At 73.3% G+C, this 54,896-nt stretch carries 58 protein-coding genes (2 of these 58 cut by a window edge); 30 read left to right on the forward strand and 28 right to left on the reverse strand.

What is annotated here, in order from left to right:
* From ACTWPW_RS13430 to ACTWPW_RS13460, 7 genes are all read right to left on the reverse strand, one after another.
* Positions 1-66, reverse strand: partial view of an acyl-CoA synthetase gene (locus tag ACTWPW_RS13430; protein ID WP_443168902.1) — the 5' end (the start) only. The gene continues 1,455 nt to the left of window position 1, outside the view; 66 of the gene's 1,521 nt are visible here — the first part of the coding sequence; its start codon is at positions 64-66; its stop codon lies beyond the left edge, outside the window.
* 41 nt (positions 67-107) lie between these two features.
* Positions 108-1,100, reverse strand: a complete 993-nt coding sequence (locus ACTWPW_RS13435) for an LLM class flavin-dependent oxidoreductase (RefSeq protein WP_443168903.1) — start codon at positions 1,098-1,100, stop codon at positions 108-110.
* Positions 1,101-1,114: 14 nt separating this feature from the next.
* On the reverse strand, positions 1,115-1,870 hold the full coding sequence (locus ACTWPW_RS13440; RefSeq protein ID WP_443168904.1) for an aminotransferase class IV: 756 nt from the start codon (positions 1,868-1,870) through the stop codon (positions 1,115-1,117).
* Positions 1,871-1,904: 34 nt separating this feature from the next.
* Positions 1,905-2,930: a hypothetical protein gene (locus tag ACTWPW_RS13445; RefSeq protein ID WP_443168905.1), complete on the reverse strand. Its 1,026-nt coding sequence runs from the start codon at positions 2,928-2,930 to the stop codon at positions 1,905-1,907.
* On the reverse strand, positions 2,927-3,409 hold the full coding sequence (locus ACTWPW_RS13450; protein ID WP_375108582.1) for a SigE family RNA polymerase sigma factor: 483 nt from the start codon (positions 3,407-3,409) through the stop codon (positions 2,927-2,929). Before ACTWPW_RS13450 ends, ACTWPW_RS13445 begins: the two co-directional genes overlap by 4 nt.
* A 198-nt stretch (positions 3,410-3,607) precedes the next feature.
* Positions 3,608-4,573, reverse strand: coding sequence for an adenylate/guanylate cyclase domain-containing protein (locus ACTWPW_RS13455; RefSeq protein ID WP_375108581.1), 966 nt, complete (start codon positions 4,571-4,573; stop codon positions 3,608-3,610).
* 29 nt (positions 4,574-4,602) lie between these two features.
* Positions 4,603-5,355 carry a FadR/GntR family transcriptional regulator gene (locus ACTWPW_RS13460; RefSeq protein ID WP_375108580.1) on the reverse strand — a complete coding sequence of 251 codons (753 nt, stop codon included), beginning with the start codon at positions 5,353-5,355 and terminating at the stop codon, positions 4,603-4,605.
* Between the two features lie 88 nt (positions 5,356-5,443).
* Here ACTWPW_RS13460 and ACTWPW_RS13465 point away from each other — a divergent pair, with 88 nt between their 5' ends.
* From ACTWPW_RS13465 to ACTWPW_RS13500, 8 genes are read left to right on the forward strand one after another with little or no spacing between them, the layout of a single operon-like run.
* Positions 5,444-6,946: an ABC transporter substrate-binding protein gene (locus ACTWPW_RS13465; RefSeq protein WP_443168906.1), complete on the forward strand. Its 1,503-nt coding sequence runs from the start codon at positions 5,444-5,446 to the stop codon at positions 6,944-6,946.
* Positions 6,943-7,881, forward strand: a complete 939-nt coding sequence (locus ACTWPW_RS13470) for an ABC transporter permease (RefSeq protein WP_375108578.1) — start codon at positions 6,943-6,945, stop codon at positions 7,879-7,881. The genes ACTWPW_RS13465 and ACTWPW_RS13470 overlap by 4 nt, the downstream gene beginning before the upstream one ends.
* Positions 7,882-7,889: 8 nt before the next feature.
* Positions 7,890-8,711 (forward strand): ABC transporter permease, encoded by an 822-nt coding sequence (locus ACTWPW_RS13475; protein ID WP_364126504.1) that lies wholly within the window; start codon positions 7,890-7,892, stop codon positions 8,709-8,711.
* A complete protein-coding gene (locus ACTWPW_RS13480) occupies positions 8,698-9,612 on the forward strand; it encodes an ABC transporter ATP-binding protein (protein ID WP_443168907.1) in 915 nt (304 codons plus the stop codon). Before ACTWPW_RS13475 ends, ACTWPW_RS13480 begins: the two co-directional genes overlap by 14 nt.
* Positions 9,581-10,396 carry an ATP-binding cassette domain-containing protein gene (locus ACTWPW_RS13485; RefSeq protein WP_443168908.1) on the forward strand — a complete coding sequence of 272 codons (816 nt, stop codon included), beginning with the start codon at positions 9,581-9,583 and terminating at the stop codon, positions 10,394-10,396. Before ACTWPW_RS13480 ends, ACTWPW_RS13485 begins: the two co-directional genes overlap by 32 nt.
* Positions 10,393-11,571, forward strand: a complete 1,179-nt coding sequence (locus ACTWPW_RS13490; protein WP_443168909.1) for a M20 family metallopeptidase — start codon at positions 10,393-10,395, stop codon at positions 11,569-11,571. The genes ACTWPW_RS13485 and ACTWPW_RS13490 overlap by 4 nt, the downstream gene beginning before the upstream one ends.
* Positions 11,571-12,773, forward strand: a complete 1,203-nt coding sequence (locus tag ACTWPW_RS13495; protein WP_443168910.1) for a P1 family peptidase — start codon at positions 11,571-11,573, stop codon at positions 12,771-12,773. Before ACTWPW_RS13490 ends, ACTWPW_RS13495 begins: the two co-directional genes overlap by 1 nt.
* Entirely contained in the window at positions 12,770-14,209 is a 1,440-nt protein-coding gene (locus ACTWPW_RS13500; RefSeq protein ID WP_375108573.1) for an aldehyde dehydrogenase family protein, read from the forward strand. Before ACTWPW_RS13495 ends, ACTWPW_RS13500 begins: the two co-directional genes overlap by 4 nt.
* Before the next feature lie 102 nt (positions 14,210-14,311).
* Here ACTWPW_RS13500 and ACTWPW_RS13505 read toward each other — a convergent pair whose 3' ends face one another.
* The 4 genes from ACTWPW_RS13505 to ACTWPW_RS13520 all read right to left on the reverse strand — a co-directional run bounded on the left by ACTWPW_RS13505 (position 14,312) and on the right by ACTWPW_RS13520 (position 17,176).
* Positions 14,312-14,872, reverse strand: coding sequence for a DUF4142 domain-containing protein (locus tag ACTWPW_RS13505; protein ID WP_375108572.1), 561 nt, complete (start codon positions 14,870-14,872; stop codon positions 14,312-14,314).
* A gap of 72 nt (positions 14,873-14,944) precedes the next feature.
* Positions 14,945-15,706, reverse strand: coding sequence for an SDR family NAD(P)-dependent oxidoreductase (locus tag ACTWPW_RS13510; protein WP_443168911.1), 762 nt, complete (start codon positions 15,704-15,706; stop codon positions 14,945-14,947).
* Between the two features lie 54 nt (positions 15,707-15,760).
* Complete coding sequence (locus tag ACTWPW_RS13515) at positions 15,761-16,309, reverse strand: GNAT family N-acetyltransferase (RefSeq protein ID WP_443168912.1); 549 nt, start codon at positions 16,307-16,309, stop codon at positions 15,761-15,763.
* 60 nt (positions 16,310-16,369) lie between these two features.
* Positions 16,370-17,176, reverse strand: a complete 807-nt coding sequence (locus ACTWPW_RS13520; protein ID WP_443168913.1) for an SDR family NAD(P)-dependent oxidoreductase — start codon at positions 17,174-17,176, stop codon at positions 16,370-16,372.
* 130 nt (positions 17,177-17,306) lie between these two features.
* Here ACTWPW_RS13520 and ACTWPW_RS13525 point away from each other — a divergent pair, with 130 nt between their 5' ends.
* Together ACTWPW_RS13525 and ACTWPW_RS13530 are read left to right on the forward strand one after the other, a co-directional pair.
* Positions 17,307-18,239: an aldo/keto reductase gene (locus ACTWPW_RS13525; protein WP_443168914.1), complete on the forward strand. Its 933-nt coding sequence runs from the start codon at positions 17,307-17,309 to the stop codon at positions 18,237-18,239.
* A 123-nt stretch (positions 18,240-18,362) separates the two neighbouring features.
* Positions 18,363-18,887 (forward strand): type II toxin-antitoxin system prevent-host-death family antitoxin, encoded by a 525-nt coding sequence (locus ACTWPW_RS13530; RefSeq protein ID WP_443168915.1) that lies wholly within the window; start codon positions 18,363-18,365, stop codon positions 18,885-18,887.
* On the opposite strand, the gene ACTWPW_RS13535 is transcribed toward ACTWPW_RS13530, so the two are convergent.
* From ACTWPW_RS13535 to ACTWPW_RS13545, 3 genes are all read right to left on the reverse strand, one after another.
* Entirely contained in the window at positions 18,888-19,079 is a 192-nt protein-coding gene (locus ACTWPW_RS13535; RefSeq protein ID WP_375108566.1) for a DUF1918 domain-containing protein, read from the reverse strand. It abuts the gene before it with no gap.
* A gap of 101 nt (positions 19,080-19,180) precedes the next feature.
* Entirely contained in the window at positions 19,181-19,768 is a 588-nt protein-coding gene (locus tag ACTWPW_RS13540) for a hypothetical protein (protein WP_443168916.1), read from the reverse strand.
* 135 nt (positions 19,769-19,903) lie between these two features.
* Entirely contained in the window at positions 19,904-20,566 is a 663-nt protein-coding gene (locus ACTWPW_RS13545) for a TetR/AcrR family transcriptional regulator (RefSeq protein ID WP_443168917.1), read from the reverse strand.
* Between the two features lie 99 nt (positions 20,567-20,665).
* Here ACTWPW_RS13545 and ACTWPW_RS13550 point away from each other — a divergent pair, with 99 nt between their 5' ends.
* From ACTWPW_RS13550 to ACTWPW_RS13560, 3 genes are all read left to right on the forward strand, one after another.
* Positions 20,666-21,622 carry an NAD(P)-dependent alcohol dehydrogenase gene (locus tag ACTWPW_RS13550; protein ID WP_443168918.1) on the forward strand — a complete coding sequence of 319 codons (957 nt, stop codon included), beginning with the start codon at positions 20,666-20,668 and terminating at the stop codon, positions 21,620-21,622.
* A 68-nt stretch (positions 21,623-21,690) separates the two neighbouring features.
* Complete coding sequence (locus ACTWPW_RS13555; RefSeq protein ID WP_443168919.1) at positions 21,691-22,197, forward strand: methyltransferase family protein; 507 nt, start codon at positions 21,691-21,693, stop codon at positions 22,195-22,197.
* Between the two features lie 120 nt (positions 22,198-22,317).
* A complete protein-coding gene (locus ACTWPW_RS13560; protein ID WP_443168920.1) occupies positions 22,318-26,457 on the forward strand; it encodes a hypothetical protein in 4,140 nt (1,379 codons plus the stop codon).
* Between the two features lie 24 nt (positions 26,458-26,481).
* Here ACTWPW_RS13560 and ACTWPW_RS13565 read toward each other — a convergent pair whose 3' ends face one another.
* Positions 26,482-27,720, reverse strand: a complete 1,239-nt coding sequence (locus ACTWPW_RS13565) for an alpha/beta fold hydrolase (protein WP_443168921.1) — start codon at positions 27,718-27,720, stop codon at positions 26,482-26,484.
* A gap of 33 nt (positions 27,721-27,753) precedes the next feature.
* Positions 27,754-28,029, reverse strand: a complete 276-nt coding sequence (locus tag ACTWPW_RS13570; RefSeq protein WP_375108559.1) for a hypothetical protein — start codon at positions 28,027-28,029, stop codon at positions 27,754-27,756.
* A gap of 113 nt (positions 28,030-28,142) precedes the next feature.
* On the opposite strand from ACTWPW_RS13570, the gene ACTWPW_RS13575 reads away from it, so the two are divergent.
* Positions 28,143-29,123, forward strand: coding sequence for an acetylxylan esterase (locus tag ACTWPW_RS13575; RefSeq protein WP_375108558.1), 981 nt, complete (start codon positions 28,143-28,145; stop codon positions 29,121-29,123).
* Positions 29,124-29,225: 102 nt separating this feature from the next.
* On the opposite strand, the gene ACTWPW_RS13580 is transcribed toward ACTWPW_RS13575, so the two are convergent.
* Positions 29,226-29,513 carry a HesB/IscA family protein gene (locus ACTWPW_RS13580; RefSeq protein WP_375108557.1) on the reverse strand — a complete coding sequence of 96 codons (288 nt, stop codon included), beginning with the start codon at positions 29,511-29,513 and terminating at the stop codon, positions 29,226-29,228.
* Positions 29,514-29,653: 140 nt separating this feature from the next.
* On the opposite strand from ACTWPW_RS13580, the gene fxlM reads away from it, so the two are divergent.
* Positions 29,654-30,793: a methyltransferase, FxLD system gene (gene fxlM, locus ACTWPW_RS13585; protein WP_443168922.1), complete on the forward strand. Its 1,140-nt coding sequence runs from the start codon at positions 29,654-29,656 to the stop codon at positions 30,791-30,793.
* On the opposite strand, the gene ACTWPW_RS13590 is transcribed toward fxlM, so the two are convergent.
* A complete protein-coding gene (locus ACTWPW_RS13590) occupies positions 30,750-31,301 on the reverse strand; it encodes a pyridoxamine 5'-phosphate oxidase family protein (RefSeq protein WP_443168923.1) in 552 nt (183 codons plus the stop codon). The genes fxlM and ACTWPW_RS13590 overlap by 44 nt on opposite strands.
* Before the next feature lie 56 nt (positions 31,302-31,357).
* Between ACTWPW_RS13590 and ACTWPW_RS13595 the strand changes: the two genes are divergently transcribed.
* A complete protein-coding gene (locus ACTWPW_RS13595) occupies positions 31,358-31,900 on the forward strand; it encodes a DUF4142 domain-containing protein (protein WP_443168924.1) in 543 nt (180 codons plus the stop codon).
* A 124-nt stretch (positions 31,901-32,024) separates the two neighbouring features.
* Positions 32,025-32,897 (forward strand): DUF2382 domain-containing protein, encoded by an 873-nt coding sequence (locus tag ACTWPW_RS13600; protein WP_443168925.1) that lies wholly within the window; start codon positions 32,025-32,027, stop codon positions 32,895-32,897.
* Between the two features lie 135 nt (positions 32,898-33,032).
* On the opposite strand, the gene ACTWPW_RS13605 is transcribed toward ACTWPW_RS13600, so the two are convergent.
* Both ACTWPW_RS13605 and ACTWPW_RS13610 read right to left on the reverse strand, forming a co-directional pair.
* Complete coding sequence (locus ACTWPW_RS13605; protein WP_443168926.1) at positions 33,033-33,941, reverse strand: hypothetical protein; 909 nt, start codon at positions 33,939-33,941, stop codon at positions 33,033-33,035.
* A 24-nt stretch (positions 33,942-33,965) separates the two neighbouring features.
* Positions 33,966-34,739 (reverse strand): sialidase family protein, encoded by a 774-nt coding sequence (locus ACTWPW_RS13610; RefSeq protein WP_443168927.1) that lies wholly within the window; start codon positions 34,737-34,739, stop codon positions 33,966-33,968.
* 252 nt (positions 34,740-34,991) lie between these two features.
* Here ACTWPW_RS13610 and ACTWPW_RS13615 point away from each other — a divergent pair, with 252 nt between their 5' ends.
* The 6 genes from ACTWPW_RS13615 (at position 34,992) to ACTWPW_RS13640 (ending at position 41,851) form a co-directional block, all read left to right on the forward strand.
* The gene (locus ACTWPW_RS13615) at positions 34,992-35,885 is read left to right on the forward strand and encodes a hypothetical protein (protein WP_375108551.1); all 894 of its coding nucleotides are present in this window, start codon (positions 34,992-34,994) and stop codon (positions 35,883-35,885) included.
* A 69-nt stretch (positions 35,886-35,954) separates the two neighbouring features.
* The gene (locus ACTWPW_RS13620; protein WP_443168928.1) at positions 35,955-36,233 is read left to right on the forward strand and encodes a hypothetical protein; all 279 of its coding nucleotides are present in this window, start codon (positions 35,955-35,957) and stop codon (positions 36,231-36,233) included.
* A 67-nt stretch (positions 36,234-36,300) separates the two neighbouring features.
* On the forward strand, positions 36,301-37,701 hold the full coding sequence (locus ACTWPW_RS13625) for an FAD-binding oxidoreductase (protein ID WP_375108549.1): 1,401 nt from the start codon (positions 36,301-36,303) through the stop codon (positions 37,699-37,701).
* 164 nt (positions 37,702-37,865) lie between these two features.
* Positions 37,866-39,446: an MFS transporter gene (locus ACTWPW_RS13630; RefSeq protein ID WP_443168929.1), complete on the forward strand. Its 1,581-nt coding sequence runs from the start codon at positions 37,866-37,868 to the stop codon at positions 39,444-39,446.
* Positions 39,447-39,471: 25 nt separating this feature from the next.
* On the forward strand, positions 39,472-40,611 hold the full coding sequence (locus tag ACTWPW_RS13635; protein ID WP_443168930.1) for an FAD-dependent monooxygenase: 1,140 nt from the start codon (positions 39,472-39,474) through the stop codon (positions 40,609-40,611).
* Positions 40,612-40,819: 208 nt separating this feature from the next.
* On the forward strand, positions 40,820-41,851 hold the full coding sequence (locus ACTWPW_RS13640; RefSeq protein WP_443168931.1) for a fatty acid desaturase family protein: 1,032 nt from the start codon (positions 40,820-40,822) through the stop codon (positions 41,849-41,851).
* Here ACTWPW_RS13640 and ACTWPW_RS13645 read toward each other — a convergent pair.
* Positions 41,841-42,131 (reverse strand): hypothetical protein, encoded by a 291-nt coding sequence (locus ACTWPW_RS13645; RefSeq protein WP_375108545.1) that lies wholly within the window; start codon positions 42,129-42,131, stop codon positions 41,841-41,843. The genes ACTWPW_RS13640 and ACTWPW_RS13645 overlap by 11 nt on opposite strands.
* A 72-nt stretch (positions 42,132-42,203) precedes the next feature.
* Between ACTWPW_RS13645 and ACTWPW_RS13650 the strand changes: the two genes are divergently transcribed.
* The 3 genes from ACTWPW_RS13650 to ACTWPW_RS13660 all read left to right on the forward strand — a co-directional run bounded on the left by ACTWPW_RS13650 (position 42,204) and on the right by ACTWPW_RS13660 (position 44,699).
* The gene (locus ACTWPW_RS13650; RefSeq protein WP_443168932.1) at positions 42,204-42,890 is read left to right on the forward strand and encodes a hypothetical protein; all 687 of its coding nucleotides are present in this window, start codon (positions 42,204-42,206) and stop codon (positions 42,888-42,890) included.
* An 86-nt stretch (positions 42,891-42,976) separates the two neighbouring features.
* The gene (locus ACTWPW_RS13655; RefSeq protein WP_443168933.1) at positions 42,977-43,621 is read left to right on the forward strand and encodes a copper resistance CopC family protein; all 645 of its coding nucleotides are present in this window, start codon (positions 42,977-42,979) and stop codon (positions 43,619-43,621) included.
* The gene (locus ACTWPW_RS13660; protein WP_443168934.1) at positions 43,611-44,699 is read left to right on the forward strand and encodes a hypothetical protein; all 1,089 of its coding nucleotides are present in this window, start codon (positions 43,611-43,613) and stop codon (positions 44,697-44,699) included. Before ACTWPW_RS13655 ends, ACTWPW_RS13660 begins: the two co-directional genes overlap by 11 nt.
* Positions 44,700-44,706: 7 nt before the next feature.
* Here the strand turns inward: ACTWPW_RS13660 and ACTWPW_RS13665 are convergent, their stop codons facing one another.
* Together ACTWPW_RS13665 and ACTWPW_RS13670 are read right to left on the reverse strand one after the other, a co-directional pair.
* On the reverse strand, positions 44,707-45,693 hold the full coding sequence (locus ACTWPW_RS13665; RefSeq protein ID WP_375108541.1) for an aldo/keto reductase: 987 nt from the start codon (positions 45,691-45,693) through the stop codon (positions 44,707-44,709).
* An 11-nt stretch (positions 45,694-45,704) separates the two neighbouring features.
* A complete protein-coding gene (locus ACTWPW_RS13670) occupies positions 45,705-46,298 on the reverse strand; it encodes an NADPH-dependent FMN reductase (RefSeq protein ID WP_375108540.1) in 594 nt (197 codons plus the stop codon).
* Positions 46,299-46,400: 102 nt separating this feature from the next.
* Here ACTWPW_RS13670 and ACTWPW_RS13675 point away from each other — a divergent pair, with 102 nt between their 5' ends.
* A complete protein-coding gene (locus ACTWPW_RS13675) occupies positions 46,401-47,258 on the forward strand; it encodes a helix-turn-helix domain-containing protein (RefSeq protein WP_443168935.1) in 858 nt (285 codons plus the stop codon).
* A gap of 19 nt (positions 47,259-47,277) precedes the next feature.
* On the opposite strand, the gene ACTWPW_RS13680 is transcribed toward ACTWPW_RS13675, so the two are convergent.
* From ACTWPW_RS13680 to ACTWPW_RS13695, 4 genes are read right to left on the reverse strand one after another with little or no spacing between them, the layout of a single operon-like run.
* On the reverse strand, positions 47,278-49,176 hold the full coding sequence (locus ACTWPW_RS13680; RefSeq protein WP_443168936.1) for a hypothetical protein: 1,899 nt from the start codon (positions 49,174-49,176) through the stop codon (positions 47,278-47,280).
* Positions 49,177-49,200: 24 nt separating this feature from the next.
* Entirely contained in the window at positions 49,201-49,818 is a 618-nt protein-coding gene (locus ACTWPW_RS13685; protein ID WP_375108537.1) for a pentapeptide repeat-containing protein, read from the reverse strand.
* A 29-nt stretch (positions 49,819-49,847) separates the two neighbouring features.
* Positions 49,848-51,008, reverse strand: a complete 1,161-nt coding sequence (locus tag ACTWPW_RS13690; RefSeq protein WP_375108536.1) for a cation:proton antiporter — start codon at positions 51,006-51,008, stop codon at positions 49,848-49,850.
* An 8-nt stretch (positions 51,009-51,016) separates the two neighbouring features.
* On the reverse strand, positions 51,017-51,499 hold the full coding sequence (locus tag ACTWPW_RS13695) for a cation:proton antiporter regulatory subunit (RefSeq protein ID WP_364126389.1): 483 nt from the start codon (positions 51,497-51,499) through the stop codon (positions 51,017-51,019).
* 185 nt (positions 51,500-51,684) lie between these two features.
* On the opposite strand from ACTWPW_RS13695, the gene ACTWPW_RS13700 reads away from it, so the two are divergent.
* The 3 genes from ACTWPW_RS13700 (at position 51,685) to ACTWPW_RS13710 (ending at position 53,964) form a co-directional block, all read left to right on the forward strand.
* Entirely contained in the window at positions 51,685-52,329 is a 645-nt protein-coding gene (locus ACTWPW_RS13700) for a response regulator transcription factor (RefSeq protein WP_375108535.1), read from the forward strand.
* A 94-nt stretch (positions 52,330-52,423) separates the two neighbouring features.
* A complete protein-coding gene (locus tag ACTWPW_RS13705) occupies positions 52,424-52,843 on the forward strand; it encodes an ATP-binding protein (RefSeq protein WP_375108534.1) in 420 nt (139 codons plus the stop codon).
* A 71-nt stretch (positions 52,844-52,914) separates the two neighbouring features.
* A complete protein-coding gene (locus ACTWPW_RS13710; protein ID WP_443168937.1) occupies positions 52,915-53,964 on the forward strand; it encodes a PAS domain-containing sensor histidine kinase in 1,050 nt (349 codons plus the stop codon).
* 100 nt (positions 53,965-54,064) lie between these two features.
* Here the strand turns inward: ACTWPW_RS13710 and ACTWPW_RS13715 are convergent, their stop codons facing one another.
* Positions 54,065-54,896: the 3' portion of an acetate/propionate family kinase gene (locus ACTWPW_RS13715; protein ID WP_375108532.1), read on the reverse strand. The gene runs 353 nt beyond the window's last position; 832 of the gene's 1,185 nt are visible here — the last part of the coding sequence; the start codon falls outside the window, past its right edge — the gene reads right to left on this strand; it ends in the stop codon at positions 54,065-54,067.

A 54,896-nucleotide genomic window follows, 5' to 3' on the forward strand; every position in this document is an offset into this window, starting at 1 on the left:
GGTCTTGGCGGGGTGGCGGGCGGCCGTGCGCCGCAGGAGGTCACCGATGGCGTGCTGGCGGATCATGCGGGCACCCTTCATTCGCGCAGAACGATGTTCGGGTGATCCTAACCCGTGAGGGCCGCCGCCAGCCGCCGGTAGGAGTCCAGCCGCCGGTCCAGGTCGTAGGTGTTCATCGTGACCAGCACCTCGTCCGCCCCGCTCGCCTCCACCAGCGAGCCGAGCGCCACCGCGACCTCGGGCCCGGTCCCGTGGATCTGCCCCTTGAGCGACTCCTCCAGGTAGGCCCGCTCCCGCGCGCCCATCTCCAGCCCGGCGGCCTCCTCGGCCGGCACGAGCGGCGGGAAGGCCCCGCTGGTGCGCGAGAGCGCCGTGGCCCACGCCTCGGGCAGCTGCAGCGTGGCCGCCTCCGCCCGCGTCGCGCCGACCGCCACGTTGACCGCGATCACCACGTACGGCCGCGCCGCCCACCCGGACGGCCGGAACCCCGCACGGTACCGGGCCACGGCGTCCACCATCCGCGCGCCGGCCCCGATCACCATCGGCAGCCCGTGCGCCGCCGCGATCTCCGCACCCGAGCCCATGGCCAGCACGAACACCTGCGGCCGCAGCCCCTCCGCGGGCAGCGCGTGCACCCCCGGATGCGCCGCCTGCGTGCCGGTGAAATAGCCGAGCAGCTCGTCGAGCCGGTCGCCGAACCCGTCCGCGTCGTCCTTGCCGTGTCCGAGCGCCCTGCGGATGCCGCCCGTGAAACCCACGGAACGCCCCAGACCCATGTCCACGCGGCCGGGGTAGAGCGACTCCAGCACGCCGAACTGCTCGGCCACCACCAGCGGCTGGTGATTGGGCAGCATCACGCCGCCGGTGCCCACCCGGATCCGCGAGGTCGCCGCGGCCACGGCCGCCGCCAGCACGGTCGGGGCCGAGCCCGCCACGCCGGGCACGCTGTGGTGCTCGGACACCCAGAACCGGTGGTATCCGAGCTCCTCGGCCTGCCGCGCGAACCGTACGGTCTCGCGCAGCGCGGCGGCCGGGGTGGAGCCCTGGCGGACGAGCGAGCGGTCGAGGATCGAGTAGGCGGTCACGTAGGCGTGCAACACCCGCGATCCCCGGATCAATCCAGCGGGTCCCAGGCGATGCCCTCGTAGTGGCCGAGCAGCCGAGCCACCAGCCCGGCGTCCTGCGGCAGCGGCACGCCGTCCACCGCGCCGACCGGCATCACGCCCCAGGAGTTGCACACGAACACCTGGTCGAACCCGGTCAGGTCGGCCACCTTCAGCGGGCGCCGCTCCTGCGGCACGTCCATGCGCTCCAGCAGCCGCATCGTGACCCCGCGCAACATCGGGGCGTCCGGCCAGACCAGCCGGCCGCCGGCGAAGCCGCCCAGGTTCGTGATCGAGCCCTCGCTGATCAGGCCGTCCTCGGTGGTGAGCAGCGCCTCGTCGAAGCCCTCGCGCCTGGCCGTCCGGTTGATGTGCGCCTGCTGGAAGCTGGCGGCCTGCTTGATGTGCGGCAGGTAACGCTGGTAGACGACCGACTTGACGCTCAGCGGCCCCTTGAGCGGCTCGTGGGGAGGGGCCGCCGAGGCGACGACGCGCGGCGGGTCGGCGTCGAAGACGTAGACCCGTACGCTCGCGTCCCGCAGGTCGTCGCCCAGCACGGTCCGGATCGAGGCGAGCACCGCGGACCGGTCGACCCCGCCGCCGAACAGCTCGCGGCTCGCCTGGTCCAGCCGCTCGAAATGCAGCCCGAGCCCGCGCACCCGGCGGTCTCTGACCTGCATGGCGGTGAAGTGCCCATAGCGCGACTCCAGCGCGAAGCGCGCGTCGCCGTCCATCAGCCTGCCCTCGATCGCGGCCCGCTCGACCACGGCCACCTCCTGTCGTCGCGGCCAGCCTACGAGATCAGTTCCGGTACACCGCGACCGCCCAGTCGACCGGCCGGTTGGTGTGCTCGCCCCAGAGCCCCATCCGCCCGGTGATGGTGACCTTCTTGCCCTTGGGCACCTCGAACTCGCTCATCGCCATCGGGTACGGGCCCTCCTTCCAGACCCCGCACATCGAGGTCGACGGGGACTTCGCGCCGTTGACCTGGTACGTGAACCACATCCGCGCGGCCAGGTCGCCCGAGCAGAGTTGGTCGATGCCGATCCTGCCGCCGGTGCTCACCACCTCCAGCTCGATGGTGGAGTCGTTCGGATAGACGCCGGTCGACATGGAGGCCAGCCGCTTGCCGCCCGCCCGGTCGGGGAAGGCCTTGACCGGCTCCGGGGTGACCGGCCGGGAGGGCGGCGTCCACTCGTAGACGGCCAGGTCCCAGTCGGCCCTCTTCTCGGGGACTCGTACGCACGGCCCGCCCTTCTTCTTGACGACGCAGCCCCAGCCGGTGGTCGTCGTGTCGAACGTGAGCGTGACCCGCGTCGCGCCCGGCGGCACGATCAGCGGCTGCAGCTCCATCGTCTTCCGGCACGACAGGAACCCGCGGAGGCCGGTGTGGTTGCCGTCCACGAGGACCTTCGGCGCGCTCGCGCCGAACTCGCCGTCGCAGAGCCCGGCCACGTCCAGCGGCCTGCCGGAGACCGGGATCGTCACCGACGTCTTCTTGGCGCCGTCCGCCTCCAGCGCGGCCGTGGCCAGCCGGCGGTACTCGGTTCCGTCGGGCGCGGTGAAGCGCGGCGGGAGCTCCTTCGCCGTCGGGGTGGGCGCCAGCCGGGCCGCCGTCGTGGTCTCGCGGGCCGGGGGCGCGGCCGTCCCCGGCAGCAGGACCACGCCGGCCGCGACCGCCGCGACCAGAGCGGTGCCCGCCGCCGCCCGCCTGCGCAGGCGGGTCCTGCGGATGCGGGCGCGGACCTGGTCGTGGCGGCGGGGGTTCGCGGGGGAGGGGCCTTCGGCCCGCTCCCGCAGGACGTCACGCAGGTCTTGCACGGTCATCGGCGCAGCTCCTTCACGATCGACTCGTCCACTCGCAGCTTGGCCAGCGCCTTGGCGGTCTGGCTCTTGACCGTGCCCTCCTGGCAGCCCAGCAGCCGGGCCACCTCGTTCACCGGCAGGTCCTCGTAGAAGCGCAGCACGATCACCGCGCGCTGCCTGGCCGGCAGACGGCCCACCGCCCGCCACAGCTCCTCGCGTCCGGCGTCCCACGGGTCGGGCGTGACGTCCTCGGGCAGGTCGTCGCTGGGCAGCTCCCTGCGCCAGCGCCGCCGCCACCAGGACGTGTACGTGGTCACGAGCACCTTGCGCACGTACGCCTCGGGCTCGTCGATGCCGTGCCAGGCGAACCACGCCTTGGCCAGCGACTCCTGCAGCAGGTCCTCCGCGACGCCCCAGTCCCGGGTCAGCAGGTACGCGGTGCGTAACAACCGATCCGACCGCGTCACCACGAAGTCCTGAAATATCGCTCTATCCGCCAACTTGAAGCGCCTCCTGTGAGAACCGGCTGACGGTAGTGACGCATCGACCGCCGAGCCAGGTTGCCCGGCCCCGGCTACCCGGGGAAGGCTCCCGGCAGGCGGTCAGGGGCTCCGGGCCCGCGCGACGGTGACGGTCAGGGGTTCCCGGCCCGCGTGACGGTGACGGTCAGGGGTTCCCGGCCCGCGCGACGGTGACGGTCAGGGGCTCTCGGCCCGCGTGACCGTGAACGGTGCCAGCTCGCCCAGCCCCCGTACCGACAGCCGGTTGACCTCGCGCAGCCGGAAGGCCCGGTCGCCCTCCAGCTCCTCGGCGAGCTGCGGATCGGCCAGGATCGTGCCCGGCAGGGACAGCGCGGTCAGCCTGCTGGCCAGGTTGACCGTGGTGCCGAACACGTCACCCATGCGCCAGATCACCGGCCCGGACGCCAGCCCCACCCGCAGCTCCGGCATGTCCCGGCCACGCGCGTGCGTCTCCACCAGCCGCAGCGCGATCTCCGCCGCCACGTGCGCCTTGTCGGTCACGAACAGCACCGAGTCGCCCAGCGTCTTGACCACCCGCCCGCCGGAGGAGGTCACGATGTCGGCCGAGCGCCCCTCGAACCGGTCGATCAGCCGCGCCAGCTCGCTCGCGGTGATCTGCCGGCTCAGCCGGGTGAAGGCGACCAGATCGGCGAACCCGACGGCCAGCCGCACGGCGCTCATGTCCTGGTCGGCGATGCGCCCGGCGGCGGCGGCGAGCTGGCGCTGCCAGGCGTAGACCAGCAGCCGCGCCAGGTCCGGCACCACCCGCTCGGCCCGCCTGCGCCAGGCCCTGGGCCGCTCCACCAGCGGCACGCCCGCCTGGTCGAGGGCCTCCACGCCCAGCTCGGCCTGCGACTCGGCCAGGCGGGTGGTGGCCCGGCCCAGCGAGCGGGCCATGAGCAGCACGTGCTCCTCGTCGTAGACGCCCGAGGTCACCATGCCGACCAGTGTCTTGAGCGCCTCGACGTCGGAGTCGGTGAACTCCACCGCGTCGTCGGGCACGTTGGCGAACCCCAGGGCACGCCAGAACCGCCGTGCGCGATAGACCGGCACCCCCGCCATCTCGGCGACCTGGTGACTGGTGTATCGGCGCGGCTCACGCAGAAAGGCTTCCGCCAGCCCGTCCCCGTCCACGCGCGCCACCTCGGCAACATAACACCCTGTGGGCCAGGTCACTCCAGCAAGGCCCTTAGGGCACTTCTCTCACCTTCACTGACATACCCGGCGTAGTAGTCATACATCGCCTTTCTCGACAGCCGGGCCGCCAGCGGGCCGTCCCCGGCGCGGATGGCGGCGATGACCTCCTCGTGGTGCCGGATGCTCTCCCGCATCAGCGCCCGCCGGTCCGGCGCGCCCGCGATCCGCTCCGAGATCAGCTTCAGCACGATCGACCGGACCACGTCGGTGCAGATCTCGATGAGCTTGTTGCCGCTCGCGCGCACCACGGCGTCGTGGAAGGCCACGTCGGCCGCCCCGAAGGTCTCCTCGCCCGCGTCCACGGCCGCCCGCATGCCCTCGACCGCCGCGCCCATCTCGGCGAGCTGCTCCTCCGTGCGCAGGCGCGCGGCCAGCAGGATGGCCGCCGAGTCCAGCACCATCCTGAACTGCACCAGCTCGGCCAGCGACAGCTCGTCCACCCGGGCCAGCGTGGTCATCGACTTGTGTAATGCGGCGGGCGAGAACGGCAGCACCTCCGCCCCGTTGGGGTCCCCCGGCCGCGAGCGCACCAGGCCGCGGGCCTGCAGCACCCGCAGCGCCTCGCGTACGGTGGAGCGGCTGACCGAGAACTGCACCATCAGCTCGCGCTCACTCGGCAGCCGCTGCCCCGGTGAGAGAGCGCCGCTCTCGATGGCCTCCTCGACCTGCTCCACGACCCGCTCGTAAGCGCGTACGGTGCGCACCGGCTCGAAGCGCGGACCACCCATGCAAGCCCCCTTGACCCGAGCCATCGCCGACTGGCAATGTGCGTAGCCTACTGGTCCGACCAGTGCACTAGCCAGGAGGCTGTAAGGCATGAGGCGAATCGGAATCTTGATCGCCGCGGGCGGTCTCCTGCTGGCCACGGCGGCCTGCGGTGGTGGCGCGTCCGGCAACGGGAGCGGCGGCGCCGGCGGCACCCCCAAGGCCCAGTCGCTGTCGGTCGGTTTCGTGGCCGAGCCCGCGAACCTCGACTTCACCTCCACCGAAGGTGCCGCCATCCCGCAGGCGCTGCTCGTCAACGTCTACGAGGGCCTGGTCAAACTCGGCCAGGACGGCCAGATCGTGCCGCTGCTCGCCGAGAAGTGGGACGTCTCGGACGATCGCCGGACCTACACCTTCACCCTGCGCAAGAACGTGACGTTCACCAACGGCGCGCCGTTCACGGCCGACGACGTGGTGTTCTCGCTCGACCGGGTCAAGTCGGACTGGAAGCTCAAGATCAAGTCGCAGCTCGACGTCATCGACAAGGTGGCGAAGAAGGACGACTCGACCGCCGTCGTCACGCTCGAGCAGCCGAGCAACGGCTTCCTCTACTCGATGGCCACCAGGCTCGGCGCCATGTTCAGCCGCACCGGCGTCTCCGATTTGGCCAACAAGCCCGTCGGCACGGGGCCGTACGTGCTGGGCTCGTGGCGGCGCGGCGACTCCATCCAGCTCAACGCCAACCCCTCCTACTGGGGCACGAAGCCGCCGCTGACGGCGATCACCCTGAAATACTTCAAGGACGCCACGGCGATGAACAACGCGCTGCTGACCGGCGGCATCGACGTCATCTCCAGCGTGCAGGCGCCCGAGTCGCTGCAGCAGTTCGCCGACCCCAACCGCTTCGAGACGATCGAGGGCACCACGAACGGCGAGGTGGTGCTGTCCATGAACAACGGCCGCCCGCCGTTCGACGACAAGAAGGTGCGGCAGGCCGTCCGGCACGCCATCGACCACAAGGCGCTGCTCGACACCGCCTGGGCCGGGCGCGGCCAGCTCATCGGCTCGATGGTGCCGCCCACCGACCCCTGGTACGAGGACCGCACCGGCGACTACCCGTACGACCCGGCCAAGGCCAAGGAGTTGCTCGGCGGGAAGACGTACGACGTCAAGATGCGCATCCCCAACCTGCCGTACGCGGTCAACAGCGCCCAGGTCGTCAAGTCGCAGCTCGCCCAGGTGGGGATCACGGCGGAGATCGAGCCGCTGGAGTTCCCGGCCCGCTGGCTGGACCAGGTGTTCACCAAGGGCGACTACGACCTCTCGCTCATCAACCACGTCGAGCCCCGGGATATGGGCATTTTTGCCGATAAGTCGTACTACTTCCGCTACGACAACCCCGAGTTCGGCAAGCTGCTCGCCGCCGCCGACGCGGGCACCGAGCAGGAGCAGGCCGGCAACCTCAAGCAGGCCGCCAAGCTGCTGTCCGACGACGCCGCGGCCGACTGGCTCTTCCTCTTCCCGAACCTGATCGTGGCGAAGAAGGGCGTCACCGGGCTGCCGAAGAACGCCATCGCGGAGTCCTTCGACTTCACCGCGCTCGCCAAGCAGTGACGCTGTACTTCGTCAAACGGGCGGCGGTGCTGATCGCGAGCACCGCCGTGGCCGCGGTCGCGGTGTTCGCGTTCATGGCGCTGCTGCCCGGCGACCCGGCCGAGATCGCGCTCGGCGTCAACGCCACGCCCGAGGCGGTGGCCGAGCTGCGCCGGCAGTTCGGCACCGACCGGGCGCCGGTGGCGCAGTTCCTCGACTGGGCGGGCGGCCTCCTCCAGGGCGACTTCGGCACCTCGTACGTCACCAGCGCCCCCATCGGCCCGCAAATCGGCGACCGGCTCGGCGTCACGGCCGTGCTGGTGCTCGGCGGCATGGCCGTGGCGCTGGTGCTCGCGGTGCCGCTGGGGACGTTCGCGGCCGTGCACCACCGCGACCCGCTCGGCGCGGCGATCAGCGCGGCCAGCCAGCTCGGCATCGCGATCCCCGCGTTCCTGGCCGGCATCCTGCTGGTGTTCGTGTTCGCGGTGCAGGCCCAGGCGCTGCCGTCCGGCGGCTACGTGCCGATCGCGGAGAATCCGGGGGAGTGGCTGCGCAGCCTGCTGCTGCCCTGGTTGTCGCTCGGCCTCGTCCAGGGCGCGGTGCTCACCCGCTACGTGCGCAGCGCCGTGCTCGACGTCATGCGCGAGGACTACCTGCGCACCGCCCGCGCCAAGGGCCGGGGCCGCACCGGCGCGCTGTGGCGGCACGGGCTGCGCAACGCCTCGATCCCCGTCGTCACCGTGCTCGGCCTGCAACTGGCCACGCTGCTGATCGGCGCGGTCGTGGTCGAGCGGGTCTTCGTCATCCCCGGGCTGGGCGACCTGCTGCTCAACGGCGTCGCCGGCCGTGACCTGCTGCTCGTCCAAGGCGTGGTGATGGTGCTGGTGGCGGCCGTACTGCTGATCAACTTCGTGGTGGACGTGCTCTACCACCTGCTCGACCCGAGGCTGCGATGAGAGGCCGGATGAACGCCGGGCTCCTCGTCGGCGGCGCGCTCGTCGGGCTCGTGGTGCTCGCGGCGGTGGCGTCGTTCTTCTGGACCCCGCACGACCCGACGCTCGTGGACGCCGCGCACCGGCTGCGCGAGCCCGGCGGCGGCTACCTCCTCGGGGCCGACAAGTTCGGCCGCGACACCTTCAGCCAGCTCATGGTCGGCGCCCGCACCACCCTCTACGTCGGCATCGTCGCGGTCGGCATCGCGGCCCTCATCGGCACCCCGCTCGGCGTGCTCGCCGGGATGACGCCGCGCGGCTGGCTCTCCGAGCTGGTCATGCGGGTCAACGACCTCGTCTTCGCCTTCCCCGCGCTGCTGCTGGCCGTCATGCTCGGCGCCGTCTACGGGCCCGGCACGCTCACCGCGATGATCGCGATCGGGGTGGCCACCGTGCCGGCGTTCGCCCGCGTGGCCCGCGCCGCCACGCTCCAGGTCATGGTGACCGACTACATCCTGGCCGCCAGGGCCGCCGGGCGGCGGCGCGCGGCGATCGCGGTGCGGCACGTGCTGCCGAACATCGGCTCCATGCTGATCGTGCAGGCGTCGGTGTCGTTCGCCATCGCGATCCTGGCCGAGGCGGCGCTGTCGTTCCTCGGCTTCGGCACCCGCCCGCCGATCCCGTCGTGGGGGCGGATGCTGCAGGAGTCGCAGGAGCTGCTGTTCTCCACCCCGCGCCTGGCCCTGTGGCCCGGCCTGGCGATCGCGCTGGCGGTGCTCGGCTTCAACCTCCTCGGCGACGGGCTGCGCGACTTCCTCGACCCCAAGCTCAGGAGGATCCGTGCTGAAGGTTGAGGACCTCACCGTGCGCGCCGGCCCGGTGGAGCTGGTCCGGGACGTGTCGTTCGGCATCGCGCCCGGCGAGCGGGTGGGGCTGATCGGCGAGTCGGGCTCCGGCAAGTCGCTGACCGCGCTGTCGCTCATGGGCCTGCTGCCCGAGGGCGTCACCGCGGCCGGCCGGGCCAGGCTGGCGGACCGCGACCTGGTCGGCGTGCCGGAGAGCCGGATCAGGGACCTGCGCGGCCGCGACCTGTCCATGGTGTTCCAGGAGCCCATGACCGCGCTCAACCCGCTCATGCGGATCGGCGCCCAGGTCGCCGAGGTCATGACCCTGCACGGCCGCTCCCGCCAGGAGGCCCGCGAGCGGTCCCTGGAGCTGCTCGGCCGGGTCCGCCTGCCCGAGCCCGCCCAGATCGCCCGCGCGTACCCGCACCAGCTCTCCGGCGGCCAGCGCCAGCGCGTCATGCTCGCCATCGCCCTGGCCAACGAGCCCCGGCTGCTCATCTGCGACGAGCCCACGACCGCGCTCGACGTCACGGTGCAGAAGCAAATGCTGGAGCTGATCGCCGAGGTGGCCCCCGCGCTGCTGTTCATCACCCACGACCTCGCCGTCGTCGCCTCCGTCTGCGAGCGCGTCCTGGTCATGTACGGCGGCCGCGTCGTCGAGTCCGGCCCCATCCGCGAGGTCTTCACCCGCCCCCGCCACCGCTACACGCAGGGCCTGCTGGCCGCCTCCCGGCTCACCCCGCGCGGCACCCGCCTGCCCACCATCAAGGGCAGCGTGCCCCCGGCCGGGCGGTTCCCCGGCGGCTGCGTGTTCAGGAACCGCTGCCCGCACGCCACCCCCGCGTGCGAGACCGTGCCGGAGCTGACAGGAGACGGACATGCCTACGCATGCTGGCACCCCGCCCACTGAGGCCCCGCTGATCGAGGTGCGGGAGCTGAGCCGCGTCTACCACCGCCCCCGCACCTCCCTCACCCGGCCGGGCGGCGCCGTCCACGCCCTGCGCGACGTCTCGCTGACCGTACGGCGCGGTGAGCGGTACGGCGTCGTCGGCGAGTCCGGCTCCGGCAAGTCCACCCTGCTGCGCCTCCTCTGCGCCCTCGACCAGCCCACCGGCGGTTCGATCCGCTTCGACGGCCAGAAGATCACCGGCCTGCCGGAGCGGCGCCTGCGCTTCCTGCGCGAGAACCTCCAGATCGTCTTCCAGGACCCGATGAGCTCGCTCGACCCCCGCATGCGCGTGCGCGACCTCGTCGCCGAGCCGCTGGCCGCCCTCGGCCTGCCGGCCGGGAACCGGGTCGCGGAGCTGCTGGAGGCGGTCGGGCTGCCGGCCGAGGCGGCCGACCGGTACCCGCACCAGTTCTCCGGCGGGCAGCGGCAGCGCATCGCCATCGCCCGCGCGCTCGCGCCCCGGCCGAAGGTGCTGGTCGCCGACGAGCCGGTGAGCGCGCTGGACGTCTCCGTACGCGGGCAGATACTCAACCTGCTGGCCGACCTCGTCGACGAGCTGGGGCTCACGCTCGTGTTCGTCTCGCACGACCTGTCCGTGGTGCGGCACGTGTGCGAGACGGTCGCGGTCATGAGCCGGGGCGAGATCGTGGAGACCGGGCCGGTGGACGACGTCTGGGCGGCGCCCGCCCACCCGTACACGCAGGAGCTGCTGCGGGCCGTACCGACTCTGGAGGGATTCCTGTGATCGACGTCGATGCCGATGGAGTGGTGGAGTTCACGCAGGCGCTCGTGCGGATCCCCAGCACCAACGACCCGGCGCGCGGCCGCAGCGAGCGGCCCGCCGCCGAGCTCGTCGAGGCGAGGATGCGGGAGTGGGGCTGGGAACCGGTCGTGTACGAGGCCGCGCCCGGCCGGCCGAACGTGGTCGCCGTCGTCGAGGGCGGCGGCGGCGCCGGGCCGACGCTGATGTTCGAGGGCCACACGGACGTGGTGACCGAGGGCGACCTGTCCACCTGGACCGTGGACCCGTTCGGCGGGGAGATCCGCGACGGCAGGCTGTGGGGGCGGGGCAGCGCCGACATGAAGTCCGGCCTGGCCGCCACCCTGTACGCCACCCGCGCCCTGCAGCTCGCCGGCCCCTTCCCCGGGCGGATCAAGGTCTGCGCGCTGGCCGACGAGGAGGGCCTCATGATCGGCGCCCACCACTTCGTCTCCTCGGGCCTCACCTCCGGCGTGGACGGCGCGATCGTGGCCGAGCCGGAGGCGGGCGAGATCTGCGCCGTCGCCAAGGGAGCCCTGCGGCTGCGGGTGGACCTCACCGGCAAGATGGCGCACGGGGCGATGCCGCAGCACGGCCGCAACCCGATCCAGGCCGTCGGATCCCTGCTGGTGGCGCTGCGGTCGCTGCAGCAGGAGCTGCAGGACCGGCACCCGGCGCACGAGCACCTCGGCGAGGTGTACGTGACCCCGACCGTGCTCCGGGCCGGCACCGAGGAGCAGGTCAACGTGATCCCGGCGGTCGCCTCCCTCTTCGTCGACGTGCGCACGATCCCCGGCGTCGAGCACAAGGAGATCGCCGACCGGGTGGCCGCCCTCGCCGGCTTCGACGGGATCGCCGCCGAGGTGTCGGTGCTGGTGGACCGGCCGCCGGTGGACGTGCCCGTGACCGACCCGGTCGTGGCCGCGCTGGCCGCCGCCCACCGGGCGGTGACGGGGGAGGAGCCGGTGTACGGCGGGGTGCCGGGCTCGACGGACGGGACCGTGCTGACGCATTGGGGCGGCATCCCGTCGGTGGTCTACGGGCCCGGCGGGAAGTGGATCGCCCACCAGGCGGACGAGTTCGTCGAGGTCGAGGAGATCGTGCGGTGTACCCGGGTGTTCGCCGAGGCGGCCCGGCGGTTCCTGAACGGCGACTTCTGATGCGGCTGCCGATGCGGCCGGGGGCCACCAACTCGCTGGTGGACGTGGCGGGGCTGCGGGTGGGGCACGCCCGGCGGGTCGGGGGCGGGCACCGTACCGGGACGACCGTCGTCCTCGCGCCGCCGGACGGGGCCGTGGCCGGGGTGGACGTGCGGGGCGCCGCGCCCGGGACGCGGGAGACGGAGCTGCTCGACCCGCGCAACCTGGTGGAGCGGGTGCACGCCGTGGTGCTCTCCGGCGGGAGCGCGTTCGGGCTGGGAGCGGCCTGCGGCGTGATGGACCGGCTAGCCGACGCCGGGGCGGGCTATCCGGTGGCGGGCGGCGCGGTCCCGATCGTCCCGGCCGCCGTCATCTTCGACCTGGGCCGCGGCGGCGCCTTCCGCGCCGTCCCCGACGCCACCCTGGGCGCCGCCGCCTACGACGCCGCCACAGGCAGCCCGCCCCCTCTCCTGCCGTCCGGGCCCGAGGTCTTTCGGAGGGACGGCTCCTCCGGCGAGGCCCCCACGACCCCCGACGGCGCGAAGCCCTCCGTCCCCGCCGCGGGCGGCGTGCCCGCTTCCCCCTCCCTCGAAGGGGCGCCGGCCCCGGACGGCGGCGGGCGGTTCACGCAGACGACCGCGCCCCCGACGGTGAGCGGGTCCGTCGGGGCGGGGACCGGGGCGGTGGCGGGCGGGCTGGCCGGCGGCGTGGGCACGGCGAGCGCCGTGCTGCCCGACGGCACCACGGTCGCCGTGCTGGCCGTCGTCAACGCCGCGGGCTCCGTCCTCGACCCCCGCGACGCCACCCTGGCGGGCACCAGGTACGGCCTCCCCGGCGAGTTCGACCACCTCAGGCCCCCTTCCCCCGAGGAGGCCGCGGCCTGGAACCCGGACCGGACCCCCGCCTTCAACACCACCATCGGCGTCGTCGCCACCGACCTCACCCTCACCAAGGCCCAGTGCGGCAAGCTGGCGGCGGTCGCCCACGACGGCCTGGCCAGGGCCATCAGACCGGCCCACACCATGACCGACGGCGACACCGTCTTCGGCCTGGCCACCTGCGCCCGCCCCGCCCCCGGTCACGACGCCTTCCAGGACGTGCTGGCGGCCGCGGCCGACGTGTTCAGCCGCGCCGTCGCCCACGCCGTCCTGGCCGCCACCGGCCGCGAGGGCGCGCCCGCCTACCTCGACGTCTTTCCCAGCGCCCTCCGGAGCCGGCCATGACACCAGCCCCCGACCTGCCCCGCGACCTCCCCACCGGCCTGCCGATCGGCGACGGCTGGACGAGGACCGCGGCCACCACGGACGTGATCTTCCCCTACGACGGGTCCCGGGTCGCCGAGGCCCCGCTGGGTACGGCGGCGCACGCCCGCCAGGCCCTCGACGAGGCCCTCGCCGCGGCCCCCGCCATGGCGGCGCTGCCCTCGCACGCCCGCCGCGCCGCCCTCATGCGGACCCATGACGCGCTGGCGGCCAGGCGGGAGGAGTTCGAGCGGCTCCTCGTCCTCGAGACCGGCAAGCCGCTGGTGGACTGCCGGGTGGAGGTGGCCAGGACGCTCGTCACGCTGGCCACGGCCGCCGAGGAGGTCGCCCGGCTGCACGGCGAGACCGTGCCGCTCGACCTGCTGCCCTCCGGCGAGGGGCTGATCGGCTTCTGGACGCGCCGGCCCATCGGCGTCGTCGTCGGCATCACGGGCTTCAACTACCCCCTGCTCCTGGCCGCGCACAAGATCGCACCGGCGGTGGCGGCCGGCTGCCCGGTGATCGTCAAGCCCGCCCCGGCGACCCCGCTGGCCACGCTCCGGCTGGTGGGCCTCCTGCGCGATACCGGCGCCCTGCCCCCGGCCGGCGTGCAGCTCGTCACCGGCGACGTCGAGGTGGGCCGGACGCTGGTGGAGGACCGGCGGATCGGCGCGGTCTCGTTCACCGGCTCGGCCGCCGCCGGCCACGCCATCGCGCGCGCCGCCGCCCCCACCAAGGTGCTGCTGGAGCTCGGCTCGAACGCGGCGCTCGTGGTGGCGGCCGACGCCGACCTCGGGGCGGCCGCGGACGCGGTCGTGCGCGGCGGCTACTACGCCTCCGGCCAGGCGTGCATCTCGGTGCAGAGGGTGCTGGTCGAGGAGCCCGTACGCGAGGAGTTCGGGTCCCTGCTGGCCGGACGCGTCAAGAACGTCACCGTCGGCGACCCGCGCCTGCCCGGCACCCGTGTCGCCCCGCTCATCGACGAGGCGGCCACCGACCGCGTGCTGGAGTGGATCGCCGCGTCCGGGGCCCGCGTGCTCGCGGGCGGGCACCGCGACGGCCGGGCCATCGCGCCGACGGTGCTGGACGGCGTGCCGGACGGCGCCACGGCCTGGGACGAGGAGATCTTCGGGCCCGTCGTGTGCGTCCGGCCGGTGCCCGACCTCGACGCCGCCTTCACGGCGGTCAACCGGTCGCGGTACGGCCTGCACGCGGCGGTGTTCACCCGCTCGCTCGCCACGGCGTTCGCGGCGATCGAGCGCATCGAGGCCGGTGGGGTCGTGGTCAACGACGTTCCGGGGTTCAGGGCGGACAACATGCCGTACGGGGGTGTCAAGGACTCGGGGTCCGGCCGCGAAGGGCCCCGGTTCGCCATCGAGGAGCTCACCGTGACCAGGATGGCCATCATCCGGCCGTGACTCCGCACGACCGTGCCGGCCGCCCGTGAGCCCCGGAGGGCACCACGGACGACCGGCACGGCTCACCCGATGACCGGGCTTCCGGTCACATGAAGGGATTCGTTACAGCTCGGCGCGGATCTCGCGCAGGTGGTGCCGGATCACCGGTGCGCTGTCGCGCGCCAGGTCCTTCACCCGAGCGGAGTGCCCGCGCCGCAGCTCCCGCTGCCCCAGCCAGAGCGCGTGTTCGTGCGCATCGGCCTGCAGGCGCAGCCAGGCGCGGTCGAAACGCGGACCGGACCTGGCGACCACCGCGCGCAGGTCGTCCCGCTGCGCGGCGCTGGGGGAGGTGGGAAGGCGGACGTCGAGCCGGTCGGCGACCCCGCGCAGCCGCGCGTCCAGCCTGCGGTGATCGCGGATCAGCCGCCAGGCGATGCCGCGGACATCCCTGTCACGCGACTCGCGCAACGCGGCCTTCGCGGCCGCGATCTCGGCGAGGTGGCCCCTGTGCGCCGCCCTCAGGTACGCCCTGTCCTGAGCGGGTACGCGCAGTGCCCAGCCGGTCTCGCTGACGGCGGCGCTCGGCGCGGCCGTCCCCGGGGTCTGGGCCTGAGCGGCGGGGGCGATGGTCAGTGCCAGCACGGCCGCGATGCCCGCGGGTGCTAACTTCCGTGCTGTTCTCATGGGTCCCTCCTTTCCTGGGACCCGTGCCCGCTGCCCAATCCGGGCCGAGGTATTCAGGTTGATTCGGGCGGCTCAATTCGGCGGGTCGTAGCGGCCGTCCACGGCGGTCCAGCCGCCGTCCACGTACAGCACGGAGCCGGTCACGAAGCTCGCCGCGTCGCTCGCCAGGTAGACCACCGCGCCGGCCATCTCCTCGGCCGCCGCCCACCGGCCGAGCGCGCTCTTGGCGGCGTACGCGGCGTACCAGCCGGGATTGTCCTTGATCTGCCTGGTCAGCGGCGTCTCCACCACCCCCGGCGCGATCGCGTTCACCCGCACCCCGCTCGGCCCGAACTCCGCCGCCGCCGTACGCAGCAACTGCACCAGCCCCGCCTTCGTGGCCGAGTAGACGCTCTGCCCCGGCTCGGTGACCGAGGCCCGGATCGAGGCGAACCCGATGATCGACCCGCGTCCCCGCTCGACCATGCCCGCCCCGAACGCGCGCACCACGTCGAACGAGGCCCGCAGGTTCAGCCCCACGACCCGGTCGAACTCCTCGCCGGAGTAGTCGAGCAGGCGCTTGCGCACGTTCGTGGCCGCCGTGAACACCAGCACGTCGGCCGGCTCCTCCGCGGCCAGCGCGCGCACCGCCCCCTCGTCCAGCACGTCGACCAGCCGGGCGGTTCCGCCGCTGCCGGCCGCGGTCTCCGTCGCGGCCGGCAGGTCGCGGTCGGCGCAGACCACGGAGGCCCCGTGGGCGGCCAGCGCCAGCGCCGCCTCCCTGCCGATCCCGCTCCCTGCGCCGATCACCACGGCCCGCCGCCCGTCCAGGCGGAACAGCGCGTCATATCCCATAGCAGGCACCCTAGCGACTGGTCCGACCAGTACACCAGGTCCGCGCGGGCCGCTTCAGTGCCGGTCGCGGGCGGCCTCCCAGCCGGAGCGCAGCAGCTCGTACTCGACCTCGCCGTGCTCCGAACCCTCGATGGCCTCGAACCCCTCCAGGTGGAACGTACGGACCAGCCGCAGCCCGCACTTCTCCATCACCCGCCGCGACCCGAGGTTGACCGCCATCGTCTGGGCGAACACCCGGCGGGCGCCCAGCTCAGCGAACGCCTTGTCGATCAGCGCGAGCGACCCCTCCGTCGCGACCCCCCTGCCCCACGCCGCCTTGTGCAGCCGGTAGCCCAGCTCGGGCTCCTCGTCCGATCCGTTCCCGGCCGGTCGCAGGTGGAACCAGCCGAGGAACGCGCCCGACGGCTTCTCCAGGGCCGCGAAGAACCCGCCGGCGACGAACCTGGGCAGGGTCCGCTCGACGATCGTCTCCCGCGGCGTCGGCTGGCCGCCGTTGAGGTAGCGCATGACCTCGGGGTCGTTGTGCAGGGCGAACAGGTGGTCCTCGTCGGACTCGGTGAAGCGGCGCAGGATCAGCCGCTCGGTCTCCAGGTAAACGCGCACCGGGGCACGGTAGCCGACGCGGCGGACGTTCTCGACGGGTTTTCGGCCATCAGCGGGCCGTCAGCGACTCCGACAGCTCGCGCAGCCGGGCCCGGGCCCCGGGTCGTAGGCCTGCTCCAGCGCCTGCGCGGGCCGCGTGCCGTCGAAGAAGCGCCCGGACACCTCGTCCAGCGCGGGGTCGGTGACCAGCCGCGAGGTCGCCTCCACGCCCTCGCTCAGCTCGCTCGCGGGCGTGGCCACGACCATCTTGGTCGGCATGTACGTCGCCGGGTGCAGCGCGTTCGCGGTGACCCCGGTGCCCGCCAGCTCCTCGGCCAGGTCCACGGTGAACATCACCTGGGCCAGCTTGCTCTGGCAGTACGCGCGTACCCCGCTGTAGTCCTTGACCAGCATCACGTCGTCGAAGTCGATCGGCGCCTGGCCCAGGCTGCTGACGTTCACGATCCTGGACGGGGCCGCCGACCGCAGCACCGGCAGCAGCAGCCGGGTGAGCAGGAACCCTGCCAGGTAGTTGACCGCGAACCTGAGCTCGTGCCCGTCCGCGCTCTCCTGACGCGCCCCGCCGCCCGGCACGGTCGTCCCGATGCCCGCGTTGTTGACCAGCGTGTCGAGCCCCTTGTGCTCGGCGGCGACGGCCGCGGCCAGCTCGCGCACCTGGTCGATTGAGGCCAGATCCGCGCGGTACCAGTGCAGCCGGGCTCCCGGCACGCGCGCGCGGATCTCCTCCATCGTGGCCTGCCCGCGCCCGTCGTCCCGGCCGTGCACCAGGACGGTCGCGCCCCGGCCCGCGAGGTCGGCGGCCAGCGCCCGGCCGAGACCGTCGGTCGCGCCCGTGACCAGGATCGTCCGCTGCTCCATGGGACGCATGCCCACCTCCACTCCGGCTCTCCCGAACCTCCACCCCGGCCCTCCCGATCCGACGCTACCCCGTCCGCCGTGCGGAATCCGGCCCGCTGCTACCCTCCCGTCCCGGGCCGTCGCTACTGAGAGGTGCACATTGGTCGATCTGAGCTTCGACATCGCGGGCGAGCTGCGGGTGCGGCGCCTGGGCTACGGCACGGGACAGCTCACCGGGCACGGCTACTGGGGGCCGCGGCTGGAGCCGGAGCAGGCGGTGCGCGTGCTGCGCCGCGCCGTGGAGCGCGGGGTCACGCTCGTCGACACCGCCGACAACTACGGCCCCGACCTGGCGGAGGAGCTGGTGGCGCGGGCGCTGCACCCGTACGCGGAGGGGGTCGTGGTGGCGACCAAGGGCGGCGTCGTGCGTACGGGGCCGAACGTCTGGCACGTCGCCGGGCGGCCCGAGCGGCTGCGGGCCATGTGCGAGGCCAGCCTGCGCCGCCTCAGAACGGAGACCATCGACCTCTACCAGCTCCACCGGCTGGACCCGGAGGTGCCCCTGGCCGACCAGCTCGGCACCCTGGCCGAGCTGCGGCGGGAGGGCAAGATCCGGCACATCGGCCTCGACACGGTCACGGCCGGCGAGCTGCGGCGGGCGCTGGAGGTGACGGAGATCGCCTCGGTGCAGAACCGCTACAACGTGCTCGACCGGGAGTCCGAGCCGGTGCTGCGGCTGTGCGAGGAGCGCGGGCTGGCCTTCCTGCCGTGGTTCCCCCTCGGCAACGGTTCCCTGACCACCGCCACCACCGCAACCGCCACCACCACCACTGCGGCGACCGGAGCCGGCGGGGCCACCGGCGGGCCCGGGGACGGCGCGCGCCCGGCAGGTGGCGCGGCGGGCCTGGCGGAGGTGGCGCGGCGGCACGGGGCGAGCGCCGGGCAGGTGGCGCTGGCCTGGCTCCTGCACACCTCGCCGGTCACCCTGCCGACCCCCGGCACGGGCTCGCTCACCCACCTGGAGGAGAACCTCGATGCGGCGGCCATCGAGCTCACCCCGGAGGACCTGTCCGCCCTGGACCCGCTCGCCTGAACCCGCCCGCCACGACGGAACGGCCCGGGGCGTGGCGGCGAGGTTGTGTCCGGCGACCCGCCCGGTTCGCCGGACTTGTAAGGCGGCTTGCGAAAGATCTGTAAGGCGCCTTACGATCTGCGCATGGTCAACAGGGAACGGCCTCCGTACGAAGAGCTGGAGGCACGCTTCGGCGCCCCCGTCGGTGTGGAGGAGGCGCGCGCCCGCTGGGGCGCCCTCGTGCACGCCGCCAGGAGCGGCACGGTCACGCTGATCACCCGCGAGCGCTGGGAGTGGGCCGCGCTGGTCCCGCTGCCGGAGGTGTCCGGGGTGCTGAGCGGCCTGCCGGTGCTGTCGCTGTCAACGGCCCGCTCCAAGCTCGGCGACCTCGTCCGCCAGACCGCCGGCCCGTACGACGAGGGCCCCGTGCTGCTGACCCGCCACCGCACCCCGGTCGCCGCCCTGATCGCGGCCCGTCGCCTCCTCGACCGGCCCGCTGCCCGGCGCCGCGCGACCGCCGAGGACCTGCTGTCGCAGGGGCACACCATCTCCCTCGTCCGTGGCCCGGCGGACGGGGTCGTCGCCGTCGCCCGCGACCGCGACGGCAAGGAGATCGCGGCCGGCTCGGGCGCCGACATCGCCGCGGCCCTGGTGTCGCTGATGGAGTGATCAGGCCGTTCCGGTCGGTTCGACCAGGGCGTCGGGGCCGGGGAAGACGAGCTGCTCGTGGCCGTCGTCGAAGCGGACGAGGTAGGGCGGCGACCCGGCGGCGCCGCGTACCTCGAGGATCTCGCCCTTCCTGGACGCCTGACCGACGACGGCGCCGCGGATGATCAACATGTCACCGACATTCGCCTGCATGGTGGACTTCCTCTCGGCTGGGCTGTGGCGACTTCGTGGTGCCCTCCCACAGTGCACCAGCCCGGCCCTCCCGGGAAGCCGGTGAGCCCCTCCGGCGGGCGTCAGCGGGGCTCGCGCCGGTAGGGGGCCGTGTCGTCCGGCTCGGCGGGGCTCGCGAACCGGAACGGCACCCCGAACCGCTTCGCCAGCGCCCGCCCGGCCGCCCCGGCCTCCTCCGCCTCCGGCCACGGCGGCACCTGGCCGTTGAACACCCGCAGGTCGCCGCCGTGGCGCACCTGCGCCAGGCGGTGCTCGGCGCGCGGCCCGGCGGTGACGGCCAGCAGCTCGATCATCCAGCCGAACGAGTCACCGTCCCACACGGCCTCGATCGCCTCCAGCCGGCCGGGCAGCGCCGCGATCGTGGCGGACAGCGCGTCGAGGTCGAGGGGCGGGGAGGGCCACGGGTCGAGGCTCTGCCCGAGGGCGGTGGCCCGCCAGGTCACGGTGTCCAGGCACTCGTACAGGCCGGGGCCCCTCTGGTACGGGCCGGTCTGCGGCTCGGCCATGCCGGGGCCCGGTCCGGCCGGTCCGGCCTGCGCCAGGCCCTCCCGCACGGCCTGGATCGCCTGCAGCATGCGGCCGTCCCGGATCAGGGCGTCCACGCGGTCGCGCACGCCGCCGGGCAGGGAACTCCACAGCGGGTCGTCCATCGATCACACTCCTCCGAGGTCGCCCCAGCAGTACACACGGGAGCGGCGGGCGCGGTCCATGCCGTTGTACACGTCCCGGCCGCACGGACGCGCCGGGGGAACCTGGCCGCTCCGGGGCTCGCCGCCCGCGATTCGCTAGCGCGCCGCCGGCGCGTACACGTGGCCGAGCCCGAGCGGCGGCGCCGGCGGCAGCGGCTCGGCGTGCTCGGCCCGGAAGGACTGCAGCAGGTACGCCACCAGCCGCCGCGACCCGGCCGCCGCCACCTCCCCGGGCTCGGCCGCGATGGCGTTGCCGGCCTTGAGCAGCAGCACCAGGTCCGCGAGCTCGAAGTCGGCGCGCAGCTGCCCGGCGTCCTTGGCCCGCCGCACCACCTCGGCGAAGCAGAGCTCGGCCCGCCCCCGGAGACGCTCGAAGTCGACCGCCTCCGGGAACGCCGTCAGGAACGCCGCCGTGAACCCCCGGTCGGCGAGCTGCATCGCGCACACCTTCTCGATCGCCGTGCGGAACGCCCGCCACGGGTCCGGATCGGCCATCGCCTCCTCCACCGCCGCCCCGCAGGCATCGAGCTGGTCGGCGAACACCTCCGTGACCAGCGACTCCCGCGACGGGAAGCGCCGGTAGAGCGTCGCCACCCCGACGCCCGCGCGGCGCGCGATCGCCGCCATCGGCACGTCGAGCCCGCGCGTGGCGAACGCCTCCCGCGCGGCGTCGAGGATGCGGTCGCGGTTGTGCCGCGCGTCCGCGCGCAGTCCGGCGGCCGCCGGGGGAGGCGCTATCCGAGAGGGATGACCAGGCATGTTTCTCACATTAGCGTAAGTGGACGGCCCCATCCGCTTAGCGCGCTAGCGTCACTGGCAGGAACTCTGCAAGAGGGGATGAAAAGGACAGTGAGTGACATGCGCGCGGCCCTCTACGACCGGTACGGGCCCCCTGAGGTGCTGTACGAGGGCATCGTGCCCAAGCCGGTCCCCGGCCCCGGTGAGGTGCTGGTGCGCGTGCACGCCACCAGCGTCAACGGCGGCGAGCTGCACGGCCGGGCGGGCCGGGTCCGGCTGGTGACCGGGCTGGTGGAGCGGGGCTTCCCGAAGCGTACGGGCGTCGACTTCGCCGGCGAGGTCGTCGCCCTCGGCCCCGGCGCGTCCGGCCCGGCGGTGGGCGACCGGGTGTGGGGGCTGCTGGGCCGCTCGTTCGGCAGCGCGGCCGAGTTCGTGGCCGTCCGGCCCCGCCGGCTGTCCCGTGTCCCGGCCGGGCTCGACCTGGCCGAGGCCGCGGCGCTGCCCGCCGTGGGCACGACGGCGATCACGGCGCTGCGTGACAAGGCCGCGCTCGCGGCGGGCGAGCGGCTGCTCGTCCGCGGCGCGGCCGGCGGCGTCGGCAGCGTCGCCGTCCAGCTCGGCAAGGCCATGGGCGCCCACGTCACCGCGCTCGCCGGGGCCCGGAACCTGGACCTCGTCCGCGACCTCGGCGCCGACGAGGTCCTCGACTACGCCACCACCGGCCCGGCCGGCCTGGGCGCGTTCGACGTGGTCCTGGACACCGTCGGCACCGCCCATCCCGCCTACCGCCGCCTCCTGACGCCGGGCGGCCGCATGGTGGCGATCGCCTTCGACCTCAAGCGCGCCGCGGCGTCCCTGTCGTACGTCGCCGCCTCCGCCGTGTTCGGCCGGCGGCGCGTGCGCTTCTTCAGCGGCAACCCCACCCATCGCCTCCTCGCCGACCTCGCCCGGTACGTGGAGACCGGCGCGATCCGGCCGGTCGTCGACACGGTGTTCCCGCTCGCCGGCATCGCCGAGGCGCACCGGGCCCTGGAGTCCGGGGGCGTGCGCGGCAAGATCGTCGTCCGGGTCGGCTGATCCCCTGATCGTTGACGCGGCCGCGGGCGCTGCCTAAACTCATCACATAATGAATTAGGAGCGTCGCCATGCGCAGAACACCCGCAGCCGTCGTCAGCGCAGCCTTCTTCGCCGCCGCCCCCGGAACCGTCGCCGTGCTCGTCCCGTACTGGATCAGCGGCTGGCGGATGCGCGGCCCCTTCCCGGACCCGGTCATGATCCCGCTCAGGGCACTCGGCGCGATCCTCGTGCTGGCGGGGCTGGCCGTGCTGGTCGACGCGTTCGTCAGGTTCGTGCTGGAGGGGCTGGGCACGCCGATCCCGGTCGCGCCGCCCGACCGGCTGGTGATCGGCGGGCTCTACCGGTACGTCCGCAACCCCATGTACGCCGCCGTCTTCGCCGCCGTCCTGGGCCAGGCCATGATCTTCGGCGATCCCTGGATCCTGGTCTACGCCGCCGTCCTGGCGATCCCGGTCTACTCCTTCGTCCGCTGGTACGAGGAGCCGGACCTGCGCCGGCGCTTCGGCGCCGACTATGACGCCTACCGCTCCCATGTGCCGGGATGGTGGCCGAGAGTGCACCCGTACCAACCGTGAGTCCCGAGAAAATTGGGGCCCCATGTCGGGAGCGGTTTGACTCCTAGTGAGGAACTATGGTCGTCTCGTGACCTATGTTTCTGATGGGATGAATTAGATAGGTCCGGGGGAGAACGCTTCATGCCGCACGCCCTCCTGCGCGTGCTCGCTTCGACATCCATCGCCGGCACGGTCCTCGTGGCCCTGCCGCCTACCGCCGGAGCGCAGTCCCAGCCCGTACCGGCACAGGCCCGGACCGCGCAGGCGGGTCCCGCGCAGGTGCGGCCCGTGCCCGCCGTCCAGGAGCCGCCGGCCGCCGTCGTGACCGTCCCGCAGCGGCCCTCGCTCGCCCTGCGGGCGACCGGGGACGAGAAGGTCGGGCCGGACGCGCCCGAGGTGACCACCCCGGCCGGGCCGGGGCTCATCGACGAGATCATCGCGGGCGCCGCCGCCGTACAGGAGGAGCAGGGGCTGGGCAGGCAGGCGCCCGACCCCGCCGACCTGCTGCCGGACACCACCCGGGCCGAGACGCTGGGCCTGGTCAAGCCGCTGGCCGCGATCGCGAAGTCGTTCGAGGGGCTGGGGAAGGCCATGCCGGGGATGACGTACCGGCTGTGCGTCGAGAGCGCCGACGTGCCGGTCTCCTGCTCGATCCGGCAGCCCGTCGGCGTGCCGGTGGCCGCCGACGTGACCGGCGACGCCCTTCCCGACCTGGCGGCCGACCTGGTGCCCGCCGCGAGCCCCGCCGAGGGCGCGATAGGGCTGGGGTTCGCCGTCAGGCGGCTCTCCCGCGAGAACCTCAAGGCCCAGGTCTGGGCCGAGTACGACGGCAAGGTCTCGGTCGGCTTCGACGGCCTGCGCCGAGGGGCGTCGCTGTCGGCCTCCGACTGGGGCACGTTCACCGTGGACCTGGCCGGCAAGCGGGTCAGGGCCACGGTCAAGCGCAAGGAGCCGGGCGAGTCCGCCGCCCTGGTGGCCGCGCTGACCGGGCGCAGCGCCGTGAGCCTGCGCCAGACGCCCGCCACCGAAGAGCTCACCGTGAACGCCGCCCTCGACTCCCGCTCGCTGGACGTCGCCGCCTCCGCGCCCGCCAGGCTGGAGGCGCTCGCCGTGACCGGCCGCCGCCTCACCCACGCCGTGCTCGACCGCATGCCCGCCCGCGCCGAGGTGCGGCTGGCGGGCGGCGAGATCAGCTTCACCAGCCCCTCCTCCATCGGCCGCGCCCAGGTGGACGACCTCGACTACCGCGACGGCCGCCTGGCCAGGGTGACCCGGGTCGGGCTGCGGCGCGTGCCGCCGTCCTTCACCGCCAGGTACGGCACCGCCAACGGCGAGCAGAGCCTGTCCGTCGCCGCCGGGTCCGGCCGCTCGCGCTCCGGCGCCGCGAGCCTGCTGTACTTCGACCGGGCCGCCGGCAAGACCGTGCTGAAGGCCGAGCTGAGCGAGCTGCCCGCCAGGGTGCGGCTGGTCAACGACCTGGCCGAGCACCGCGTCACGCACACGACCAGCTCGCCCATCGGCAGGTTCGCGGTGGTGCTGCAGCGCAACGAGGGCGCCATCTCCAGCCCGCGCGGCGGGCACGTCACCATGATCAAGGACGGCGCCGCGGTGGGGGTGTCGGGGCTGCTGTCGGGGCTGTCCGGGTTCGACGTCACGTACGGGGCCGCGCCGCACGCCCACCTGGAGGTGGACTCCAGCGGCCGGTCGTTCGTGGGCGCGGCCAGCATCGACCGCACCCACGTGGCCCGCCTGGAGATCTCCAACACCCCCGCCAAGGTGGACGTCACGCTCGACCCCGCCGCCAGGAAGGCCGTCTACCAGGCCAGCGGCGTGATCGACAAGCTCCGCGCCGCCTACACGAACCTCCGCTCGGGCCCCACGATCGACGGCACCGTGCTCGGCGTGCACGACGACGTGACGGCGTCGTGGGAGCTCGGCGAGCGCACGACCGTCAAGGTCGCGACGTCCTCGACGTTGGAGCAGGTGCGGATTTATGCCAATAAAGCGCACGTGACCAGCACGGCGGGGGCCGCGTCGCCAGGGGCTTCGGGCGCGTCAGGAGCGGCATCGGGGACGCCGTCAGGGTCGGCGTCGGGGTCGGCGTCGGGGTCGGCGTCGGGCGCGGGCGAGGACGTGCGCGCCACCGTCGAGGGCGTGCGCGAGCGGGCCGAGCTGGTGACCGACGCCAGGGCCGGAACCCTGACCTGGACCTCGGACGCGCCGGTCGAGAAGGTGTCGGCGCTGGCCAGGGTGAAGCTGGGCGACCGGTACGCCAGGGCCGCCGCCGAGGTCACCGGCGTGCCGGCCAGGTTCGACGCCTCCTGGGACGCCGCCGCGTACCGCTTCCGCGGCCTGTCGGGGCCGGTGGGGTCGGCGGCGCTGGCGTTCACCAACCACGACGGCGCCACGTCGCCCGCCGGGCCGCACCTGGCGGCCCACTACGACCAGGCCACCGGCGACCTGGACGCCAGCGTGCTGGTCAAGGGGCTGTCGAACGTCGAGTTCAGCCCCGCCGCGCAGGGGTTCACCGCCGACTTCCGCTCGGCCAGGCAGACCCTCGCCGTGGACGCCGACGTCACGCAGGGCGACACGCGGTTCGGCCTGATCGGCACGCTCGGCCCGGTGCCCGGCCGGCTGGCCGTCTCCTCGGCCGACGGCAAGCTCACCTACTCCGGCTCCCGCCTGGACGTGCGCGCCCGCGCCTGGCTCGGCAAGACCGCGGCGCTCGACCGCATGCGCGCCGCGCCGGCCGTTCCGGGCGGCGTGTCGCTGGTGGACGGCGGCTGCGCCGCCGGGTCGCCGGGCTGCGCGCCGGGCCCCTTCTGCACGCCGCAGCGCGGGTGCTTCGGGCTGCAGGGTTACCTGGACGTGACCGGGCTGCCCGACCAGGTCACCGTGGACCTTGCCGGCAAGACGTTCGCGTTCTCCGGATTCGCCCCCGAGCGCCGCAGCCTGGGCGTGTACCTGGCCAGCAGCGTCCTGTCACCCGTGCCGATCAAGGTCAGGGCCACGCTGACCGGCCTGCCCTCCAAGATCACCAGCATGGCGCTGGGGCCGTTCGGCGTGGGGCAGGGGAACGCGGTGCAGGCGTCGTACCGGATCGAGCCGGCCGCCACGCTGGGCACGCTCGACGTGCGGGCCGAGGCGGGCGGGCTGCGCGGCCACGTCGCCATCGACCCGGTCCCCGCGGCGGTGGCCGTCCAGGCGACGTACGGGGCCAGGACCCGCATCCGAGTGACCAACTCCGCGGTCGTCAAGAACCTCACCACCAAGGTCACCCTGGCCGGGAAGGGCACCGGGGAACTGCGCCTCTCCGACGTGCCCGCCGTCTTCGGGGTGGACGCCGACGCCTCGGCCGCCGGGCTGAGTGTGCCGGCCGTCACGTACAAGGCGGTGGGCGGCGCCAGCACCCTTGACGGCCACCTCGGCGTGGAGGGCGGCCTGGTGGACCCGTCCGGCCGGCTCGGGGACGTGTCGTTCGCGGTCAAGGACCTGGCCGCCGACACCACCGTCCGGCTGAACACCGACCAGTCGCTCGACCTGGTCTCCAAGCCGGTCCCCACGGGGCGCGTCACGCTGCGCGCGGGGCTCAGGGTGGATCCCGTCGCGGCGCAGGGCATCGCGGTGAGCAAGGAGGTCCCGTACACGACCGGCTTCCTCACCTACCACGTCGGCGGCCGGTTCGGGCTCGGGAAGAGCGCGATCGAGAACGTCGCGCTCTCGGTCCAGCGCGTGTCGTGGCTGCGGATCCGGCCGGGCAAGGTCCCGTTCGGGCTGAAGGCGCCCCCGGCCCTGGGGTACGTCGCCCCCGGCTTCGAGGGGGACTACGGGACCCTCAAGATCGCCGCCAAGGGCGTGGACCTGCGGCCCGACGTCAGCCTGGACCTCAAGCTGAGCCGGGGGATCGGCAGCGACGTGTTCCACGAGTCCGTCCGGATCGGCCCGGTCACCTCGCTCGCCCTGCGCCGCTACGACCAGCGGATGCGCCGCATCGGGGCCAAGCAGGAGATCAAGGCGGCGGGGATCGGCCTGGCGTGCGTGACGGTGGACGCCAAACCCGGCTTCGCGGCCGGCGCGGGCACCAACTCCATCACGCTGCGCGGGGCCGACGGGCCGCAGATGGTGTCCCTGCTGGACCCGGGCGGGCAGGTGCCGGACTATGCGGTGGACCTGCTGACGCACTTCATGAGCCCGTTCCCGGGGGCGGACTGGAAGGTGGCGGGCACCAGGGCGGGCTCCTGCGCCTCCGACGGCACCGCACCGCGATCGGAGTCCCGGTGAGCCTGTTCCCGCCGGAGAGGCGGGCTACCGGGGGCCGCGGTAGCCCGGCGGGGGCTGCTCGCCCTCGTACGGGGCCACCGGGCGGTCCGTGAGGAACGCCCGCAGCACCCCGAGGTAGGCGGCGCCGCGGTCGTCCCCGACGTAGGTGAGGCGGGCGCCGGGCAGCGCGCGCCGGTAGCCGGTGGCGGCCGACCAGCTCTGGGCGTCGCACGGGCCCTTGACGATCAGCACGGGCGCCGTCACGCCGGCCAGGTCGCGGCGCAGCGACGCCGGGGCCGGCCGCCCCGACAGGGCGACATAGCCACCTCCCCCCACCGGGCCGGCCGTGCCGCCCGGGGACGGGCACGGGGACGGGGATCGGCGGCGCAGGAGGGTGAGGTGGGCGTCCAGGCCCGGGTCGCCCGCGAACGCGTGGGCCGCCGCCGGGTCCACCTCCAGGAGCGTGGAGACCGCCAGCGTGCGCGGGTCGGGCAGCCCTCCGGCGCCGAGAGGCCCGAGGAAGGCCGCGGCGGTCTCCGGGCGGCCGGCCCCGCGTCCCGGTGAGAGCCCGTCCGGGGAGTACAGGACCGTCCTGGCCACCCGGTCCGGATGTGCGGCCAGGTACGCGGCCGCCACCTGCGCCCCATGCCCCCGGGCCACCAGGTTCAGCCGCTCGGCGCCGACGGCCAGCCGGATGGCCTCCAGGTCCGCCGCGTCCCGTGCCAGACCGTACCCCCGGGGGTCGACCAGCCGCGCCGAGCGACCCGCGCCGAGCTGGTCGTAGACGTAGACCCGGAAACCGTCCGCCGCCAGCCGCCCGTAGAACGCCGAGTCCCCGGCCAGGTCGCCCACCCCGGGGCCGCCGTGCAGGAACACCACCGGCTCCGGCCGGGTGACCCGCTTCGGCGCCACCCGTACGTACGCCAGCTCCGACCCCGTGGACAGCCGCCACGACCGCTGCCCGGCCACCTTCGACGGCGCGCCGGACGGCGCGGCCGGCTCCAGCGTGGCCACGGAGACCTGCCAGATCACCGCCGCCGCCACGCCCAGCACCACCAGCGCGCGTAACCAGCGCCCCCACGCCACCACCGGCCGGGGCACGCACAGCAGCAGCCCGAGGAAGAACACCGAGCCGAACACCGCCAGCCCCGCCACCGTGAACACCGCCGGCCGCGCGCCCACCATCGCCGTCCCGGCCAGCGCGGCCAGCCCCAGGACCGGCGACAGGGCCAGCACCCCGGCACCCGCCACCGCACGTCCGGCCAGCCTGGCGAAAGAAGCCACGGAAGGGACGCTAGTGCACGCCCCCCGTTCCGGTCAGGGAAGTGAGCGGCCCAGGCGCAGGCGGATGCGGTCACCCCGCCGTACGGACTCGCGCACGGTCCACACGCGCTCGTCGATCACCGTGCCCTTGGCCGTCATGTATCCGCCCATCCTCAGCACCGGCCGTCCCGTGTCGTCGCTGAGCAACCGGGCCCGGGACTCGGAGTCGTCGCCGAACAGCACGAGGAAGTCGTCCGCGCCCGCCGGGGCGTCCAGGATCAGACCGGGATAGAGATGGGAGTAAGGGACCTCGATAACATGCTCGATCACGCGTAAACGTCTACCCCGATGTCACGCTTTCAGCTTTGAGCCAGGAGCGGGATAGCGCTTTCCAGCGTCATGGGGTGAAATATCAGCATCCTTTCTACAGGCTGGAGTACCACGTGCCACTGTTCGACATGCCGCTCGAGCAACTCCGCAACTACCTCCCCGACCGTGATGAGCCCGCCGACTTCGACGACTTCTGGTCCGCCACCCTGGCCGAGGCCGGGGAGTTCGACCTGGCCGCCGAGTACGTCCCGTACGAGCTGCCCTTCACCGGCGTGGACGTGTTCGACGTGTCGTTCGCCGGATGGGGCGGGCACCGCATCAACGGCTGGTTCCTGCTGCCGCGTGGCGCGGAGGGGCCGGTCCCGTGCGTGATGCACTACATCGGCTACAGCGGCGGGCGCGGGTTCGCCAAGGACCACCTGATGTGGCCGGCCGCGGGGTACGCGGTGTTCGTGATGGAGACCCGCGGCCACGGCGGCGCGAACGTGGGCAGCCCCGGCTCCACCGGCGACCCGCACGGCAGCGCGGGGCCGCAGGCGCCCGGCATGATGACCCGCGGCATCCTCGACCCCGCCGACTACTACTACCGGCGCGTGTTCACCGACGCGGTCAGGGCGGTCGACGCGGCGGCGGCGCACCCGGCCGTGGACGCCGGTCGCATCGTGGCCTCCGGCGGCAGCCAGGGCGGCGCCATCGCGCAGGCCACCGCGGCCCTGCACCCGGGGGTCAAGGCGGCGCTCATCGACGTGCCGTTCCTGTCGCACTTCCGGCGGGCCGTGGAGATCACCGGGCGCGACCCGTACCAGGAGCTCGTCAGGTATCTGGCCACCCGGCGGGACAGCGCCGACCAGGTGTTCCGCACGCTGGCGTATTTCGACGGCGTCAACTTCGCGGCCCGCGGCCGGGTGCCCGCGTTGTACTCGGTCGCGCTGATGGACGACGTCTGCCCGCCGTCCACGGTGTTCGCCGCCTACAACCACTGGCAGGGTCCCAAGGAGATCACCGTGTGGCCCTGGAACAACCACGAGGGCGGGGGCGGCTATCAGTCGGAGGAGCAGCTCCGCTATCTGCACAAGCTCCTCGGCGACGGCTGATCCGGCGACCGGGCAGGCGACAGTACTGACGGTTCAGGCACGGCCGGGCGGCGAGCCCGCCGTGCCGGAGTCCCGATCGGCTCCGGCACGGCGGGGGCCGCCTCAGGCGTTCTGCTCGGTGACCAGGAAAGACACGCTTCCCTGGTCATCGGCTCCGGCGTCCAGGGACTTGTCCTCCAGCACGGTCGCGGCCACAGGATCGAGATAGACCCGCGCGCCCTCCGCCTCGACCACTGCGTCCGCCGGTTCGGGGGCGGTGGCCAGGGTAAGGGTGAGCGAACTCGCGCCCTCTCCCTGAGACGAGATGCGAATCCCGCTCTGGGAAGGCTCGGGCGCGGCCGCGGTCAGATCACGGATCGCCTGGGCTGCGTTGGCTGTCAGGGTGAGCACTACGGCTCCTCCTCACGGTCGACGTTCAGGAGTTGCCTGCCCTTCCCCCAACTCTCGGGCTCAACCCTTCTCGACCCTTTCTTTACCAAGAATTCCGCGATGATCCCGTACGGATCCGGCCTGCATGGACAATGGGCCCCATGGACTTCGCGAAGCAGAGGGAAGCCATGGTGGCGCAGCTGCGCAAGCGCCAGGACATCAGCGAGCCCGTGGCCGCCGCCATGCTCGCGGTCCCGCGCCACCTCTTCGTGCCGGACGTCGAGCCCGAGGACGCCTACCGTGACGAGCCCATCGTCACCAAGCTCGACGCGCAGGGCCGGCCGATCAGCTCGTCCTCGCAGCCGGCCATCATGGCGACCATGCTCGACCAGCTCGCCGTCGAGCCCGGCCACCGGGTGCTGGAGATCGGCGCGGGCACCGGTTACAACGCGGCGCTGCTGGCCCACCTCACCGGGCCCGAGGGGCGGGTGGTCAGCGTGGACATCGACGAGGACATCGTCACGCGGGCCAGGGCCCACCTGTCCGGCGCGGGCCTGCCGCAGGTCGAGGTGGTCTGCCGCGACGGCGCCGGCGGCCACCCGGAGCGGGCCCCGTACGACCGGCTGATCGCCACCGTCGGCGTGTGGGACCTGGCGCCCGCCTGGCTGGAGCAGCTGAGCGCGGACGGGCGGCTGGTGGTGCCGCTCGACCTGCGCGGCGTGCAGGTGTCGGCGGCCATGGAGCGGGCCGGCGACCACTGGGCCAGCAGGTCCGTGGCGCCGTGCGGGTTCATGCGGATGCGCGGGCCGTTCGCGGGCACCGAGGTCGTCACCGTGCTGCGCCAGGACCCCCACGTGGCGCTGGCGCTGCCCGAGCCGCGCGAGGTCGGCGACGTGCTCGCGGCGCTCGAAGCCGTGCCCACCGAGATCACCGTCAAGATGGAGGAGGCGGCGTCGCCGTTCGCGGTCGTCATGGGACTGTCGTTGTGGCTGGCGCTGCACGAGCCGCGCTGGTGCGCCGTGACCGGCAAGCTGTCCGGCCGCGGCTACGGCGCCACCGCCGGCATCGTCGAGGGCGACAGCATCGCGCTGCTCTTCATGGAGGGCGCCCTGGTCGCGCGCGGTCACGGAGCGGGCGGGGCCAAGCTGGCGGCGGAGCTGGCCGCGCACGTCAAGGCGTGGGACGAGGCGGGCCGGCCCGAGGCGGGCGCCCTGCGCATCGAGGCCCACCAGGGGCCGGTCTCCGGCAGGCCGCTCGTCATCGCCAAGCGCCACACCACGCTGGTGCTGGACTACGGCTGACGCTCCTGGGCGGGAGGGCTCGGACCGTCCACACGCCGTCGCGGACGAGGTCGCGCCCGGCCAGCTCGTTCGACTCCCGCCACGCCTGCAGCCGGTGCGGCGTGATGTGGAAGTAGTGGTGGGAGCCCGCCTCCTTGCGCGGATCGAAACCCGCCTTCTCCGCGAACGCGTCGCCTTCCACCGCCGGGATCTCGGTCGCGGGCGTGGCCCGGGCCGTCCCCTCGATCAGCACCACGTCGCGCACCAGCCCCACGGACACGCGCACCTTGCCGTTGGCCAGCAGGTTGCGCGCCGTCGGGCTGGCGCCGGTCGTGCTGATGAGCAGGGTGGTGCCGTCCCAGAGGAACGACAGCGGCACGAGGTAGGGGGTGCCGTCCTCGCCGGCCGTGGCCACCCAGGCGTCCACGTCCTGCTCCAGCCGCTGGCGGGTGCCATTGTCGGGGACGGCCCGCGTACGGGAAATCCGGCCGGCCGCCGCGCCCGGGCACCTGGAATGCCAGGAGGCCACCCGCCCGACGGTTACTCTCTGTAGCGACGACGTATCACCATGTCATAGGAAAACTCATGCGCACTCGTCTGACCCTGTCGCTGGCCGTCGCGGCCCTGGCCTCCCTTCCCGGTTGCGGCGGGGGCGCGGCGCCGAACACCGCCGCCGTGGTCGCGCGGACCGACACGCAGCCGTCCGAGCAGGACAAGACCTGGATGCGGACCATCCACCAGGGCAACATGACCGAGGTCCAGGCCGGGCGCCTGGCGGAGGGCAAGGGCACCACGAAGCCGGTCAAGGCCATCGGCAAGATGCTGGTCAAGGACCACACCAAGCTCGACACCAAGGTGACCCAGACGGCCACGCAGCTCGGCATCCAGCTGCCCACCTCCCCGAGCGCCGACCAGCGGGCCGAGCTCATCCGGCTGCAGAACGCGACCGGCCGCGACTTCGACCAGGACTTCCTGTCCGGCATGGTCAAGGCGCACACGGAGGCCCTGGCCGCCACCAGGGCGGAGATCTCCAACGGCTCCTCGCAGGCGGTGGTGGCGCTGGCCAAGGCGGCGGCGCCGTCGCTGCAGGAGCACCTGACCGCCCTGCGCAAGGCTCAGGGCGACTGAAAAGGCATAACGTCATTTGCTGAAATAGAACGAAAACTGCCGCGACCCTGTGTGGTGTTATGGCGATTTGGGGTATTTGTCCCATTTGAACCAGGACGAACACATCGGGGGGATCGTCGTGGCTATGCAAACAGAGATCCGTAATCTGCTCGACTGCCACGTGGTGGGGTCGGACGGACAGTCGATCGGCAAGGTGGGCCAGGTCTACCTCAACGATCGTACGGGCGAGCCGGAGTGGGTGACCGTACGCACGGGGTTCTTCGGGATGAAGCAGACCTTCGTGCCGCTGGCCAACGCCCGCCGCTCGGGTGAGGAGATCCGGGTCCCCTTCGACAAGGAGATGATCAAGGGGGCGCCCAACATCGACGTGGACGGTCGCCTGTCCCTGAACGAGGAGGCCGACCTCTACCGCTACTACGGCATGCAGCCGACGGACATCCCGCGCCAGCGCGGCAGCGAGACCCGTACGCGCGGGCCCGTCACCGGCGAGCGGGCCGGCCTGGCCGGTGAGACCGGCGCGGGCATCACCGGCGAAAGGCGCGGGGGCCTGGCCGGCGAGACGCGAGGGGGCATCACCGAGGACCGCGACATCGACATGACGCGGTCGGAGGAGCGGCTCCGCATCGGCAAGGAAAGCAGGGAGACCGGCCGCGTACGCCTGCACAAGTACGTCGAGACGGAAAACGTCCACGAAAAGGTACCGCTCTCGCACGAGGAGGTCGTGATCGAGCGCGAGCCGATTCGGGACGGGGAGATGTCCGGCACGTACGAGATAGGCGAAGAAGAGCGGCAGATGATCCTGCACGAGGAGCGTCCGGTCGTCGGCAAGGAGACCAAGCCGGTCGAGCGCGTCCACGTGCACAAGCAGGACGTCCAGCGCGAGGAGACCGTCGAGGGCCAGATCCGCAAGGAGCGGGTGGAGATCGACGAGGAAGGCGTGACCAGGGACGAGAACCGGACGTTCGGGCGCGGCGAGGAGCTCCCGCCGGAGCGGTGACGGCTCGCGCCGGAACGGAAAGGCGTCGCGCGGGGGTGCCGTCGGCGCGGGCCCCCGCGGACGTTCAGCGTATTCCCCGGCCGGACTAAACTCGGTAACTGACAGAAAACTTTATTGTCCGGCCGCCGCGGATATTCACGAATAGAGCTCGACCTCGTTCAGCATGCCGCACGCGCGGCCTATTTCCGGGTCGCAGTCCCTTGTGGCATCCACGACGATCTTGACGTGTCTGGCGGTGCGGCCGATGTCGTCGTAGCGCAGGGCGTGGTCGATCCTGTCTTTGATCGTGACCACCGGGTCGCCCCAGGAGCGCCCGTCCGCGGAGACGTACACGCGGGCGCCGGCCGGGTGGCCCGGGCGCAGGCTGAGGCCGATCCGGCTGATGACGTGTCGCCGGTCGAAGTGCAGCACGTAGCGGCCCGGGCCCCGGCTCACGGCGCTCGACCAGTAGCCGGTGCTGCCGTCCAGGGCCCCGCCGGGGCGGGTCCTCGGCCGCAGCCGGCTCGACCACCGCATCGTCGTGGAGATCCGCAGGTCGCCGCGCCGCCGCAGCTCGGCGAGGTCGAGCCTGGTGCCCGCGGTGGCGACGGTGAACAGCAGCCGCTTGACCGCGTACCAGCCGCCGTGCTCGAACCGCCCGTGCGCCGGGCACGCGGTCTCGTCGAGCAGCCCGTCCGGCCGCACGCCGGGCAGCTTGCAGTTGTCGAACACCTGGATGATCCGGTGCGGCCCGACGGCGGCCAGGCCGGTGTAGCCGGACGAGCCGTGCGTGTCCCACACCCCGTCGCGGTTGTGGTACGTCACCCGCGGCTCCAGCCATTCCTCCCCGAGCCCGTCGGGGGAGACGGCCAGCCAGTTGTCCGGGCGGCCCGAGCTCAGCACGAGGACGCCGCCCGGGGTCAGCAGCAGCCGCGGCGCCACCCCGCGCACCACGCAGTCCTGGCCGGCGAAGCGCAGCTCGCGCACCGGCGACCAGGTGCGCCCGCCGTCGGTCGAGCGGCTCTGGTGCAGCGTCGAGTACGGCTCGCCGTCGCGGCGCAGCACCGCCAGCAGGCTGCCGTCCAGCGTCTACTCCACGGCGGCCTCGTTGTAGGCCAACCCCGGCGGCGGCGCGGCGATCACCCCGCGGCGCTCGAAGGTGCGGCCGCCGTCGACGCTGGCGTACACCTCGGACTGGTAGGCCCCCATGCCGGTGTACCGGGCGTACGCGGTGATCAGGATCGTGCCGTCGGCGAGCTGGATCGGGGCGCCGTGCGCGGCCCCGCCGGGCAGCAGGTCGCCGGGTGTGGTCAGGGTCGCCTCCGAGCGCAGCCAGCTCTCGCCGTCCTCCAGCGCCGACGAGGTGAGCACGCCCAGCTTGGCGGTGTGCGGCCCGGTCCTGGCCAGGTAGTACTCCGTGGCGAAGAAGCGGCCGTCGAGCAGCTCGACCGGGGACTCGCGCAGCGGCGTCGCGCCCGCCGGGCCGAAGGTGAGCCCGCCGTCCTCCGAGACCGCCGCGGAGTTGGTGAGGGTGACGACCTTGTCGACGTTCGTGGTGAAGGTGCTGATCACCTTCTGCTCCGGGGCGCCGCGGGGGCCGGTCACGTCGAGGGCCGACACGTTCGGGAACCCGGCGAAGTCGAGGCGCTCGGAGTCCGTCGGCTCGCGCGCGGCGGGCGGCGGATTGGGATGAATCCAGTCTAGTGAGGAAGCAGTATCGATCAGGTAAGGCCCGCTCCGCGCGGACTGCTGGGAGTGCTCCGGTAGCACGCAGTAATTGGCTCCGGCCTGCACCGGACCGGGGTGCGCGGGCAGCCCTGCGGCCATCGACAAGGCCGCGACCACGGCTCTGGTCACCGGCACGGGTTCGCTCCTCGGCTGTCGTTCTGGATTCAGCGCACCGTACGGACTCTAGATCATCGACCCTCCGTAACGCCGCATTCACCTGCGGGAAGTCGCGGGTTCACGTCGCGGGGCGCGGCGGCCGGGCGCGAATCATGCTAGTTCCGTTAAGTGACAGTTGACAGGAATCCCCGGTCTTACGACGATCGGGACGGCACTATTAAGTGTCAATTTACGTAGGTCGAGAAGACCACGGGTCAGGAGGTGGCCCATATGAGCATCGAGCCGAGGGCGAGAGTGGCCCCAGAACGCGTGCTGCCGGGCCCGGTGCCGATGGCGCCGGAGACCGCCGCGCAGCAGCGGGTCGTCCAGCGGATCTGCGCCAGGGTCGTGCCCGGCATGGAGGTCGGCGTCGCCGAGCTGCCCCCCGGCGGCCTGCAGGTGTGGATCGACACCCCGGCGCCGCCGGCCGAGCAGGAGTCGTGGGTCCTCTACCACCGCATGGCCCGCGAGGTGGCGCTGGTGGGCTGGCACTGCGAGGCGGACGCCGACCGTCTGCTGGTGCTCGGCTGGAGCGCCGCGTGCCTGCACAACCGCGTACGCCTGCTCCAGAGCGGGCTGCGCAGGCTCACCGACTTCGGGCCGACGGCACAGCGGGCCGTGCAGCTCGACGGCCGCGACCCGGACGGCCGCCCCGCCGCGGAGCTCGTGGCGGACGTGTGCGCCTCGATCGAGCGGCGGCTGCGCTGGCCCGAGCGGCTGGCCGAGCTCCACGGGTTCGAGCGCGGCTCGGGCCTGCCGCATCTGCAACTGCTCCTCGCCCAGGTCACCGGCCTGGAGGCGAAGGTCGCGGGCGCCTGCGAAGAGCACCTCGTCATGGCACGGGTGCTGGCGCGGGCCGTCTGCGAGCACTACGCCCTGCACGCGGATCTCATCCGCGCGCAGCGTGAGGTGCTGGTGGAATCGCGCCGATGGGTGCACGCCAGCTCCATGATCCGCGGCTCGGCCACCGCACGGCCGAGCTCCACCGGCGGCAGCCGTCCCCACATGGGGCTGGCCGAGCGCCGCATCGCCGCGAGCGTCATCAACCACGGCGTGCCGCGGGCGACCCCCGCGGCCGTCACTCCCCGGGTCGGGCACGCCGACCTCGAGGAGGGCGCGCGCTGACCTCGAGCCGCTCAACGGCGAGCGGTCGCCCGGAAAACCCCATCCGAATCCGGTAGGAGAGCTCCCGTCATGCGAACCCCCCCGCACCTGCCCGCCCGCACCAGGCACGAGCGCGCCGATCACGTCCGGCGCCACCCGTACGGCCTGCACGACGTACCGGCCCAGGCCGCGCCGCGCGGCACGCTCGACTTCCCCGACGCCGCCCCGCCCGCCCCCGCCGACGTCCACACCGACGTCCACGGCGATGTCCACGGAGACGTCTTCGTCGAGCAGCGGCTGCTCGGCATCAGGGAGATGTCCAACCAGGCCATCGGCTCCATCGACGACCTGCTCCAGCACACCGCCTGACGTGTGCCCCCCAACGGCGCCCGGCCCCGGGAGCCGGAAAAGCGAATCTCACCCCTTGAGGAGAGCCATGCAGGACCTATCGCGACCGGAGCTGAGGTCGCGTGACGTCGGGGGCCACCAGCCGCGATCCGTGGCGGGCGTCGAAACGCCGCGCACCCTCGACGAGGTACGCGCGCTCGTCCGGCAGTCCATGACCGACAAGCGCCGCCTCTACCCGATCAGCACCGGCAGGAACTGGGGCATGGGCTCGGCCATGCCGGTCACCGACGACAACCTGGTCGTCGACCTCGGCGGCATGAACCGGGTGCGCAGCCTCGACCTGGAGGCCGGCTTCGCGGTCATCGAGCCGGGAGTCACCCAGCGGCAGCTCGCCGCCGTGCTGCGCGACACCCCGTGGATGCTCAACGTCACCGCCTCGTGCGCCGACACCTCCGTGGTCGGCAACGCGCTCGACCGCGGCGACGGCTGCATCCGCTCCCGCGTCCACGACGTGGCCGGGATCGAGGCCGTGCTGGCCGACGGAAGCGTGGTCACCACCGGCGGGCTCGACCCGGCGGGCCGCTACCACGGCCGGGTGGCCGGACCCGACCTGACGCAGGCGTTCGTCCAGCACAACCTGGGCATCGTCACCGCCATGGCCGTGTCGCTGGTGCCGCGCCCGCAGACCATCGGGCTCGTGCACGGCCGGATCCCGCGCGACCAGGTCGGCGTGGCGGTCGGCGCGGTCTCCGGCTTCCTGCGCCGCGGGAACCCGGCCGACGGGCTGATGCGGGTGCGCGAGCTGTCGCTGGTTCCCAGCCACGGCGACTGGGCCCTGCCCGCCGGCGTCGACCCGAGCCTGTTCACCATCATGGGGCCGCTCATGGGCAGCGACGCCACCGTGGAGCTGGCCGAGGAGCTGCTGCGCAAGGCGCTCATCGAGGTCGAGGGCGCCGAGGCGCTGCGCGTGCTGGACACGGCCGAGGTGGGCCCGGACGACCCGCTCTACGCCAGGGCGCTCATGTCGCAGGGCATCCCCACCTGCCTGGGCGTGCACAACGCGCTCGGCGTGACCTCGTGCGACCGGATCGACGAGGGCCCTATGGGCTTCCTGGCCCTGCTGCCGCTGCTGCCGATGCACGCCCGCCGGACCGAGCACCTCCTGGCCGCGCTCCAGACCGCCGTGGACGCGCACACCACCGCCCTCATGGTCGAGTGGAACCTCGTCAGCAGGCACATGGCCAACGGCGTCATCCAGATCTTCTTCGAGCGCGGCGCGCCCGACGCGGCCTACCGCGCGCACCAGCTCCGCAACGACGGCAACTGCCTGCTGCGCGGGCACGGCTGCGCCATCTACCGCTCCGACATCGACCACGCCGCCGCCGACGTCTGGTCCGAGACCAGCACCGCCGGCCTGGGCATGCTGCACCGGCTCAAGACCGCGCTCGACCCGGACGGGCTGCTCTCGCCCGGCCGGTACGGCGCCTGAACCACAGCGCCTCAACCACCGGGCCAGAACCACCGGGCCAGAACCACCGGGCCAGAACCACCGGCCTGGACCACCGGGCCAGAACCGACGTCCGGCTCCGCCGTCAGCACAGCCGGAGTGTGCCTCCGGCGGAGACCGACCGACGCTTCCATAGGAGGAACCACGTGCGTTCGTCACCAGCCGCTGTCCGGGGGACGGGCACGACCGGCGCGGACCGGCGTCACGGAGTGATGCTGCGCCTGGTCGGTGCGGGTGTCATGTTGACGGTGATGGCCGACACCACGGCCACCACCCTGGCAGTGGGAGTGCTGCGGTACACGCCCGCCGGCGCCGGCATGCCGCTGGGCGACCTGGTCTGGCTGACCAGCGCGGCCTTCATCCCCATCGCGGCGCTGCTGGCCACCGCCGGCCGCTGGGCCGACCTGTTCGGCCGCCGCCGGGTGCTGGCGGTCGGGCTCGTGGTGTTCATCGTGGGCGCGATCGCCACCGTGACCGTGGAGTCCTGGTCGTCCGTGCTGGCCGCGCGGGCCGTCCAGGGCGCGGGCGCCGCGGCGATGATCCCGGCCAGCCTCGGGCTGCTGCTCGGGGAGCTGCCGGAGTCCCAGCGGCGCGGCGCGATCGCGCTGTGGAGCTCCGCCTCCGGCCTCGGCTGCCTGCTCATGCAGGCGGGCGGCGGCTGGCTGGCCGCCACCGTCGGCTGGCGGGCGCTGTTCGTGCCCGACGTGGTCATGGGCGTCCTGCTGCTGATCGCCTGCGCCGCGCTGCCCTCGGGCCGGCGCGGGAACGCCAAGGGCGTGCCGGACGTGCTCGGCGCCTGGCTGCTGGCGGCCGGCATCGCCGTGATCGTGCTGGCCATCTCCAAGGCCATGGCCTGGGGCATGGACGTGGTGTGGCTGGCGCTGGCGGCGCTGGCCCTGCTCGGCGGCGCGCTCGCGCAGGCCAGGCACCACCGCCTGCCCGCGATCGACCTGGCCCTGTGGCGGCGTCCCCGGTTCGTCTGGGGCTGGCTGGCCACCTGGGGATTCGGCGCGCTGTCGTACGGGCTGCTGACCGTGCAACCGCTGTACCTGCTCCACCTCGGCTACCCCATGCTCGAAGTGGCCATGTGGCTGACCCCCACGTCGGTGGCCGTCGTCGTCACGAGCTTCCTGGCCGGCAAGATCGTCAAGCGGGTCGGCGCGTACGGCCTGATCTACGCCGGCTCCCTGCTCTGCGGCGGCGCGTGCGTGCTCGTGCTCATGCAGGCCGGACCCACCGTGTGGGGCCTGGTCGCCAGCGTCGTGGTCGGCGTCGGGGTCGGCGCGCTCGCGCCCGGCACCTCCGTCGCCACCACCCTGGCCGCCCGCCCCCACCAGTACGCCTCCGCCGTCGGCGCGGCCACCATGGCGCGCATGGTCGGCGGTGCCGTCGGCGTCGCCGTCGTGTCGGTCGTGATCGACCACCCGTTCATGACCGGGCCCTTCGCGGGCCTGGCCGGAGCGCTCGCGATGTGCGTGGCCATCTCGGTGCTCATCGGAGCGCTGGCCCTGACCAAGATCACGCGGCTGCGGCCGGACCCGGGCGACGTCATGGTCAAGGTCCCGCGCCGGCTGCTGCTCGAGCTGCGCATGACCCTCGCCACCGTGGCGGCCGAGGCCGACGCGCTGCTGCCAGTCGAGACCCGCACACCCCCTACGGACCACATCCCGCGGCCGCGGGCGGCCGAACCCGGCCCGTTCGCCGGGACCCGCGGGCACACGAACTAGTTCAACCTCTAGAAGGGCTCTCGTCATGGCAACCACATCGTGCGACGTAGCCATCGTCGGCGCCGGGCTCGGCGGCTGCTTCCTGGCCTTACTGCTCGGCCGCCGCGGCCGGCACGTCGTCGTCATCGAGCAGGGACCCTCGGTCCCGAGCGCGGGCGCCGACTTCCTCAAGCCTCCCGGGCTGCGGGTGCTGGCCAGGCACGGACTGGCTGACCTCGTCGGACGCCGTGGCCTCAGGCGCGACATCATCCGCTATTACCACGACGGCGACCCCATCCAGGAGTGCCACTACCCGGAGGGCGGCTTCCTCATCCGGCCCTACCGGGAGCTGGTCGAGCTGATCTACACCTCCTGCGCGATGGAGGGGGTCGACTTCTGGTTCGACGCCAGCATCGACGACATCGCGATGGGCGACGGCCGCGTGGAGGAGCTGACACTGGCCGACGGGCGGCGGCTGCGGGCCGGCGTCGTGATCGGCGCCGACGGCACCAAGTCCGCGGTGCGGCAGGCGCTCGGCATCGAGCAGCGCACGATGCCGTACGAGCGGCTGCTCATGCGGGTGGCCACCGTGCCGCTCAGCGCCAGCGTCGCCCAGCTCAACCGGCTGTACTTCAGCTCCGAGGGCTGGCTGGCCTACCTGTACCCGATCAACATGGACGAGGCCAGGGTGTTCGTCGGCCTGCCCCCGGAGGACGACAAGGAGATCTTCCAGGACGGCATCCCGGCGCTGCTGGACGAGCTGAAGAAGTTCGTCACCGAGAGCTCCGACGCCTTCAACGCCCTGCAACCCGCCACCTGGCAGCGGATCAAGGTCTCCTCGCTGCGGGTGGACGCCTACCACAAGGGCAACGCCGCCCTCCTCGGCTCGGCCGCCTTCGCCTGCCACCCGATGACCGGCATGGGCATGAGCTACACGCTGCACGACGCCGAGATCCTGGCCGACGTCATCTGCGCCGCCGCGGGCGACGCCGAGCTGCTCGACCGTCTCCTGTACGCCCGCTACGAGCCCCGCAGGCACGCCCACCGGCAGCTCATCGACTACGGTGACGCCCTGGCCGCGACCTTCCGCGACCGGGCGGCCTACCTCTCTGCCTTCCGCCCCGACCTGCACATCCACGGCCGGACCGCCGCCCCCGAGGTGATGCCGGCCCTGCAGCTCGCCTAGCCGGCGCCCCCGCCGCCCGCCATTCCCCACCAGGTGAGGTCGTCCAGTGCCACGCTGAGTGCGATGGCGGCCCGATCCCCCGGCGGCGGGGGCGTCCCTTGGTAGGGCGGGCACTACCAAGAGGACGGGTGACAGCGGGGGTCCGCGCGACCCCCATCGCCCGCGATGCTGATGAATGATCACAAACTCATCGGCATCGGAGACGAATGTGACTGTCGCAGAGACCGCCCCCCAAACCCGGCGAGGGAGCGACTTCGCGAAGCTGTCGCGGCGCATCGCCCAGGAAGGGCTGCTCGACAAGCGGCCCGGCTACTACGCGGTCCGGATCGGGCTGGTGGCCGCCCTGTTCGCGGGAACCTGGGCGGTGTTCGCCGCGGTCGGCGACTCCTGGTGGCAGATCCCGATCGCCGTGCTGATGGCGGTGGCGTTCGCGCAGGTCACACTGCTGGCCCACGACCTGGCGCACGGACAGATCTCCCGGTCGCGGCGCACCAGCAGGATCGCCGGGCTGATCGCGGGCAACCTGGCCGTCGGGCTCAGCTACGGCTGGTGGATGGACAAGCACACCCGCCACCACGCCAATCCCAACCACGAGGACCACGACCCCGACGTCTCTCCCGACGTCCTCCTCTGGTCGGAGAAGCAGGCCGAGGCCGCGCGGGGGCTGCCCCGGTTCATCGGCCGCCGGCAGGCGTACCTGTTCTTCCCCCTGCTCACGCTCGAAGGCCTGAACCTGAAGGTGTCGAGCTTCCGCGCGCTGCGCAAGGAGTCGCTCAAGAGCCGGCGGACCGAGGGGCTGCTGCTGGTGGCGCACGTGCTGGCGTACCTGGGGGCGGTGTTCCTGGTGCTGCCGCTGCCCAAGGCGCTGCTCTTCCTGGTCGTGCACCAGGCGTGCTACGGCGTCTACCTCGGCTGCACCTTCGCGCCCAACCACAAGGGCATGCCGGTGCTCACCGCCGAGGACGAGCTGGACTTCCTCCGCCGCCAGGTCCTGACCTCCCGGAACGTACGGGGCGGGCGCCTGGTCAACACCGCGCTCGGCGGCCTGAACTTCCAGATCGAGCACCACCTGTTCCCCAGCATGCCCACCGCGAACCTGCGGCGGGCGCAGCCCATCGTGCGCGACTACTGCGCCTCGCTGGGGATCGACTACGTCGAATGCGGCCTGCTGGAGTCATGGGGACAGGCGCTGCGGCACCTGCACGAGGTGGGGCGGCCGCTGCGCGAGGTCAGGAAGTGACGATCAGCTCCAGGCCGTTGAACTCCTCCCTGACCTGATGGCCCGCGTCGGCCAGCACCGTACGCAGCGCGAGCTGGACCGCGGCGCGGATGGTCCCGTACTTGACGAGTTGGTCGGCGGAGGTGCCCCACGTGACGACCACTCCGCGCGTGGGGTCGTGCCAGACTCCGAGCCCGCCGTCGGCGGACATCAGCGACGGCTCGACGGTGAAACCCGCGTCCGTTAGCTCCCGGCGGACCAGCCTCTCCAGGTCCTCGCCGGCGCTGGTGGCGACGTCCATCGGAGTCCACTGCCCGCACGCGAGCGTTCCGAACCTCCGGGATCCCGCGAACCGTGTGGAAGGATGTCGAATGTGCCCTTCACGTCGCCCACCGCGCGTCCCGCGGCGCTCACCGTAGCGCCGTCCGGGTCGTCCGCCGGGTCGCCCGCCGGGTCGTCCGCCGGGTCGTCCGCCGGGTCGTCCTCCACGGCCGGTGGGTCGGTGGCGGCGGCCGCGGTGCTGCGACTGGCGCGGGCCGTCGTGTTCGCGACGGTCTGCGGCGCGGTGTCGGCGGGCGGGCACGCGCTGGCCGGCGGGGCGGCCGTCCCGTTCGGCGTCTACCTGGCAGGGGTGCTGGCCGCCCTCGGCCTGGCCTACGCGATCGACGGCCGCGAGCGCGGCCCCGCGGCCGTGCTGGCGGCCACCGTGAGCACCCAGATGGTGCTGCACCAGCTCTTCGACCGGCTCACCCCCGCCATCGGCCCGGACCACGCGCACGCCCACCCGTCCTCGGGCATGGTGCTGGTCCACCTCACGGTGGCGGCCCTGACGGCGTGGTGGCTGCACCGCGGCGAGCGCGCGCTGTGGCTCATGATCCGCCTGTACGGCGCACCGCGCCCGGTCATCCGGCTGCTCGTCACCGCCCCCGCCGGACAGGACGCCGGGCCCGAGCAGCGGAGGCCGCTGCCGGTGCCGCCCGGCGCCGCCGCGTGCGCGGGCCGGACCGTCCCCGGAACGATCAGCAGGCGAGGGCCGCCCGCGGCGGCGGCGCGTCACTGACGCTGCCTGCCCCTTTCGCCCTTGCCTGTGTCCGGACACCGGCGCCACGGGCCCGGTCGTCCGGAAGATCATTCTGGAGACCCATCATGGCATTCACGCCGCGGCACTTCCGCAGGGTGGCACTCGCCTGCGCCCTTTTCCTGGCTTCTTTCGTGACTTTTCTCGCCTCACCCGCCTTCGCCCACGACACGCTCAAACGCAGCTCTCCCGCGAGGAACGCCCAGATGTCCTCGGTCGAGGAGATCGAGCTCGAATACACCGCGAGCGTCAAGTTCCCGTTCGTCGTGCTGCACGACGCGGCCGGCAAGGAGGTCGCCCTGGGCAAGCCGCGGCTCGACGGGCCCAAGGTCCTCGCCGACCTCCCGCAGCCGCTCGCACCCGGCTCGTACGTGCTCGCGTGGCGTGTCGTTTCGTCCGATGGGCATCCCATTGAGGGCGAAATCCCTTTCAGCGTGAAAGGATCATCTTCGTCATCGGCTTCGCCCTCGGCCACCGATGAGGGGTCCGCGGCGGGCGCACCGTCCGCCGCGGCGAGTCCCGCCACGGGTCCGGCGACGGATCCAGCGGCGGTCGCCGGCCCCTCGGAAGCGGCCGGCGAGGGGCCCGCGGCATCGGGCGGCGTCCCTGGCTGGATCTGGGGCGGGCTGGCGGTGCTAGTCGTGCTGGGTGCGTTCGTCCTGTTCAGGACCTCGCGCCGCGGCCCTGATCGGGAGGAAGTGGATGCGGGTTGAGCAGGCCAGACAGGTCGCGCGGCAGTGGGTGCTCGAAGAGGGTGCCGGGCTGCCCGGGTTCGGCGGGGCGTTCCTGACCGGGTCGGCGTTGTGGGCCGACGCGGGTGCCGAGCTGGCCCCCACCTCGGACGTGGACGTCATGGTGGTCGCGGACCCGGCCGCTCGCATCGGTCATATAGGGAAATTTCGCTACAAAGAGGTATTGCTGGAGGTCTCCTCCATCACCGGGCTCGGCTCCACGCACGAGGTGCTCAGCGACTACCACCTGGCCGGCAGCTTCCACCTGCCGTGCGTGCTGGCCGACCCGTCGGGGCGGCTGACCGAGCTCCAGCGCGTGGTGGCCCGCGACTTCGCCGAGCGGCCCTGGATCCTGGCGCGGTGCACCAACGCCATGGACCGGGTCCGGGGCTGGATCAACGGCATGGACGAGTCCGCGCCGCTGGTGGACCAGGTCAACTCGTGGTTGTTCGGCACCGGGGTGACCGCGCACGTCCTGCTGGTGGCCGGGCTGCGGAACCCCACGATCCGCCGCCGGTACGCGGCCGTCCGCGAGCTGCTCGCCGAGCACGGGCGGCTGGAGTTCCACGAGAGCCTGCTCGAGCTGCTCGGCTGCGCCGATCTCGACGCCGCGCGGGTGCGGTGGCACCTGGCGGCGCTGGAGCGGGCGTTCGACGCCGCCGCCTCGGTGCGGGCGCCCTCGTACCGGTTCGACTCCGACATCAGCCCCGTGGCGCGGCCGGCCGCCATCGACGGGACCCGCGAGCTCATCGAGCGGGGGCTGCACCGGGAGGCCGTCTTCTGGGTGGTGGCCACGTACGCGCGGTGCGTGGCCAAGCGGGCCGCGGCCGGCGACCACCTGGCCGACCGCGCGGCCGACCACCTGGCCGATCACCTGGACGATCATGCGGACCACCACGTGGATGGCCATGTGGACGACTACGCGGCCGACTGCACGGACGGTCTCCGCGAGCTGCTGGCGGATCTGGGGGCGGAGACGTTCACCGACCGGCGGCGCCGCGGGGACCGGGTCCTGGCGGCGCTGCCGGGTCTGTGGCAGACGGCCATGGGGCTGTGCTGAACCGGGGTCAGCGGCCGTCGAGGCGGGGCAGGGCGTCGCCGTAGATGTCCGGGCTGCGGTCCACCTGGCCGATGAAGTCGCCGGGGAAGCCCAGCTCGAACTCCACCGCCGACTCCAGCCGCCGCAGCGCCTCCTCGGGGAGCGTCACGTCCGAGGCCCCCAGGTTGTCCTTGAGCTGCTCGGCGCTGCTCGTCCCGAGGATCGGGTGCACGCCGCGCCGCAGCGCCCAGGCGATCGCGACCTGCGAGGGCGTGGCGCCCAGCTCGCCGGCCACCTCGATCACGGCCCGCTCCGCGGCCCGCTCACGCTCGCCGAGCGAATCGGGTGACACGCGCGAGGCGGCCGCGTCCGGCGCGGCGTACCGGCCGGACAGCACGCCGCGGGCCAGCACCCCCCACGCCGCCACGCTCATCCCGTACGCCTGGGCCATCGGCAGCAGCTCCCGCTCGATGTCCCGCTGCAGCAGGCTGTACGGCACCTGCAGCCCCGCGAACGGCGTCCACCCGCGCCACTCGGCCAGCGTGTTGGCCCGGCTGACCACCCACGCCGGCGCGTCGGAGATGCCCACGTAGAGCACCTTCCCCGAGCGCACCACGTCGTCCAGCGCCCGCATCGTCTCCTCGACCGGCGTGTTGCGGTCCCAGACGTGCACCCAGAACAGGTCGACGTAGTCGGTGCGCAGCCGCCGCAGGCTCTGCTCCAGCGACAGCACGAGGTTCTTGCGGTGGTTGCCGGCCGCGTTCAGGTCGGTGCGGTCGCGGGTGCCGGTGTATTTCGTGGCCAGGACGAACCGGTCGCGGCGGCCCTGGAGGACCTCACCGACGACGCTCTCGCTCTCGCCGTACATGGAGGCGGTGTCCACGACGTTGCCCCCGGCCTCGGCGTACAGGTCGAAGATGCGCCGCACCTCCGGCGACGCCTCGCCGTAGGTCATCGCGCCGAGGAACAGCTCGGAGACCCTCAGCCCGGTACGGCCCAGCAGACGGTAACGCATCACGACACCCCTCAAGCCTGGTAGGGAGTGGCGAGCCGGGCCTCCCGCAGGGCCCTGCCCCACCAGCCGAGCTGGTCCAGCAGCGCCTTGGCCGCCCCCTCCGGCCCCTCATGATCCACCAGGCGGCCGTCGGCGTCGAACCGGGTCCAGTGCTGGTCGAAGCTGATCCAGTTGCGGATCGTCACCGCGTGCATCTCGGCGAACACCTGCCGCAGGTGCTCCGCCGCGCGCAGCCCGCCGCCGAAGCCGCCGTACGAGATGAGCGCGACCGGCTTGGCCTGCCACTGCGTGGAGTGCCAGTCGATGGCGTGCTTGAGCGAGGCGGGGAAGCTGTGGTTGTACTCGGGGGTCACGACCGCGAACGCGTCCGCCTCCGCCAGCCGCCCGGCCAGGCGCCGCAGGTCCGCGGGCCGCCCGTGCACGTCGGCCAGCTCCTCCGCCGTGGCCGGGAGCACCGCGGGCAACGGCGTGTCCGCCAGGTCGATGATGTCCGGGTCGAACAGCCCGTGCGTGGCCGCCTGCTCCGCGAACCACCGGGTGACCGTGGGGCCGAAGCGGCCCGCGCGGACGCTGCCCGTGATGACCGCCAATCTCATGTTCGTCATGGGCACCAACCTGCCCCGCCGCCGGGCGCGGAGGAAGGCCGCGCTCAGACTGGCCCCCGGAGGGCCACGATAAGGCGGGGACGCCGGTTCTACACTCGGCACGTGAGCGACAACGAGCTGGGCGCCTTCCTGCGCGCCCGCCGCGAGGCGATCAAGCCCGCCGACGTCGGCCTGCCCGACGGCGCCCGGCGGCGCACGCCCGGGCTGCGCAGGTCCGAGCTGGCCACGGTGGCCGGGGTGAGCGTCGAATACCTGACCAGGCTGGAGCAGGGCCGCGACCGCAACCCGTCCGTCCAGGTGCTCGTGACGCTCGCCGACGCCCTGCGCATGACCCCGGAGGAGCGCATCCACCTGCGCCACCTGGCCAAGGTGAGCAGCGGCGGCATCGCCCTGTGCCCGGCCGCCGGGCAGGCGCCCGACCGCACCGTGCGCCCCACCGTGCGGGCGCTGCTCGACCGGCTGGAGCCGGCGCCCGCCGTGCTGCTCAACCGGCTGGGCGAGGTGCTCGACCGCACCGCGGGGTTCGACCGGCTCTTCGGCCCCGTCGGCCTGCTGGAGGGCGAGGCGCCCAACCTGATCAGGTACACGTTCGCGGACGTGCGGGCCAGGATCGCCTACCCCGAGTGGGACCGGGTGGCCGACGAGCAGGCCGCCGCGCTGAAGTACGAGGCCGGCACCGACGACCCGTACGCGGCGGAGCTGATCGCCGACCTGTCGTTCGCGGCGGGCGAGGCCTTCACCGGGCGCCTGGCCGGGCCGTCCCAGCCGGCGCGGATGGCCCCCGTGCAGCGCATGGCGCACCCGGAGGCCGGCGAGCTGCGGCTGGCCAGGGAGGCGCTCGACCTGACCGGCGGCGAGCAGCGGATCGTCGTCTACCTGCCCGCCGACCCCGCCACCGCGGCCGCGCTCGACCGCCTGACCGGCCGCCGCCCCGGCGCCCTGCGGGCGGTGAACGCCTGACCGTGCCGCCCGGGGCGGCTCAGGCGCGGCGCAGGGAGCGGGTCAGGCCGGCGGCGATCGTCGTGGCCAGCACCCAGCCCGCCACGATCAGCCCGTACGCCAGCCACTGCGTCCCGCCGCCCGGGTTGAACGCCTTCTCCTGCCCGAAGTCGATGATCGGCAGCAGCAGGTCCAAGGTGTAGACCAGCGAGCTGAACTCCGGCGCCTCCCCGCGCTTCAGCGGCGGCGGCTCGGCCAGCGCGAACACGACCGTGCCCAGGACCAGCAGCGCCGCCAGCCAGCCGGCCGCGCGCAGCGGGCGGAAGCCGTAGCCGACGGTGACGTCCTGGAGGTGGCCCCAGAGCGCGGCGTACCAGGGGAGGGTGGCGCGGCGCTGCCGCTGGCCGGCCAGCAGCGTGTCGCGGGCGTCGGCGTCGCTGCCCAGCCGCCGGTACATCGCGGCGAGCTGCTCGTAGGCGTGCGGCAGGTAGCCGTCGGGGTCGCGGCGCAGCCAGTCCAGCCGCTCGGCGGCCGGCAGCATGGGCTCCAGCACCTCGTACGACAGCCCGTCCATGCGCAGCGCGTCCGGCCACACGCCTGGGCTGTCGCGCAGCAACCCGATGCGCGCGTGCCGCAGCTCGACCGTGCCCCGGATCGGCTCGGCGGTGCGCAGGGCCAGCTCCCGCGCCTCCATCCGCCCGCATTTGAGCGCCGCGCCGCCGGGCGCCTCCAGCGTGGCGTCGTGGAGGCACAGGCGGCTGCCGATCCGGGCGCCGGTCAGCCGGATGCGGCCCTGGGCGGAGAAGCCGTCGCAGAGGTTGAGCACCTTGCCGACCGTGATGCCGTTGGCCGACAGCGCCGCGCCGCCGGGGTTGACCAGCCGGGCGCCCTCGAAGTGGGCGGGGCCGGTGACGGAGGCGTCCAGCAGGCTGATCTCGCCCTCGGCCGACAGCCCCTCGCGGGCCAGCAGCGCGCCGTTGACCACGATGTTGCCGCCGGCCAGCACCAGGCCGCCCGGGTTGCGCAGGCGCGCGCCGTCGAGGCTGAGCGTGCGGCCGATGGCGGCGCCCTCCAGCCAGATGATGCCCTCGGTCTCGACCAGCGACATGAACAGGCCGCTCTCGGCGTTCAGGCCGCCGCCGCGCACCGCGAGGCCGCCGGGGTTGCGCAGCCGCGAGCCGCGCAGCGTGAGCGGCCCGGCCACGCGGGCGAACCGCAGGCTGACCTCGCCCTCGGCCTCCACGTCCCGCGCGAACAGCCCCGCCTGGACGACCATGTTGCCGCCCCCGAACGCCACCCCGCGCGGGGCCCGCAGGCGGGCTCCGTCGATGTTGACGGCCGCGCCCACCCGGGCCGCGGTGAGGATGATCTCGCCGTCACAGGTGAACCCGTCCTGGGCGCGCAGGTTGCTGCCCACGTCGAGGTGCTCGCCGTTGATGGCGATGCCGCCCGGGTTGTCCAGGCGGGCGCGGTTCAGCGTGAGGTTGCCGTTGATCCGGGCGCTGGGCAGGCGCAGCTCGCCGGTGACGTGGCAGTCCGTCAGCCGCAGGTTGCCCTCGACCTGGATGTTCGAGGCGATCAGGCCCGGCAGCCGGGAGCCGGCGAAGCTGAGGAAGCGGGTGCGGGCCTGGTACAAGTCGGGCCGCTCGTCGAAGGCGCAGCCCTCGAACGTGATCGGGAAGTCGATCTCGCCGAACGCCAGGTGGAGCAGGCCGGTGATCCGCGCCCCGGCCAGGCGCAGGCCCGGCTTGTCCCCCGGGTCGGCGTATTCGCCGAGCAGCAGCTCCGCCAGCACCTCCGCGCGGATGGTGCGGCCGGGATCCCAGGCGGCGGCGTCGGCGGGGGAGTCGTGGACGGGGTCGCCCGAGCGCAGGTCGACCTCCTGGCCCCGGGGGAGCGCCGCGGACACGGCCTGCTCGGCCGGCGTGAGTTCTCGCACACGGACATCCTGGCGTGGGACGGGCTATTCGCGTACGTCGAACCCGAGCGCCGCCGCCACGACCGTCGCCTGGAACGGGTCGATCACCGCGTCCTTCAGCGAGACCTCGTGCGGGTCGAACGTGCTCAGATCGCTGCCCCGCAGGTCGCACTTCGTGAGGTCGGCCCCGCGCAGCCACGCCCCCGACAGGTCGGCGCGGCGCACCTCCGCCCCCTCCAGCCGCGCCCCGGTCAGGTCGGCCTCGCGCAGCCGGGTGCCGTGGAAGGCGCTGCCGCGCAGGTCGGCGCCGGGCAGCCCGACGTAGGACCAGTCGCCGCCCTCCACCTTCAGCAGCCCGTAGGTGCAGCCGTCGAACATGCTGCCCGTCAGCTTGCAGCCCCTGAACGTGGCGTCGAAGAACGAGCAGCGCGAGAACGTGCAGTTGAGGAAGCGGGCGTCCTCGTGCACCGACACGTTGAACCGCACGTTCCTGAACTGGCACTCCTCGAACGAGGAGCCGCGATCGACCAGCTCGGTCATGTCCACGTCCTGGAACAGCACCCGCTGGTAGCTCTCGCCGGAGAGCTCGAGGCTGTCCCAGTCGGCGGACCTGATCGTCTTCTCCGTCGGGGGCGGCGGGACACCGTGCTTGCGCTCTGCCATGCGAACAAACTAGCGGACGCGGCTCCCGGCTAGGCCCGTTTGGCGATGGCGGTGATGAGCGGCTGCACCAGCTTGGCCGCCAGGGGGCCGAAGGCGGCCAGGATGAGCACGTACGCCGCCGCCAGGGCGCCCAGGTCGGGATGCACGCCCGCGCCCACCGCCAGCCCGGCGATGACGATGTTGAACTCGCCGCGCGGGATGAGCGCGATGCCCGCCCGCGCCTGGCCGGCCTTGGCGATGCCGGCCCGCCGGGCCGCGTACACGCCGGTCAGGAGCTTGGTGATCATGCTGACCAGGGCCAGCAGGGTGGCCAGCCCGGCCACCGGCAGGATCTTCGCGGGGTCGGTCTGGAAGCCGAAGAAGACGAAGAACACCGCCGCGAACAGGTCCCGCAGCGGCGCCAGCAGCGCCTGCGCGTCCTCGGCCAGCTCGCCCGACAGCGCGATGCCGACCAGGAACGCGCCGACCGCCGCCGACACGTTCAGCTGCTGGGCCAGCCCCGCCACCAGCAGGGCCAGCCCGACGACCTTCAGCAGCAGCACCTCGGAGTTCGGGCTGGACACGAACGCCTCGATGAAACGCCCGAACCGCAGCGCCACGACCAGCACCACGGTCACGGTCAGCAGCGCGATGCCCACCGCGATCGCCCCGCTCAGCAGGCTCAGCCCCGCCAGCATGGTGGTCAGGACCGGCAGGTAGATCGCCATCGTCAGGTCCTCGAACACCAGCAGCGACAGCACCGTCGGCGTCTCCCGGTTGCCGATCCACCCCAGGTCGGACAGCACCTTGGCGGTGATCCCCGAGGAGGTGGCGTAGGTGACGCCCGCCATGGCCACGGCCGCCACCGGGCCCCAGCCCAGCAGTAACGCGCAGATGGCGCCGGGCGCGGCGTTGAGCACCAGGTCCACGACACCCGCGCGGGCGTTGCCCTTCAGGCTCGTGACCAGCTCGTCGGCGTTGTACTCCAGGCCGAGCGTGAGCAGCAGCAGGATGACGCCCAGCTCGGCGCCGGTCGAGATGAACTCCGTGCTCGTGGCCAGCGGCAGCACGCCACCGGTCCCGAACGCCAGGCCGGCGATCAGGTAGAGCGGGATGGGGGAGATGCCGACCCGCAACGCCAGCGCGCCCAGCAGTCCCAGGCCAAGGAGGACAGCACCGAACTCGAGAAAAAGGACAGCGGTATGGTGCACCCGCGGCCCTACCCGCTCACCAGGATGCCGGCCACCTCTGCGGTGCTGTCCTCGCTGCCCACGACGACCACGACGTCCTCGGCGCCGAAGACGAACTCGGGCCCGGGGCTGGCGAACACCTGCCCGGCGCGCACGACGGCGACGATGGAGGCGCTCGTACGGGTCCGCACGCGGGCGTCCCCCATGGGGCGGCCGGCGTACGGGGAGCCGGCCGGGATGGGGATCTGCACGCTGACCAGGCCCTCGACCTGCTGGTGCAGCTGGTTGAGCCGCTGGACGATGCGGGGGGCGCCCAGCAGTTCGGCCAGGGCGTCGGCCTCCTCGTCGTTGAGCTTGACCGTCTGGCAGACCGCGTCGGGGTCGTCCTTGTCGTAGATCACCAGGTCCCGGCGGCCGGTGCGGTGGGAAATGACGCCCACGCGCTGTCCCTTGCGGGTGGTGAAATCGTGCCGCAGGCCGATTCCCGGCAGTGCTGTTTGTTCGACCTCCACGTATCCCCACCCGTCCAGATCGGCATATTTCCGGACAACCCTACCAATGGTGCGCCCGGTGGCGGCCGTGGTCGCCTGCGGGCTGTCGCCGCGCGTGCGAGACTGCTCATAGCCGCGAGCCCGCCCGCACGACCGACGGCCCGCGACGCCGAAACGAGCTGCAACACCACAAGGGACAACGCACGATGCCGACCGCCCCCTCGATCCGGCTGGTTCTCGTGGAAGATCACGCCATGGTCGCGGAGGCCATCGGCCTGGCGCTCGGCCGCGCTCCCGACATCGACGTGGTGGCCCAGGCCGGCACCATCGCCGGCGCCCTGGCCGACACCGGCAGGTGCCAGCCCGACGTCGTCGTGCTCGACCGCCGCCTGCCCGACGGCGACGGCATCACGGCCATCGGCCGGCTGGCCGCCGTCGCGCCCAGGACCCGGGTGCTGGTGCTGACCGGCGAGGCGACGGCGTCCGTGGCGGCCAGGGTCGTGGCCGCCGGCGGCGCCGGACTGGTGGTGAAGTCCTCGCGCCTGGGCGAGCTGGAGTCGGCGGTGCGGGAGGTGGCGGCCGGCGGGGTGGTGTTCGCGCCGGGGCTGCTGCCGGGCGTGCTCGACCGGCTGACCGGCCGGGCGGGCCACGTGGGCTCGGCGCTGACCGCCCGCGAGCGCGAGACGCTGCTGCTCCTGGCCGAGGGCGCCAGCACGTACGAGATCAGCGACCGCCTCGGCGTGGCCCACAACACGGCCCGCAACCACGTCCAGCACGTGCTGGAGAAGCTGGGCGCCCGCTCCAAGCTGGAGGCGGTGGCCTTCGCCCGCCGGGACGGCCTCCTGGATTGACGCAAACGCACCAGGTCACTTCCCACATCTGTATCAGCCCGCCTGGCGCGATTGCGTCTCGTGACCGGCCGCCGCACTCCGTGAGAGTAGAGGCGTGGTAAGTAAGGAGGTCGAGCCGTACCAGGTGGACACCCGTTTGCCCCAGGAGATGGGCAGCATCACAGAGGCCCGGCGCCTGGCCCGCGTGGCCCTGCGCGAATGTGGCTACCTGGGGCGCCACGAGGACGTCCTGTTAGTGGTGTCGGAGCTGGTGACGAACGCGCTCGTGCACGGGGACGGCCCGCCCGAGCTGCGCCTGCGGGCCGACGCGTCGTGGGTGCGGGTCGAGGTCGGCGACAGCGGCGCACAGCTGCCCGAGGCGCGCGAGCCGGGGCCGGCGAGCGGCTGGGGGCTGCACGTCGTCCGGCTGCTGTCCACCGGCTGGGGCGTCTCGCCAGGTGAGGGTGGCAAAGTGGTGTGGTGCGAGCTGGCTGCCCGGCTCGCTCCCCTTCAGGCGGGTCCGGCCGAGGCCTGAATCCGGTTTGGCTCTCTGTGCTGGTCATGAAAGGCTGCGGTATGCCTGAGCATGGCCAGTCCCAGGAGGATATGAGGCTGCTCGTCCAGAGCATCCTTGACTACGCCATCTTCATGCTCGACCCGCGCGGCGTGATCGTCAGCTGGAACGTGGGTGCGCAGCGCATCAAGGGCTACTCCGCCGAGGAGATCATCGGCACCCACTTCTCCGTCTTCTACCCGCCCGAGGACGTCGCGGCGGGCAGGCCCGCCAAGGGCCTGGCGGAGGCCGCCGCCGACGGCCGGTGGGAGGAGGAGGGGTGGCGGGTGCGCAAGGACGGCACCCGGTTCTGGGCCAGCGTGGTCATCACCGCCCTGTACGACGACGGCGGCGGCCTGCGCGGATTCGGCAAGGTGACCCGCGACCTGACCGAGCGGCGCAGCATGTCCAGGGCGCTGGACGAGCGCGGCCTGCTGCTGGCCCGCCTGGTCCAGGCCCAGGAGCGGGAGCGCCGCCGCATCGCCTCGGGCGTGCACGACGACACCATCCAGTCCATGGTCGCGGTGGGGATGCGGCTGCGGACGTGGGCGGAGAAGCTGCCGGAGGAGCACGCCGCCGAGGTGCGCACGCTCGACGAGACCGTGGAGGCCGCCGTGAACCGCCTGCGCGACCTCGCCTTCAGCCTGCGCCCGCCCGCCGAGGGCCTGGTGGAGAGCCTGGCCGCCTACCTGGACCAGGTGAAGGCCGGCACGGGCCTGACCCATGAGCTGCGGGCCGACCTGGACGGCGAGCCGCCGGCCGAGACCGTGGTCACCGTCTACCGCATCTGCCAGGAAGCCCTGACGAACGTGCGCAAGCACGCCGGCGCGAGCCGGGTCACGGTGGAGCTGTCCTCGCTCGACCTGGGCGTGCACGTCACCGTCCAGGACGACGGCGCCGGCCTTGAGCCGTCCCCGCTCCCGTCCCCGTCCCCGTCCCCGGACGCGGAGGCGAGGCACTTCGGGCTGATCGAGATGCGCGAGCGCGCGGAGGCGGCGGGCGGCTGGTGGCACATCCGCGGCACGCCGGGCGGGGGCACGACGGTGGAGTTCTGGGTGCCGGCCGTCCCGCTCGCCCGCCGCGACGACGGCGAAGACCCCTGAGCCGCTCCCCGCCGTCGCAGGCGGGAGAAGGCCGCAGTCAGGGAACGGTTGCCATCAGGGGACGGTCGCGGTCGGGGAGCGGTCGGGGCGGTGCCGCCTGTTACGAGCCGTCGCCGGTCAGCGCGTACGCCTGCCGGGCGATCTCCCATTCCTCGTCCGTCGGGATGACCAGCGCCGCCACCTCCGACCCCGGCGGCGACACCGCCCGCTCCAGCGACGAGGCTGCCTCGTTGAGCGCCGGGTCCACCGCGATGCCCAGCCGCTCCAGCCCGGCCAGGGACTCGGCCCGGGTGGCGGCGTCGTGCTCGCCCACCCCGCCGGTGAACACGATCGCGTCCACCCGGCCGAGCAGCGCGTAGTAGGCGCCGACGTATTTGCGGATGCGCCGCGTGTAGACGTCGAGGGCCAGCCTGGCGCCGGCGTCGCCACTGGCGCGCACCTCCCGCATGTCGCCGGTCCCCGTGAGCGCGAGCAGCCCGCCCTGGTGGCTGAGCAGGTGTTCCACCCGCTGGGCGTCGAGCCCCTCCACCCGGGCGAGGTAGCCGCCGATCGCGGGGTCCACGTCGCCCGAGCGGGTGCCCATGACCAGCCCCTCCAATGGGGTCAGGCCCATGGAGGTGTCGACGCTGCGGCCGCCGGAGACGGCGGTCGCGCTGGCGCCGTTGCCCAGGTGCAGCACGATCAGGTTGAGCTCGGCCAGGTCGCGGCCGAGCACGGCGGCGGCGCGGCGGGAGACGTAGGCGCACGAGGTGCCGTGGAAGCCGAAGCGCCGCACGCCGAGCCGCTCGCGCCAGTCGCGGGGCACCGCGTACGTGTACGCCTCCGGCGGCAGCGTGCGGTGGAACGCCGTGTCGAACACCGCCACCTGCGGCACCTCGGGGAACGCCTTGCGCGCGAGCCGGATGCCGGCCAGGTTGACCGGGTTGTGCAGC

The sequence above is a fragment of the Nonomuraea sp. KM90 genome (assembly GCF_052246675.1).
GTDB lineage: Bacteria > Actinomycetota > Actinomycetes > Streptosporangiales > Streptosporangiaceae > Nonomuraea.

What these genes read in the sequence shown, in the direction of transcription:
- ACTWPW_RS13670 (WP_375108540.1), bottom strand. Translation starts at nt 46,298, where the DNA reads ATGACGAACATGAGATTGGCGGTCATCACGGGCAGCGTCCGCGCGGGC.
- ACTWPW_RS13465 (WP_443168906.1), top strand. Translation starts at nt 5,444, where the DNA reads ATGAGGCGAATCGGAATCTTGATCGCCGCGGGCGGTCTCCTGCTGGCC.
- ACTWPW_RS13495 (WP_443168910.1), top strand. Translation starts at nt 11,571, where the DNA reads ATGCGGCTGCCGATGCGGCCGGGGGCCACCAACTCGCTGGTGGACGTG.
- ACTWPW_RS13445 (WP_443168905.1), bottom strand. Translation starts at nt 2,930, where the DNA reads ATGACCGTGCAAGACCTGCGTGACGTCCTGCGGGAGCGGGCCGAAGGC.
- ACTWPW_RS13625 (WP_375108549.1), top strand. Translation starts at nt 36,301, where the DNA reads ATGCAGGACCTATCGCGACCGGAGCTGAGGTCGCGTGACGTCGGGGGC.
- ACTWPW_RS13615 (WP_375108551.1), top strand. Translation starts at nt 34,992, where the DNA reads ATGAGCATCGAGCCGAGGGCGAGAGTGGCCCCAGAACGCGTGCTGCCG.
- ACTWPW_RS13545 (WP_443168917.1), bottom strand. Translation starts at nt 20,566, where the DNA reads ATGCCTGGTCATCCCTCTCGGATAGCGCCTCCCCCGGCGGCCGCCGGA.
- ACTWPW_RS13660 (WP_443168934.1), top strand. Translation starts at nt 43,611, where the DNA reads ATGCGGGTTGAGCAGGCCAGACAGGTCGCGCGGCAGTGGGTGCTCGAA.
- ACTWPW_RS13520 (WP_443168913.1), bottom strand. Translation starts at nt 17,176, where the DNA reads ATGCGTCCCATGGAGCAGCGGACGATCCTGGTCACGGGCGCGACCGAC.
- ACTWPW_RS13710 (WP_443168937.1), top strand. Translation starts at nt 52,915, where the DNA reads ATGAGGCTGCTCGTCCAGAGCATCCTTGACTACGCCATCTTCATGCTC.
- ACTWPW_RS13485 (WP_443168908.1), top strand. Translation starts at nt 9,581, where the DNA reads ATGCCTACGCATGCTGGCACCCCGCCCACTGAGGCCCCGCTGATCGAG.
- ACTWPW_RS13540 (WP_443168916.1), bottom strand. Translation starts at nt 19,768, where the DNA reads ATGGACGACCCGCTGTGGAGTTCCCTGCCCGGCGGCGTGCGCGACCGC.
- ACTWPW_RS13700 (WP_375108535.1), top strand. Translation starts at nt 51,685, where the DNA reads ATGCCGACCGCCCCCTCGATCCGGCTGGTTCTCGTGGAAGATCACGCC.
- ACTWPW_RS13550 (WP_443168918.1), top strand. Translation starts at nt 20,666, where the DNA reads ATGCGCGCGGCCCTCTACGACCGGTACGGGCCCCCTGAGGTGCTGTAC.
- ACTWPW_RS13685 (WP_375108537.1), bottom strand. Translation starts at nt 49,818, where the DNA reads ATGGCAGAGCGCAAGCACGGTGTCCCGCCGCCCCCGACGGAGAAGACG.
- ACTWPW_RS13620 (WP_443168928.1), top strand. Translation starts at nt 35,955, where the DNA reads ATGCGAACCCCCCCGCACCTGCCCGCCCGCACCAGGCACGAGCGCGCC.
- ACTWPW_RS13555 (WP_443168919.1), top strand. Translation starts at nt 21,691, where the DNA reads ATGCGCAGAACACCCGCAGCCGTCGTCAGCGCAGCCTTCTTCGCCGCC.
- ACTWPW_RS13460 (WP_375108580.1), bottom strand. Translation starts at nt 5,355, where the DNA reads ATGGGTGGTCCGCGCTTCGAGCCGGTGCGCACCGTACGCGCTTACGAG.
- ACTWPW_RS13595 (WP_443168924.1), top strand. Translation starts at nt 31,358, where the DNA reads ATGCGCACTCGTCTGACCCTGTCGCTGGCCGTCGCGGCCCTGGCCTCC.
- ACTWPW_RS13500 (WP_375108573.1), top strand. Translation starts at nt 12,770, where the DNA reads ATGACACCAGCCCCCGACCTGCCCCGCGACCTCCCCACCGGCCTGCCG.
- ACTWPW_RS13510 (WP_443168911.1), bottom strand. Translation starts at nt 15,706, where the DNA reads ATGGGATATGACGCGCTGTTCCGCCTGGACGGGCGGCGGGCCGTGGTG.
- ACTWPW_RS13665 (WP_375108541.1), bottom strand. Translation starts at nt 45,693, where the DNA reads ATGCGTTACCGTCTGCTGGGCCGTACCGGGCTGAGGGTCTCCGAGCTG.
- ACTWPW_RS13475 (WP_364126504.1), top strand. Translation starts at nt 7,890, where the DNA reads ATGAACGCCGGGCTCCTCGTCGGCGGCGCGCTCGTCGGGCTCGTGGTG.
- ACTWPW_RS13505 (WP_375108572.1), bottom strand. Translation starts at nt 14,872, where the DNA reads ATGAGAACAGCACGGAAGTTAGCACCCGCGGGCATCGCGGCCGTGCTG.
- ACTWPW_RS13635 (WP_443168930.1), top strand. Translation starts at nt 39,472, where the DNA reads ATGGCAACCACATCGTGCGACGTAGCCATCGTCGGCGCCGGGCTCGGC.
- ACTWPW_RS13645 (WP_375108545.1), bottom strand. Translation starts at nt 42,131, where the DNA reads ATGGACGTCGCCACCAGCGCCGGCGAGGACCTGGAGAGGCTGGTCCGC.
- ACTWPW_RS13655 (WP_443168933.1), top strand. Translation starts at nt 42,977, where the DNA reads ATGGCATTCACGCCGCGGCACTTCCGCAGGGTGGCACTCGCCTGCGCC.
- fxlM (WP_443168922.1), top strand. Translation starts at nt 29,654, where the DNA reads ATGGACTTCGCGAAGCAGAGGGAAGCCATGGTGGCGCAGCTGCGCAAG.
- ACTWPW_RS13600 (WP_443168925.1), top strand. Translation starts at nt 32,025, where the DNA reads ATGCAAACAGAGATCCGTAATCTGCTCGACTGCCACGTGGTGGGGTCG.
- ACTWPW_RS13535 (WP_375108566.1), bottom strand. Translation starts at nt 19,079, where the DNA reads ATGCAGGCGAATGTCGGTGACATGTTGATCATCCGCGGCGCCGTCGTC.
- ACTWPW_RS13560 (WP_443168920.1), top strand. Translation starts at nt 22,318, where the DNA reads ATGCCGCACGCCCTCCTGCGCGTGCTCGCTTCGACATCCATCGCCGGC.
- ACTWPW_RS13530 (WP_443168915.1), top strand. Translation starts at nt 18,363, where the DNA reads ATGGTCAACAGGGAACGGCCTCCGTACGAAGAGCTGGAGGCACGCTTC.